At 51.6% G+C, this 57,671-nt stretch carries 48 protein-coding genes and 1 riboswitch (1 of these 49 running past the window's edge); of the genes, 29 read left to right on the top strand and 19 right to left on the bottom strand.

Annotated elements, in window-relative coordinates; genetic code table 11:
• Positions 1-823: IS110 family RNA-guided transposase (locus EDI29_RS11710; RefSeq protein ID WP_193555660.1), on the top strand; the 823-nt coding region annotated here is incomplete at its 5' end.
• A 449-nt stretch (positions 824-1,272) separates the two neighbouring features.
• Positions 1,273-2,547: a tryptophan permease gene (gene mtr / locus EDI29_RS11715; RefSeq protein WP_137741054.1), complete on the top strand. Its 1,275-nt coding sequence runs from the start codon at positions 1,273-1,275 to the stop codon at positions 2,545-2,547.
• A 79-nt stretch (positions 2,548-2,626) separates the two neighbouring features.
• On the opposite strand, the gene EDI29_RS11720 is transcribed toward mtr, so the two are convergent.
• Positions 2,627-3,079: a YaiI/YqxD family protein gene (locus tag EDI29_RS11720; protein WP_137741055.1), complete on the bottom strand. Its 453-nt coding sequence runs from the start codon at positions 3,077-3,079 to the stop codon at positions 2,627-2,629.
• Between the two features lie 3 nt (positions 3,080-3,082).
• The gene (hemF, locus tag EDI29_RS11725; protein WP_137741056.1) at positions 3,083-4,015 is read right to left on the bottom strand and encodes an oxygen-dependent coproporphyrinogen oxidase; all 933 of its coding nucleotides are present in this window, start codon (positions 4,013-4,015) and stop codon (positions 3,083-3,085) included.
• 181 nt (positions 4,016-4,196) lie between these two features.
• On the opposite strand from hemF, the gene EDI29_RS11730 reads away from it, so the two are divergent.
• From EDI29_RS11730 to cysM, 14 genes are all read left to right on the top strand, one after another.
• Positions 4,197-4,622 carry a GNAT family acetyltransferase gene (locus EDI29_RS11730; RefSeq protein WP_107170338.1) on the top strand — a complete coding sequence of 142 codons (426 nt, stop codon included), beginning with the start codon at positions 4,197-4,199 and terminating at the stop codon, positions 4,620-4,622.
• Positions 4,623-4,737: 115 nt separating this feature from the next.
• The gene (locus EDI29_RS11735) at positions 4,738-5,400 is read left to right on the top strand and encodes a hypothetical protein (protein WP_137741057.1); all 663 of its coding nucleotides are present in this window, start codon (positions 4,738-4,740) and stop codon (positions 5,398-5,400) included.
• Positions 5,393-6,094, top strand: a complete 702-nt coding sequence (locus EDI29_RS11740) for a hypothetical protein (protein WP_137741058.1) — start codon at positions 5,393-5,395, stop codon at positions 6,092-6,094. Before EDI29_RS11735 ends, EDI29_RS11740 begins: the two co-directional genes overlap by 8 nt.
• 1 nt (position 6,095) lies before the next feature.
• Positions 6,096-6,824: a hypothetical protein gene (locus tag EDI29_RS11745; protein ID WP_137741059.1), complete on the top strand. Its 729-nt coding sequence runs from the start codon at positions 6,096-6,098 to the stop codon at positions 6,822-6,824.
• A 371-nt stretch (positions 6,825-7,195) separates the two neighbouring features.
• On the top strand, positions 7,196-8,131 hold the full coding sequence (locus EDI29_RS11750; protein WP_137741060.1) for a TonB family protein: 936 nt from the start codon (positions 7,196-7,198) through the stop codon (positions 8,129-8,131).
• 73 nt (positions 8,132-8,204) lie between these two features.
• On the top strand, positions 8,205-10,802 hold the full coding sequence (locus EDI29_RS11755) for a TonB-dependent receptor plug domain-containing protein (protein WP_137741061.1): 2,598 nt from the start codon (positions 8,205-8,207) through the stop codon (positions 10,800-10,802).
• A gap of 112 nt (positions 10,803-10,914) precedes the next feature.
• Positions 10,915-13,689 carry a M16 family metallopeptidase gene (locus EDI29_RS11760; RefSeq protein WP_137741062.1) on the top strand — a complete coding sequence of 925 codons (2,775 nt, stop codon included), beginning with the start codon at positions 10,915-10,917 and terminating at the stop codon, positions 13,687-13,689.
• On the top strand, positions 13,686-15,359 hold the full coding sequence (locus EDI29_RS11765) for an ABC transporter ATP-binding protein/permease (protein ID WP_137741063.1): 1,674 nt from the start codon (positions 13,686-13,688) through the stop codon (positions 15,357-15,359). The genes EDI29_RS11760 and EDI29_RS11765 overlap by 4 nt, the downstream gene beginning before the upstream one ends.
• Positions 15,360-15,536: 177 nt before the next feature.
• Positions 15,537-16,154, top strand: a complete 618-nt coding sequence (locus EDI29_RS11770) for an RpoE-regulated lipoprotein (RefSeq protein WP_137741064.1) — start codon at positions 15,537-15,539, stop codon at positions 16,152-16,154.
• Positions 16,155-16,323: 169 nt separating this feature from the next.
• Complete coding sequence (locus tag EDI29_RS11775) at positions 16,324-17,223, top strand: Dyp-type peroxidase (RefSeq protein ID WP_137741065.1); 900 nt, start codon at positions 16,324-16,326, stop codon at positions 17,221-17,223.
• 294 nt (positions 17,224-17,517) lie between these two features.
• Entirely contained in the window at positions 17,518-18,546 is a 1,029-nt protein-coding gene (locus tag EDI29_RS11780) for a sulfate ABC transporter substrate-binding protein (protein ID WP_137741066.1), read from the top strand.
• Positions 18,546-19,379, top strand: a complete 834-nt coding sequence (gene cysT, locus EDI29_RS11785; protein ID WP_137741067.1) for a sulfate/thiosulfate ABC transporter permease CysT — start codon at positions 18,546-18,548, stop codon at positions 19,377-19,379. Before EDI29_RS11780 ends, cysT begins: the two co-directional genes overlap by 1 nt.
• Positions 19,379-20,272, top strand: coding sequence for a sulfate/thiosulfate ABC transporter permease CysW (gene cysW / locus EDI29_RS11790; protein WP_137741068.1), 894 nt, complete (start codon positions 19,379-19,381; stop codon positions 20,270-20,272). Before cysT ends, cysW begins: the two co-directional genes overlap by 1 nt.
• Positions 20,273-20,446: 174 nt before the next feature.
• On the top strand, positions 20,447-21,328 hold the full coding sequence (gene cysM / locus EDI29_RS11795) for a cysteine synthase CysM (protein ID WP_137741069.1): 882 nt from the start codon (positions 20,447-20,449) through the stop codon (positions 21,326-21,328).
• Positions 21,329-21,364: 36 nt separating this feature from the next.
• Here cysM and EDI29_RS11800 read toward each other — a convergent pair whose 3' ends face one another.
• Positions 21,365-23,314: a MacB family efflux pump subunit gene (locus tag EDI29_RS11800; RefSeq protein ID WP_137741070.1), complete on the bottom strand. Its 1,950-nt coding sequence runs from the start codon at positions 23,312-23,314 to the stop codon at positions 21,365-21,367.
• A 3-nt stretch (positions 23,315-23,317) separates the two neighbouring features.
• On the bottom strand, positions 23,318-24,514 hold the full coding sequence (locus EDI29_RS11805; protein ID WP_137741071.1) for an efflux RND transporter periplasmic adaptor subunit: 1,197 nt from the start codon (positions 24,512-24,514) through the stop codon (positions 23,318-23,320).
• A gap of 375 nt (positions 24,515-24,889) precedes the next feature.
• Here EDI29_RS11805 and EDI29_RS11810 point away from each other — a divergent pair, with 375 nt between their 5' ends.
• Together EDI29_RS11810 and EDI29_RS11815 are read left to right on the top strand one after the other, a co-directional pair.
• The gene (locus tag EDI29_RS11810) at positions 24,890-25,570 is read left to right on the top strand and encodes a response regulator transcription factor (RefSeq protein WP_137741072.1); all 681 of its coding nucleotides are present in this window, start codon (positions 24,890-24,892) and stop codon (positions 25,568-25,570) included.
• Positions 25,570-26,937 (top strand): ATP-binding protein, encoded by a 1,368-nt coding sequence (locus tag EDI29_RS11815; protein WP_137741073.1) that lies wholly within the window; start codon positions 25,570-25,572, stop codon positions 26,935-26,937. The genes EDI29_RS11810 and EDI29_RS11815 overlap by 1 nt, the downstream gene beginning before the upstream one ends.
• Before the next feature lie 66 nt (positions 26,938-27,003).
• Here the strand turns inward: EDI29_RS11815 and crr are convergent, their stop codons facing one another.
• The 5 genes from crr to cysZ form a co-directional block, all read right to left on the bottom strand.
• Positions 27,004-27,513, bottom strand: a complete 510-nt coding sequence (gene crr / locus EDI29_RS11820) for a PTS glucose transporter subunit IIA (protein WP_010284368.1) — start codon at positions 27,511-27,513, stop codon at positions 27,004-27,006.
• Between the two features lie 150 nt (positions 27,514-27,663).
• On the bottom strand, positions 27,664-29,391 hold the full coding sequence (ptsI, locus tag EDI29_RS11825; protein ID WP_137741074.1) for a phosphoenolpyruvate-protein phosphotransferase PtsI: 1,728 nt from the start codon (positions 29,389-29,391) through the stop codon (positions 27,664-27,666).
• 45 nt (positions 29,392-29,436) lie between these two features.
• Positions 29,437-29,694, bottom strand: coding sequence for a phosphocarrier protein Hpr (ptsH, locus tag EDI29_RS11830; protein WP_107171065.1), 258 nt, complete (start codon positions 29,692-29,694; stop codon positions 29,437-29,439).
• Between the two features lie 578 nt (positions 29,695-30,272).
• Positions 30,273-31,241, bottom strand: a complete 969-nt coding sequence (cysK, locus tag EDI29_RS11840) for a cysteine synthase A (RefSeq protein WP_039348726.1) — start codon at positions 31,239-31,241, stop codon at positions 30,273-30,275.
• A gap of 162 nt (positions 31,242-31,403) precedes the next feature.
• Positions 31,404-32,195, bottom strand: a complete 792-nt coding sequence (gene cysZ / locus EDI29_RS11845; RefSeq protein ID WP_137741076.1) for a sulfate transporter CysZ — start codon at positions 32,193-32,195, stop codon at positions 31,404-31,406.
• Positions 32,196-32,419: 224 nt separating this feature from the next.
• On the opposite strand from cysZ, the gene zipA reads away from it, so the two are divergent.
• Complete coding sequence (zipA, locus tag EDI29_RS11850) at positions 32,420-33,439, top strand: cell division protein ZipA (protein WP_193555661.1); 1,020 nt, start codon at positions 32,420-32,422, stop codon at positions 33,437-33,439.
• A 111-nt stretch (positions 33,440-33,550) separates the two neighbouring features.
• Positions 33,551-34,804, top strand: a complete 1,254-nt coding sequence (gene yjeH / locus EDI29_RS11855) for an L-methionine/branched-chain amino acid transporter (protein ID WP_137741077.1) — start codon at positions 33,551-33,553, stop codon at positions 34,802-34,804.
• Between the two features lie 112 nt (positions 34,805-34,916).
• On the opposite strand, the gene ubiK is transcribed toward yjeH, so the two are convergent.
• The gene (ubiK, locus tag EDI29_RS11860) at positions 34,917-35,198 is read right to left on the bottom strand and encodes a ubiquinone biosynthesis accessory factor UbiK (RefSeq protein WP_137741078.1); all 282 of its coding nucleotides are present in this window, start codon (positions 35,196-35,198) and stop codon (positions 34,917-34,919) included.
• Between the two features lie 201 nt (positions 35,199-35,399).
• Positions 35,400-35,576, top strand: a riboswitch (FMN riboswitch).
• 127 nt (positions 35,577-35,703) lie between these two features.
• Here ubiK and ribB point away from each other — a divergent pair.
• The gene (gene ribB, locus EDI29_RS11865; protein WP_010284392.1) at positions 35,704-36,357 is read left to right on the top strand and encodes a 3,4-dihydroxy-2-butanone-4-phosphate synthase; all 654 of its coding nucleotides are present in this window, start codon (positions 35,704-35,706) and stop codon (positions 36,355-36,357) included.
• A gap of 83 nt (positions 36,358-36,440) precedes the next feature.
• Here ribB and tehB read toward each other — a convergent pair whose 3' ends face one another.
• The 3 genes from tehB to norV all read right to left on the bottom strand — a co-directional run bounded on the left by tehB (position 36,441) and on the right by norV (position 40,067).
• The gene (tehB, locus tag EDI29_RS11870) at positions 36,441-37,301 is read right to left on the bottom strand and encodes an SAM-dependent methyltransferase TehB (protein ID WP_137741079.1); all 861 of its coding nucleotides are present in this window, start codon (positions 37,299-37,301) and stop codon (positions 36,441-36,443) included.
• 107 nt (positions 37,302-37,408) lie between these two features.
• The gene (gene norW / locus EDI29_RS11875; RefSeq protein WP_137741080.1) at positions 37,409-38,545 is read right to left on the bottom strand and encodes an NADH:flavorubredoxin reductase NorW; all 1,137 of its coding nucleotides are present in this window, start codon (positions 38,543-38,545) and stop codon (positions 37,409-37,411) included.
• Between the two features lie 10 nt (positions 38,546-38,555).
• Complete coding sequence (gene norV, locus EDI29_RS11880) at positions 38,556-40,067, bottom strand: anaerobic nitric oxide reductase flavorubredoxin (RefSeq protein ID WP_137741081.1); 1,512 nt, start codon at positions 40,065-40,067, stop codon at positions 38,556-38,558.
• 167 nt (positions 40,068-40,234) lie between these two features.
• On the opposite strand from norV, the gene norR reads away from it, so the two are divergent.
• On the top strand, positions 40,235-41,773 hold the full coding sequence (norR, locus tag EDI29_RS11885) for a nitric oxide reductase transcriptional regulator NorR (RefSeq protein WP_137741132.1): 1,539 nt from the start codon (positions 40,235-40,237) through the stop codon (positions 41,771-41,773).
• Positions 41,774-41,843: 70 nt separating this feature from the next.
• Here norR and fumA read toward each other — a convergent pair whose 3' ends face one another.
• Complete coding sequence (gene fumA / locus EDI29_RS11890) at positions 41,844-43,487, bottom strand: class I fumarate hydratase FumA (protein ID WP_137741082.1); 1,644 nt, start codon at positions 43,485-43,487, stop codon at positions 41,844-41,846.
• Between the two features lie 485 nt (positions 43,488-43,972).
• Entirely contained in the window at positions 43,973-44,851 is an 879-nt protein-coding gene (locus tag EDI29_RS11895) for a LysR family transcriptional regulator (RefSeq protein ID WP_137741083.1), read from the bottom strand.
• Positions 44,852-44,991: 140 nt separating this feature from the next.
• On the opposite strand from EDI29_RS11895, the gene EDI29_RS11900 reads away from it, so the two are divergent.
• A complete protein-coding gene (locus EDI29_RS11900; RefSeq protein ID WP_137741084.1) occupies positions 44,992-45,462 on the top strand; it encodes a multidrug/biocide efflux PACE transporter in 471 nt (156 codons plus the stop codon).
• 9 nt (positions 45,463-45,471) lie between these two features.
• On the opposite strand, the gene EDI29_RS11905 is transcribed toward EDI29_RS11900, so the two are convergent.
• The gene (locus EDI29_RS11905) at positions 45,472-46,134 is read right to left on the bottom strand and encodes a DNA-3-methyladenine glycosylase family protein (RefSeq protein ID WP_137741085.1); all 663 of its coding nucleotides are present in this window, start codon (positions 46,132-46,134) and stop codon (positions 45,472-45,474) included.
• Between the two features lie 113 nt (positions 46,135-46,247).
• On the bottom strand, positions 46,248-47,027 hold the full coding sequence (locus tag EDI29_RS11910) for an L-threonylcarbamoyladenylate synthase (RefSeq protein WP_137741086.1): 780 nt from the start codon (positions 47,025-47,027) through the stop codon (positions 46,248-46,250).
• Between the two features lie 275 nt (positions 47,028-47,302).
• Between EDI29_RS11910 and ada the strand changes: the two genes are divergently transcribed.
• From ada to EDI29_RS11940, 6 genes are all read left to right on the top strand, one after another.
• The gene (gene ada / locus EDI29_RS11915; protein ID WP_137741087.1) at positions 47,303-48,433 is read left to right on the top strand and encodes a bifunctional DNA-binding transcriptional regulator/O6-methylguanine-DNA methyltransferase Ada; all 1,131 of its coding nucleotides are present in this window, start codon (positions 47,303-47,305) and stop codon (positions 48,431-48,433) included.
• Complete coding sequence (gene alkB, locus EDI29_RS11920) at positions 48,430-49,086, top strand: DNA oxidative demethylase AlkB (RefSeq protein WP_137741088.1); 657 nt, start codon at positions 48,430-48,432, stop codon at positions 49,084-49,086. The genes ada and alkB overlap by 4 nt, the downstream gene beginning before the upstream one ends.
• Positions 49,087-49,410: 324 nt before the next feature.
• Complete coding sequence (gene manD, locus EDI29_RS11925) at positions 49,411-50,625, top strand: D-mannonate dehydratase ManD (protein WP_107168207.1); 1,215 nt, start codon at positions 49,411-49,413, stop codon at positions 50,623-50,625.
• A 110-nt stretch (positions 50,626-50,735) separates the two neighbouring features.
• The gene (locus EDI29_RS11930) at positions 50,736-52,070 is read left to right on the top strand and encodes an MFS transporter (RefSeq protein WP_137741089.1); all 1,335 of its coding nucleotides are present in this window, start codon (positions 50,736-50,738) and stop codon (positions 52,068-52,070) included.
• A 56-nt stretch (positions 52,071-52,126) separates the two neighbouring features.
• Positions 52,127-53,593 carry a mannitol dehydrogenase family protein gene (locus EDI29_RS11935; protein ID WP_137741090.1) on the top strand — a complete coding sequence of 489 codons (1,467 nt, stop codon included), beginning with the start codon at positions 52,127-52,129 and terminating at the stop codon, positions 53,591-53,593.
• A gap of 90 nt (positions 53,594-53,683) precedes the next feature.
• Positions 53,684-54,370 carry a GntR family transcriptional regulator gene (locus EDI29_RS11940; protein WP_137741133.1) on the top strand — a complete coding sequence of 229 codons (687 nt, stop codon included), beginning with the start codon at positions 53,684-53,686 and terminating at the stop codon, positions 54,368-54,370.
• 136 nt (positions 54,371-54,506) lie between these two features.
• Here EDI29_RS11940 and EDI29_RS11945 read toward each other — a convergent pair whose 3' ends face one another.
• Together EDI29_RS11945 and EDI29_RS11950 are read right to left on the bottom strand one after the other, a co-directional pair.
• Entirely contained in the window at positions 54,507-56,738 is a 2,232-nt protein-coding gene (locus EDI29_RS11945; RefSeq protein WP_137741091.1) for a LamG-like jellyroll fold domain-containing protein, read from the bottom strand.
• Positions 56,739-57,118: 380 nt separating this feature from the next.
• Positions 57,119-57,671: the 3' portion of an esterase-like activity of phytase family protein gene (locus EDI29_RS11950; RefSeq protein WP_137741092.1), read on the bottom strand. It continues 809 nt past the right edge of the window; only the last 553 of its 1,362 coding nucleotides appear in the window; the start codon falls outside the window, past its right edge — the gene reads right to left on this strand; the stop codon is at positions 57,119-57,121.

Consider the following 57,671-nt stretch of genomic DNA (forward strand, 5'->3'; position numbering starts at 1 on the left):
GCCCTTTGGTGAATGTCATGTCTGCATGGAAGCGACCGGGGTTTACAGCGAGCCGCTGGCCACCTTCCTGAGTGATGCGGGTTATGTCGTCAGCGTGGAAAATCCGGCGCGTATTAAATCCTTCGGTCGCAGCGAGCTGAGCCGTAACAAAACGGACAAAGGCGATGCACGTATGATAGCGCGCTATTGCGGTCAGCACTCTCCGGTGGAATGGCAGCCGATCCCGCTGAATGAAAGAAAACTCAGGGCTCTGGTAAACCGCCTGAATAATCTGCTGGAGATGAAGCAGATGGAAGAAAATCGTCTGGAGACAGCGGATGCAGTGGTGCAGCCTTCCATCAGCGAAGTGATAGCCATGCTGGATGCCCAGTCAGAAGAGACACGGCGGGCAATAAACGACCATATCGATAATGACCCGGGGCTGAGGAAAAACAGGAAACTGCTGGAGTCGATCCCCGGGATAGCAGGTGTGCTGAGCAGTACGCTGCTGGCGTATCTGGGCGATATGTCGAGGTTCAGCAGCAGTAAGGCGGTGGTGGCGTGGACAGGGCTGAATCCGATGCAGCAGGAGTCAGGACAGTGGAAGGGAAAAAGTCGGATCTCGAAGATGGGTAACAGCATAATGCGCCGCTCACTGTATATGCCAGCGATAGTTGCGATGCAGTATAACCCGGCGGTAGCTGCGTTGAGAGAGCGGATGAATGCCCGTAATAAGTCAGGGAAAGTGGTGGTGTGTGCAGCAATGAAAAAGCTGCTGCAACTGGCTTACGGGGTGCTGAAATCGGGTCGTCCGTTCGATGCTGAGATATGTCTTGCCAGATAGCTGGCAAGACGGTATCTAAATCCATGCTTAAGTGAACGGCATTAGTTGATGCGTGGCTGGTTTTTTTACTTTCTCAGCTTGTTGACCAAATAGTCGCTTAAAAACATAGAACCGATAAAGCAAAACGCGAAGACGGGGAACCATATACTCTCAGGGAGTAAATAGGTGACTGTGAGAAGAGAGATAACCCAGAGAATAAATGTCAGTATCATGGAAAGAATATCGAATAAAACAGATTTCACAGCCTTCAGCATAACGACATCATCCTAAAATTACTTTTCCCTTAATCGCTTACAACATACCACGCCATTTTTAGCAAAACATGGATTTTCCATACCGAGGCATAAGTTAAATCAATGGAATAATTTTGGTTTTATGCCATGATCCCGCCTCGTCTATAGGGGGATTTTTCCTCAGATTCGATAAAAACCAACGAGCGAATATCGGTTATGGCAACAGGCGCAGTGAAAGAAAATACAGTAGAAAAAAACGGTACAGAAAAGCGTCTTCCTTCGCTATTTGGCGGGTCGATGATTATTGCAGGGACGATTATCGGCGCGGGGATGTTTTCCCTGCCAGTGGTGATGTCGGGTGCCTGGTTTTTCTGGTCATTTGCCGTGTTGGTGTTTACCTGGTTTTGCATGTATCACTCGGGGTTAATGATACTGGAAGCGAACCTGAATTATCAGAGCGGTGCCAGCTTTGATACGCTGACCAAAGATCTGCTGGGTAAGCGCTGGAATGTCATTAACGGCATATCGATTGCCTTTGTCCTTTATATCCTGACCTACGCCTATATCTCGGCGAGTGGTTCCATTATCCATCACACGCTTGCAGAGATGTCGTTCGACTTCTCTGCCCGCCTCGGCGGCTGCCTGTTTGCGCTGTTTGTCGCGTTTACCGTTTGGTGGAGTACGTCGGCGGTGAGCCGCATGACCGCATTTTTTCTGGCGGCGAAGGTGCTGACCTTTTTCATGACGTTCGGTAGCCTGCTGTGGAACGTCAAGCCCTTGGTTTTACTCAATGTTGCGGAAGAAGCCCCCAGCTATCTTCCCTATGTGCTGATGACGTTACCCTTTTGTCTGGCCTCTTTCGGTTTTCATGGCAACGTTCCCAGTTTGGTGAAACATTACGGCCACAAGCCACAGGTAATCAAACGTTGCCTGTTTATTGGCAGCGTGCTGGCGCTGGTGATGTATGCCATCTGGCTGATTGGTACGATGGGAAATATTGCACGTCCTGATTTTATCGGGATTGCGGAGCGGGGCGGTAATATTGACGTTCTGGTGCAGACGCTAGGCGGGGTGTTGAACAGTCCTTATCTGGATGTGCTGCTCACTGTTTTTTCCAATTTTGCGGTTGCCTGCTCGTTTCTTGGGGTGACGCTGGGGCTGTTTGATTATCTGGCTGATTTGCTGAAATTTGACGATAGCCGAATGGGAAGAGCCAAAACGGCATTGGTGACCTTTCTGCCGCCTATTATCGGCGGCCTGCTGTATCCGAACGGTTTTATTTACGCGATTGGGTTTGCTGGGTTAGCCGCCACCGTATGGGCAGTGATTACACCCGCGTTGTTGGCGCTTGCGTCGCGCCGCCGCTTCGGTAGCCCGCTGTTCCGCGTGAGGGGCGGTAATGCGATGATCGCGCTGGTGCTGCTATTTGGTATTAGCACCGCGCTGATACATATTCTTTCCAGCCTCGATCTGCTACCCGTTTATCGCTAAGTCATATGCGCTTACCCACCTTGCCTGCTAAAGCAGAAGAGGCAGGATGGTGAGCGCCCAGATAACGACTCTCAGATGGCTATGACTTCCGCACCTGCTGCAACCACTTGTCCAGTTCATTCGCAAACTGCTGACGATCGCGCTGGTTCAAGGTGCTGGGGCCGCCGGTCTGTATCCCGCTGGCGCGCATGGTATCCATAAAATCCCGCATATTCAGGCGTTCCCGAATGGTATCTGGCGTATAGCGCTCGCCACGCGGGTTTAATGCGATGCCGCCTTTTTCTATCACTTCCGATGCCAGTGGAATATCGGCGGTGATCACCAGATCGCCCGTTTCAACGCGGCGTACAATTTCATTGTCGGCGACATCAAAGCCTGCGGAAACGCGCAGTGTACGAATAAAGCGCGATGGCGGCACCTTTATGGTTTGGTTGGCGACCAGCGTGACCGGTATTTGTGTGCGATCCGCCGCGCGAAAGAGCACTTCTTTGATGACGTTAGGGCAGGCGTCGGCATCGACCCAAATCTGCATGACTTATGTTTCCTTGTTGTGTGTATTACTTTCTGCCAGCCAGTCTCTGACGGGCAAGAAATCTTGATACAGCAGGGCTTCTGGACTATCAGGTTCAGGCTGGTGCTGGTACTCCCAGCGTGCCAGCGGCGGCATCGACATCAAAATGGACTCGGTACGCCCGCCGCTTTGCAGTCCAAACAGCGTACCGCGATCCCAAATCAGGTTGAATTCCACATAGCGGCCACGACGGTAGAGCTGAAATTCACGCTCGCGCTCTCCCCACGCCAGATCTTTACGCCGCTCGACGATGGGTAGGTAACCATCGAGGAACCCCTTACCGACCGCGCGAATGAAAGCAAAGCTGGTGGCAAAATCGGGTTCGTTCAGATCGTCAAAAAATAGCCCGCCGATACCACGTGCTTCGTTACGATGCTTGAGGAAGAAATAATCGTCGCACCACTTTTTGTAGCGCGGATAGACATCATCACCGAACGGCTGGCACAGGTCATGAGCGGTCTGGTGCCAGTGAACAGCGTCTTCTTTAAAACCATAATAGGGCGTGAGATCGAACCCGCCGCCAAACCACCAAACCGGTTCTTCTCCCGGTTTCTCGGCGACGAACAGACGCACGTTGGCGTGGCTGGTGGGAATGTAAGGGCTAAGTGGATGAATCACCAGCGACACGCCCATTGCCTGAAAGCTGCGCCCCGCCAGTTCAGGACGATGCGTGCTGGCCGACGGTGGCAACGACGTACCGGTCACATGGGAAAAATTTACGCCAGCCCGTTCAAAGAGGCGTCCGCCGGACAGCACGCGACTGCATCCACCACCGCCTTCGGCACGCTGCCATTCGTCCTCGGCGAAATCGGCTCCGCCATCGATCGCCGCAAGCTGCTGACAGATATCTTTCTGTAAGCTAAGTAAAAAATGTTTTACTGCGTTGATGTCAGACATAGTGGATATCTCGTTTCCATCGCGCTGGTGGCGCTATAATAAGGCGGACAGTATACCATCAATAAAATCGATCCCCGGTCACCTGTTGTGTGATTCCTGATAGCGGCGCGCAATTTGCGATTGCGTCTAATAAAAATCACGCGATAATCACGATTTACCTTATTGAAAAATGGCGACTGTGATGGAAATCCGCATATTCAGGCAGGATGACTTTGAAGCCGTGATCACCCTCTGGGAACGTTGCGATTTGCTGCGTCCGTGGAACGATCCTGAAATGGACATCGAACGTAAGCTTAATCACGATCCCGATCTGTTTCTGGTCGCAGAGGTGAATGGCGAAATCGTAGCATCGGTGATGGGCGGGTACGACGGCCACCGTGGATCTGCATACTATTTGGGCGTACACCCTGATTTTCGTGGGCGCGGCATTGCTAACGCGTTGATTAGCCGTCTTGAGAAAAAACTCATTGCCCGTGGTTGTCCGAAGATCCACCTGATGGTGCGTGAAGATAACGACGCGGTGATCGGCATGTATGAAAAACTCGACTATGAGATTGTCGATAGCGTGACGTTAGGAAAACGCCTGATTGAAGATCGGGAATATTGATTGTTATTTCAGCAGATTTACTGCTCCTATGTAAATTTAGCTCTTGATTAAAACAAAAGAAGAAGAGTAGCCTGTCCCGTGTCCTAGGACTTAGGACATTAAAGGGGGGGTTAAGATGAAAAGTCAAGATATTGGCCTAATGCTAAAACTCGTTTGCTTACAGCGACAAGAGGGTCGGCTGAAAAAAAAACCGTTGCAGGTTGCGTGCAGGGCTGAAATTTGGTGGGATTGGGAAATATCGGAAGAGTCATATGCTGGAATTACGGATCTTACGCCTACAGCAGGAATGGATGACTGGTTTATTGAACGCTATAGCGTTAGGGCATTGGCTATCGAAACAGGGATAAGCAAAAGCCAAGTCAGTTTATCTTTGAGAGAGATGACTGCTGTGGGACTCATAAAGCGGGATAGAAAGCTAAATGTGCCTCGAACTAACGTCAAGGCGCTTTCCGAATTTATTATATATGGATTGAGATATGTATTTCCTGCGAAGATGGGGGAACTGACTCGTGGTATTGCGACATCAATTGGTGCACCTGTGCTGGAAAATAAGCTAATAGGGGCGGGAGACGCAGTTCCCGTATGGCCTGATGCAAAAGGTAAAACGAAGGGACAATCTGTTGAGCCTTTATTCAAAACAGTGAGTTACGCTGTTCGACGCGATTCAGAAATGTATGCATTATTGGCACTGACTGATGCGATACGTATTGGGTTACCACGAGAACGTCACGTTGCATCGAATATGTTGATGAATTATATGAATGTAAATAATGAATAGCAAAATTCAAATAGAGATGCTGCGGTGTGTTGCTGAGGCTCTGGGATCTGAACTGTGTGAGAAAATGACTTTTGTCGGGGGGTGTACGACGAGCCTATTAGTGACGGATGAGTTTACTCAGGAGAATATACGACACACGGATGACGTCGATCTTATTGTCCATGTTATGGGGTATGCTGATTATTCAACATTGCAACAAACGCTTCAGGAACACGGTTTTAAAATTGATATTCCCGATGACGATGAGCCCATTTGTGCGATGAAATTGGGTGATTTACGCGTCGATTTTATGCCTGATGATGAGAGTGTATTAGGTTTTACAAATAGGTGGTATCGGAGAGCGGTAGAAACAAATAATTGTATTAAGTTAACGTCTGATATTTTCATTAACTTGATTTCTCCTGTTTATTTCATTGCAACAAAGTTGGAAGCCTATAATGGCCGGGGTAAAGGTGATCCGCTTGAGAGCAGAGATGTAGAGGATATTCTTAATTTAGTTGATGGGCGACAGGAGCTTATTTCAGAGCTTGCTATTGCTGAAGATGATGTGAAGAAATACATCAGTCAACAGATTGAGATTCTTCTTGGTGTTAGTGATTTTGACTATGCAATTCAAAGTCATGCTAATATGAATACGGCCCGTGAAAATGAATTGTATGAACGGTTGGATACGATAGTAAATATTGGAAAATAATATGCGTCTAAAATGGATTAGCCGTCAAGGATTGAGAAGAATAACTAACAAAGATGCTGTTTCCTTATATCAGAATGATTCTGTTTTTTTAGCAATACTTGTAGATTCCGCCGAAAAAAATAATGGATTGCATAAATCAGATTTTTCTAAACATTGGTCTCGCATCGTGATGGCTGGTTGTGTTGATTTTATTAATTTTTCATCAGCGTTAAAAATAGGATCTGATGAAATAATTAATATTATAAAGGAGGTTCAGAAATCTTTACGTAACTCTTATTTACATGACTCGGCAAGTTATATCATTATTTTGTTAGATAAAAGTAAATCTACGTTGACTGTTTTACATTGTGGTGATTGTTTGTTAGGTGAGTATCAGGATAACGGAATGATAAATTGGTTGGTTGAACCGCATAATGTTTATCAGCAGTATAAAAAGTTACCGATGGGAAGTTGTTTACCTGGCCCCCTCGAAAATACGCGTTTTACCCTGACCCGTTGTTTAAATGCTAAGCGCTTTAGCCCGCCAGAAATAAATCAAATTTGCGTATCAGGTAGGAAACGACTCTTTTTATCAACTGATGGCTATTGGGCAGAGCATGTTGCAAACGGAATAAGCTGGGATAGCCTTGAAGATGATGCGAGTGTGTTGGCAATTGATTTTTCAGCGACCGGGATTACGCGAATCTATAGTGACTGTGAAAATCTTGCTGATTATACTATCACTGTTTAACAACGTATTGCACCTCGTCGTAGTCTTAGGTTGTGAGGCTACGGACGTCATTCCATCGATGCTAACCCGCTATTCCTGCACTGTTTCTCCCCCTCTACTCCCCGTTTTAAGTTTCTGGTAGCGCACTTTTTTCATTTTACCTCAACATGTTACTTCAATTTGTAATGATATTGCGTGCAACTTGTTAGACTTTGTGGGTAACAGTTTTTATTTGTAAAACGATTCTCATTTGTATTATTATTTATTAATGTTGCCCGATCGGCCTTGACATGTTTTTTCGTGTTCCGATCTTGCTTGCATTTTATCGCCTGGAAGATTGTGACTGCACTACTGACACCAGGAAGTTGACGTTCAAGAGATGGAGCTGGATAGTGAGTCGTGAAAATCTTCAAGGGGCTTTACCGGGTGCTAATCACTCTGGTGGCAGTGCATTGCTGACGCCTTCTCTTGCTCATTCTTCTGCGGCCACGTTGACTTCTGATGCCCCTAACTGGCGTTCTCTCGCTTTTTTTGTGTTGTCCTGCGTAGCGCATGCCATGCTGGCGGCTTTCTTTTTGTGGCATTATTCCCCGAAGGAAAACATTGAAGATATGGCGGGAAATGCAGGCGGCAGCATGCAGGTAACGATGATGGCGGCCGCGATGTCACAGGTAGCTGAAGCGGCACCACCACCAGTTGAACCTCCCGTTGCCCAACACACCCCTGTGGTTATGCCGATTTTAACGCCCTTACCCGAACACCCCAATCCCGTCATTAAACAGCCTGTCATTGAACGTAAACCTGTTACGCCTGTAGCGGAAAAAAAACCGTCCGTGCGTGAGAGAAAGCAGCCTGAGAACAAACCAAAAGAACAACAACAGGCTACGCAGCAGCAGACAGAAAAAAAGGGCGAGTCTCCCGTAGCGACGAATCAGGCCGGTGATACGCCTTCACCGCTGCCGTCCTCCATGGGTATGCCGGGCAGTGCGGCAACGGCCAAGGCCGGAGAGAGCGAAAGCGGCCAAGCGGCTCACGGCGCGGGGAAAAGCAACAGCCAAAATTTCAAAGCGCTGCATCGCCGCGTGAATTATCCCTCTCGGGCAAAAGCGCTGGGTGTGGAAGGAAAAGTACGTGTCAAATTCGATATTACCGGTAGCGGTACGGTCACTAACGTACAGATTCTGTCTGAAACGCCAGACGGTGTATTTGGTGATGACGTGGTGAAAGACATGGCGCGCTGGCGCTATCGGACGGAGGTGCCGGTGGAGAATCAGGTGGTTTCCATCGTTTTCAAACTGAATGGACACATTCAGGTTGATGACAAGTAGTAAGTATTATCTGTAGCACACACAACAATAATTTTATTTTTCAATAATTGGTTTTATTGGGGATTTTAAATAAATGAATAAGAACGTCTATTTAATGATGCTGCTGTCATTATTATCAGGGGCTGCGCTTGCGCAGCAGAATGGCACCTCTGTCGATGAAAATCAGCAGAAGAAAAATGCAGAAACCGAAGAGGAACAGCAAAGTGATTCCGCTTCGGAAAATGGCGAAGATACGATTTTAGTCCGCTCAACCCCGACCAGTCAGTCGATGGGAACGCAGATCATTAATGCTGAGCAGATTAAAAAAATGCCGACCGGAAACGGTTCGATACCAGAGTTATTAAAGAATAACGCTGCTGTGCAGTTCTCGAACACAGCGAATAGCAGCAATACGCCGGGCGAGTTGGCTCCAGAGAACGTCTCGTTCCACGGCGAGAAATTTTATAACAATAATTTTATGATCGATGGGTTATCGAATAATAGCAATATCAACCCTGGAGCCAATAAGGGTCAGCTAGATACTGATCCTGATGGTTATAATGCGACAGATCTACCCGCCGGTGGGACACAGTTGTTCTGGATTAACTCGGAGCTGATTGAGTCGCTGGAAGTATTTGATAGCAACATATCCGCTAAGTACGGTGATTTTACTGGCGGTGTGGTGGATGCCAAACTGATGGACCCTAAACTGGATAATGTATTTGGCAAGGTTTCTTACCGTACCTCGAACGATAGCTGGACGAGTTATCACGTTGATTCCAACATTAGCGAAAACTTCTATTCTGCTACTAACCTTTACTATCAACCAAAATTTAAGAAGCAGTTCTATTCAGCCACCTTTAATCAGCCGTTGAGTGATAAAGCAGGCTTTATTTTTGCCTATAACCGTCAGCAGTCAGATATTCCCTATTATCATCAGTATTTGCAACAGTGGGACGATCAGGAGCGAGTGAGTGAAACCTACCTGCTAAAAGGCGTCTATCTGGCGGATAATGGTGATATTGTTCGCATGATGGGCATGTATTCTCCGCACGAATCTAAGTATTACAAAAGAGATGCAAAAAACGGGGCATTTACCAACACGGGGGGGGGCTATCGCTTCAATATGGAGTGGGAGCACAACGCTAGTTGGGGGAAAATGACCAGTCTGGCGGGCTATCAGTCTGAGCAGAACAAGATTGAACATGAATCTAATGAATTTATTACTTGGACCCACAATGTACCTTCGTTAGGTTTTGTCTCCCCGTCATTGGATTGGCAATCGTCAATTCGCACCTCACAGATTGGTGGTTATGGCACATTTGCCACGGAAAAAAATACCACCACATTGAAGCAGAATTACGAACTTAACCCGGCCTTCTTATTGGGGATGACCCATCAGGTCGATTTCGGCTGGCAGGCTGACTTTGCGAGTGCACAGTACCGTCGTTTTCAGGATGCTTATAGCGCCAATGTTGGGTTTAATGCTACCAACATTAATCCCGGTGTTGTATGTCTACCCGGAGATAAACTGTGTATTCCCGGTGAGCAGTTTGCAGGCACGCGTACACTCTTTCCCGCCCGTTCGGTGCAAGTCAGCTACAACAGCTATGCTGCCTATCTGCAAAACAGCATGAGCTATGGTCGGCTGGAAGTGACCCCTGGCGTGCGTGTTAGCTACGATGATTTCCTGGAAAATCTGAACTTCGCCCCCCGTTTTTCTGCCTCTTACGATGTCTTCGGCGATCGGTCAACACGTCTGTTTGGTGGGGCGAATCGCTATTATGGCTCGGGTATGCTGTCATATAAGCTGCGTGAGGGTATTGGCACGAATATCGTGCAAAGGCGCACCTCGTCCACTGCACCGTGGGCTTCCAATCCCTCAAGAATTACGGGTAGTAATTATACCGTTTCTGATTTAAACACGCCTTATAGTGATGAAGTAACGCTAGGGCTATCGCAGCGAGTCATGAATACGGTATGGACGGCAAAGTGGGTTAATCGTCAGGGGAAAGATCAATTTGGCTCTGAATCAAAGACCATTGATGGGCAACGTTACCGCGTGATGAATAATGAGGGGCGGACAGAGGGGAACACATTGTCTCTGGAAGTGCAGCCAATCAGCCCACATCGTTTCAGTTTTGCTGAAGTGAACTGGAAACTGGGTGCTGGTATTGCGAAAAATAAAGTTAATTCGATCGCTTACTACGATGATACGAATACCGATGAGAGTCGGGTGATTGTTGATAATAAGTTGATGTATAAGGGCGATATGGATGCGATGGATTTCAATACCCCTTGGACGGCTTTCCTGAACGTGGATACTTACTTCCCAGCGATTCGCCTCAATTGGGGACAGCGAGTAGGCTATACCTCTGGTTATAAAGGATATACGCCGCTGCCATTAGATACGTTGTGTCCTGGTGGTAGCCCTGCCTGTAACGCCGACCCTGGCTTTACGGGCGGTGCGAAAGAATATCTCTCTACCACATATGACGATTTTATCTCCTATGACTGGCGTTTTTCTTACTCTCAGCCGGTATACAAAACTCAGACACTGGACATCACGCTGGATGTGCTGAACGTTCTGGATAACGTAGTTGAAACGCAGCAGAAGACGAATATTAATACGACGATAGTAACCTACAAACCCGGCCGTCAGTTCTGGCTTGGCGTTGCTTACACCTGGTAAATCCTATGCCCCGTCATTCGTCGCATGCTGACGTATGACGGGGCATTTTGCATTTTGCATATGTGTGCTCAGACATTGCCTTACAGGCAAAAATAAAAACGAAAAGGTTGTTATGAACTGGAAGAGATGTTGCTGGTTATCGCTAACGGCTGTCGGCCTGCTAGCGGGAAGCGTTGCGAGCCAGGCCGAAGAAATAAAAAGCCCGTTACCGGTTATTAAAGAAGGCACGCTGGCGAATGGATTGCGCTACACCCTCGTGCCGCTGGAAGGGACGAAGACGCGGGTCGATATTCGCCTGATTGTTGATGTCGGTTCGATTGATGAAAAAGACAACGAATCCGGCGTGGCGCACATGGTAGAGCATATGGTGTTTCGCGCCAGCGAGGCGTTTCCTCAAGGTGTGAGTACGGAACTGCATAAACAGGGCTGGGTTCGAGCGCAGAGCTATAACGCCGTGACCAACTACGAGCGCACCATGTACATGATGAGTCCGCCGAAAGGGAATCGCGATCTGGGAACGTCCTTGCAGGCGCTGAGCCAGATGACGGGTCATGCCAAGCTGTTACAAAGCGATCTGGATGACGAGCGTAAAATTATTCTGGAAGAGTGGCGTGGCAAGCTGGGCGTGGCAGAACGCATGAACCAGCAGCGCGTACAGGCGATTCGTCATGATTCCCGTTATCCTTCGCGCCCGACGATTGGCACCGAACAGTCGATTAACGAGACGCCAGCCAGCGTGCTACAGGATTTCTATCAACGTTGGTATCACCCGTCGAATATGCGTTTGATGATCATGGGTGACATCACGCCTGCGGATGCGGAACGCGACATTCAACGCTATTTTGCATCGCTGCCGAATGTTGCGGTGCCAGCCCGTGATTACTATGAACCGTCACTGAAACCGCAGCGTAAAGTGGCGCGTTTGCAGGATAGCCAAAGCGGCAGTAGTCAGGTGTCGTTTGTCTATCGTTTCAATGATAAAGACGCATTTGGCCAATCAGACTTCCGCCACCGTTTGCTTACGCAAATCACCCTGTCTGCGGTAACCCGTCAGGTACGTCGACAGCAAGCTGAGCTGCCGCAAGACGCCAGTAGTCTGGTGGTGCGTAAATCGGATATTGGTAAAACCACCGCCGCACTGGGCTTTTTCGCCAATGTGATGCCGGGAGGCCATGACGCTGCGATTTCTGCCGTATTGAAAGAAATTGAGCGGTTAAAACGCTATCCGCTAAACGAGCAGGACATCACGGAGATCGCCTCCGACATTCGTGAAGTTGCGCAGCGTATGAGTACCACCCCTGAAACACGCGAATTTTCAGACTGGGTTCAGCAGTTGACCATCGTCTGGCAGCAGGATCGCCCGTATGTCGGTAGCCAGCAGCGCGGTAAAGACGCGCTGGCAGCGCTGGACACCATCACTGCTGAAGATGTCAACCGCCATCTGCAACGCTGGTTAGCTTCGCCAGATACGCTGGTGCAGTTTAGCGTGCCGGGCGCGACGCCTTTCACGTTGCCGAAGCCGGATGCGATTCTTAAATTGCAGAAACAGTGGGCGGTGGCAACATTGGCACCGTTGCAGGTAGAAAAAGAGAAAGTCATCCCTGAGCTTCCTGCTGTGACGCAAAGCGGAAAGCGCACCGCGGTGAAAACCTTTGCTGCACAAAAGGTAGAACAGTGGCAACTGAGCAACGGCGATCGCGTTGTGTGGCTGCGTGCGCCGGAGGCGGGTAAAAAAGTGTATCTCACCGCGACGAGTCAGGCTGGTTTCATGGCAGCCTCGCTGAATCCGTGGCAGGCACAGTTGGCGAGTCAATTGGTCAATCAAAGCGGGCCAGCAACATGGAGCGGAGAAGCGCTCAGTAACTGGAAAAAGGAAAAAACGCTGTCGCTGAGCATCGCTCAGGAAGCGGATCAACTGACGCTGAGCGGGAACGCGCCGATTGAACAGCTGGCAAATCTGCTAGGGCTATACCGTGAGCTGAATGTGGCACCGGGAATCGATCCTGAGGTGATGAAAGAGAGCATGATGAGTCTGGCGCGTCAGAAGGCCAATGATGATCAGTCCGTCGGTGGAAAACGTGCTAGCGATATTGCCAAGCTGCGCTTTGGTGGGCCAGCCTGGCAGCAGCCTGAAATTACCGAGCTGAAACAAATCTCAGCGCCAGCGCTGCTCTCTCAGTGGCATAAAGCCGCTTTTGCACCGGTCACCTACTATCTGATTGCAGATATGCCTGCTGCACAGATTTTGCCGCAGGTTGAACGTTATCTGGCGACCATTCCACGTCAGCCTGCCAGCGACGTGAAGTTACATTTGGCGCTGCCGGGTAAACGTGAGGCGACATCGGCTATCAATATCGAGCCGCGTGCCGATATCCTGACCTGGAGTTTCACTCCGCATACGTGGACGCCGCAGGCCGCGGTGCAGGTGAGCATTGCCCGCAATATTGCGAATAAATACCTCAAAACCAGCCTGCGTGATGACGCACTGGGTATTTACCGTATGCGTGTCGATAGCGAACTGGAAGATAAAAAACAGCGTATTGAGACGGAAGTGAGTTTCAGCAGCGCGCCTGAACGTGCGCAGGAGCTGTGGAAACTGGCCGAGCACGTTTTTGCTGAACTGCCGTCAACGATTACGCAGCAGGATGTGGACGAACAAAAAGCACAATTCATCCGTGCGGAAAAAGGGCGTCAGGGCGATCTGACCACGATACAGCGCCGTCTGCTGCTGAGCTATCGCCACTATGACGATCCGCGCTATTTGAGCAGCGTCGCTAAACTGGCAGACAGCATCACGCTGGAAGGCGTTCGCGCAATGTCGGCGAAGCTGTATAACCCAGATAACCGAGTGCTTTACATCACTTTGCCGCAAGAGGTGAAAGAGTGAAGAAAGCAATGGCACAGTTTGTCGATCTCTGCCGTCCCTTTTGGGGCGGTAAGCGGAGCTGGCAGGCGTGGTTACTCTTGTTTATCGCCATTGGGATGGGCGGGATGATTGTCTATCTCAATGTGTTATTAAACGAGTGGAGTAAGACGTTTTATGATGCGTTAGGTGCATTCGACAGCAGTTTATTGCTTTCTCTGATGAAAGAATACGGTATTTACATCCTGCTCTATATTGGGTCGATCGTGTATCAGGAATGGTTTACCAAACTGCTCATTATCCGCTGGCGCAGTGCGTTAACCGCAGAGATGGTGGACAGTTGGTTGGCGAAGCGGGCATTTTATCGTATGTCGGTGGCGGGCAAGATTGATAACCCCGATCAGCGTATTGCCGAAGATATCAACCTGTTCGTCGACAAAGCCGTTAGCCTAGTGGTGGAGTTTTTGATCGTCACGGCACGCTTGTTTTCTTTCGTCGTTATCCTGTGGGGATTGTCGGGCGTTCAGCGCTTTACCCTATTCGGTGAAGAGTGGGTAATCAAAGGCTATCTGGTTTGGATCGCGATTCTGTATACGCTGATCGGCAGCCTGATCACGCATGTGGTCGGGAAGCGCCTGCATGATATTAATTATGAGAAGCAAAAAGCGGAGGCTGATTTCCGTGCCGCGTTGCTGCGTAAGCATGATAACGCTGAGCAAATTGCGCTATACGGTGGTGAAGCGCAGGAGAAAAGCCACCTTCAGCGCCATTTCTCTGCCATCGTGTCGAACTGGGGACGTTTTATGAATGCCGAACGTAATCTGGGCTTTTTCACCACGGGCTATATGCGTGTGAGCCAGATTGTGCCGGTCTTTGCTGCCTTGCCAGCCTTCCTGAGTAAGACGGTAACGCTGGGGGGATTGATGCAGATTCGTGGGGCGTTTGCGCAAGTACACGGTGCGCTGAGCTGGTTTATCCATAAATACAAAGAGTTCGTGATTCTGTCCGCCAGTATGGCGCGTTTGAGCCAGTTTAAGGAAGAGATCAAACGTCATCAGTCTGAACAGGCTGATGCGGCAGTAGGGCAGGATTTGCGCATTGAGCAACTCTCCTTTACTACGCCACAGGGTTCTCCTCTGCTGCAAAATGTGGATCTGAGTTGCGAAGCGGGTAGCTGGAGTAAATTTTCTGGCCGCAGTGGGCTGGGGAAATCAACGTTGCTACGCACGCTAAACGGTTTGTGGCCGTATTACGATGGTCGCTGGCAGTCGCTCGAAGGTCGCAGCCTGCTGCTACCGCAGCAAAGCTATTTAGGACAGGGTACGCTGGCAGAGATTCTCTGTTATCCCTATCCGCCGCTGGCTGACAGCGAGATGCTGCGCCAGACGCTGGATAGCGTCGGGCTGGGGGCGTGGCGCGATCGTTTAAGTGAGCAACTGAACTGGGATCGGGTGTTTTCCGGCGGCGAGCGGCAGCGTGTTGCCTTTGCCCGTGCGCTGATTGCCAAACCCGATACACTCTATCTGGATGAAGCGACCAGTAATTTGGATCATGACTCTGCCAGACAGCTTCTGGCGCTCGTCAAGCTGGCGTTACCGATGTGTACCGTGGTAGCCATTACGCACCAGACGGAATTGGACGATCTGTTCCCGCATCGTTATGACCTAACCGATTTTGCCTCACAGCGCAGTTGATGTTACCTACAGACCTTCCGGTTATCGGAAGGTCTGTGGTTCTGGTTGGTTTCCCCCTATAATCCCCCGCAGGATTATTCCGTCTTTCACGGCACTTTTCGTCGCTTGCAGACTCCAACTCCCATCTTGCTCGGGGGACTGATGACGGAAGTCGTTCAATTTTGAGGAGTACACACCATGAATTCTCGCTCGCTATCTTTGGGGTTACCGCTCGTGTTGGGTTTACCGCTACTGCTGACCGGATGCAGTACGCTTTCCAATTTTTCCTGGTCCAGCCTATCGCCGTTTAACTGGTTCGGCAGTTCGTTGCAGATCACGGATGCGGGCGTCGGTGGCATTAATGCGGGTACGCCGTTATCTGAAGGCGCGTTACGGAACGCGTTGGATGGCAGTTATCAACTGCGTAGTGGAATGGGGACATCCAACGGTCAACTGGTCGCATTTTATCAGGCGCTGGATGGTAAAGAGGTGAAGATGATCATCAGCGGCCAGCCGAAGGGCAGCGTGCGCAAAGTTGAAGTCATGGACCCGGCTATTGACAGTGCCGGTGGCGTGAAAATCGGTGATGCCTTTAGCAATACCTACAGCAAAGCCTTTGAGTCTTGTCAGTTGGGGCAGGGTGATGATGCGCGAGGCGTTGAATGTGCCGCGCCCCAGAGCACGCATATCAGCTACGTTTATTCCGGCGAGTGGAGCGGCCCAGAAGGCTTGATGCCGCCCGACGATATCCTGAAAAACTGGAAAGTGAGCAAAATAGTGTGGCATGCGCAGGCGCGTAACACATCCGTTTTATAACGGGGCGTCTTGGCGTTAACGGACTAATTTGTCTTCACGCAAGGTAAAATCCAGGCGGCTTCCGGTATGATACCCGTGCCGCCTGATTTTTTTCGGCAGCCGTATTTGCTGTAACCACAGTAGTAAACCATAACAACAAAAGAAAAAACTGACGCTTGAGGAAGCAGAAATGACACCAATTCAAAGCGGTATTTTAATGGAACACCGCCGTTTTGCCATTTTTATGGAAGCGATGATTCAGGGAGAGTTTGATGCTATCCGGCAGGGATGCAAAAAATTCTGTCAGACATTACAAGATTTGCAGCAGCAGTATCCCGATGCCGGGTTAGGCGCGGTACTGGCGTTTGGTAACGATGTTTGGCGCGATCTGGACTGTAACCATAGTGCGACGGAGCTGAAGTCGTTTACGCCGCTGGGTAAAGGGCTTGCCCCAGCAACGCAGCGCGATCTGTTGATCCATATCCAATCGCTCCGCCATGACGTTAACTTCACGCTGGCACAGGCTGCGCTGGCCGCGTTTGGTAGCGCAATTCGTATTGAAGAAGAGACGCACGGTTTCCGCTGGGTGGAAGATCGCGACTTAAGCGGTTTTATCGACGGTACGGAAAACCCACAGGGTGAGGCACGGCACGCCGTGGCAATTATCCCTGAAGACCAGCCGGATGCAGGTGGCAGCTACGTGTTTACCCAACGCTGGGAACACAATCTGAAGCAGTTGCAGCGTTTTAGCGTGGAACAACAGGAACAGATGATCGGGCGCACTAAGCAGGATAACGAAGAGCTGTCTTCGGATCAGCGTCCTGTAACCTCACACCTTAGCCGCGTGGATTTAAAGGAAGATGGCAAGGGGCTGAAAATCCTGCGTCAGAGCCTGCCTTATGGCACCGCGAGCGGCAAGAACGGGCTTTATTTCGTCGCCTACTGTGCGCGTCTGCACAACATTGAACAGCAGTTGCTAAGTATGTTCGGCGATCGTGACGGCAAACGTGACGATATGCTGCGCTTTACTAGAGCGGTCAGCGGCAGCTATTTCTTCGCGCCGTCTTTGGCGAAGCTATTGTCACTGTAAGGTTTGACGCGTTTTCCTGATGCCTGTATTCATGCAGGCATCAATGTTTTGCATCGGCTATCTTGCCGCGTTTTTCTCTTTTCTTTCCCCTCTTTTTTGCTGCGATCTCTCACTGTGGTGTTATGCCCTTTAGCGCTTAAAAACTCCGAAATATTATATATAAAGGTTATATGTTAACCGCCACTTCCCCCTACACTGATTTACGCGAATACGCGCATTCCAATATCGGTTATTCACACGATAGCTCCCATAACAAAGCCTACCGAATAGGCGCTAACTCTGGCAGGACATAAGATGAATCAAGTACAGGTGAAAGGCTGGCTGGTGAAGGGTTCTCTGGCGCTGTCATTGCTGCTGGGTGGGCAGAGCGCAGTCTCCGCTACCGAGCTGCTGAACAGCTCTTATGATGTGTCTCGTGAGCTATTTGTGGCGCTCAATCCCGGCTTTGAAAAGCAGTGGTTGTCGCAGCATCCCAACGATCCACTCACGATCAAACAATCGCATGCGGGTTCATCTAAACAGGCGCTGGCTATCCTGCAAGGGTTGAAAGCCGATGTGGTGACCTACAATCAGGTGACGGACGTCCAGATCCTACACGATCGCGGGCAACTGATTCCTGCTGACTGGCAGGCGCGTTTACCAAATAACAGCTCTCCGTTCTATTCCACCATGGCGTTTCTGGTTCGCAAAGGTAATCCCAAAGGGATTCACGACTGGAACGATCTGGTGCGTGATGACGTTAAGCTGATTTTCCCGAATCCGAAAACCTCTGGCAATGCCCGTTATACCTACCTTGCGGCCTGGGGCGCGACCAGTAAAGCCAACGGTGGCGATGAGGCCAAAACTCGCGAGTGGGTAACGCGTTTTCTGGCGAACGTCGCGGTATTTGATACCGGCGGCCGTGGCGCAACCACCACATTTGTGGAGCGCCAATTGGGGGATGTATTGATCAGCTTTGAATCCGAGGTGAATAACATTCGTAATCAGTACGGTGCAGAGAATTACGAGGTGATCGTGCCGAAGGTTAACGTATTGGCGGAATTCCCGGTGGCGTGGATCGATAAGAATGTGGAGAAGAATGGCACCGAACAGGCGGCAAAAGCCTATCTGAATTATCTCTATAGCCCAGACGCGCAAAAGGTGATCACCGATTTTTACTACCGTGTGAACAACCCTGAATTGGCGCAAACGCTAAAATCTCGCTTCCCTGAAACCACGTTGTTCCGTGTGGAAGATCAGTTTGGCTCGTGGCCACAGGTGATGAAGACCCATTTCGACACCGGTGGTGAATTGGATAAACTGCTGGCGGCTGGTCGTCAGTAATGTCTTTGGGTTCAGGTAAACGGGTGCTGCCGGGATTCGCGCTGAGTCTGGGCAGTAGCCTGCTTTTCGTCTGTCTGATTCTACTGCTGCCCTTAAGTGCGCTGGTGATGCAACTCTCAGAGATGAGTGTGACGCAGTACTGGGCGGTGATCTCCAACCCGCAGGTGGTGGCGGCTTACAAGGTCACGCTCTTGGCGGCAGGGCTGGCGACGGTATTCAATGCCGGATTCGGTCTGTTAATGGCGTGGATTCTGACGCGCTATCGTTTTCCCGGTCGAGCCTTGCTGGATGGGTTGATGGATTTACCCTTTGCGCTCCCCACTGCCGTGGCGGGGCTGACGCTGGCCGCGCTGTTTTCAACAACGGGCTGGTACGGCGCATGGCTGGCAGAATACGGCATTAAGGTGTCCTATACCTGGCTGGGTATTACGGTTGCGATGGCGTTCACCAGCATTCCTTTTGTGGTGCGTACTGTGCAACCGGTGTTGGAAGATCTGGGGCCGGAATACGAAGAGGCGGCACAAACGCTGGGGGCGAATCGCTGGCAGTGTTTTCGTTACGTCATTTTACCAGAGTTAACGCCAGCGCTATTAACGGGCACCGCGCTGTCGTTTGCCCGTAGTCTGGGCGAATTTGGTGCGGTTATCTTTATTGCAGGGAATATTGCCTGGCAGACAGAAGTCGTTTCGCTGATGATTTTTATCCGTTTGCAGGAATTTGATTTCCCTGCTGCCAGCGCGATTGCCTCTGTCGTGTTAGCCTCATCCTTATTGATACTGTTTGCCGTCAACGTGTTGCAAAGCCGTTTTGGTCAACGGACCCGGAGCGTGTAATGGCAGAGATACCGACTGTGACTCCGCAGCGCAAATCTCATCCGGTGCGGCAGGAACGTAACGGGGCGAGAGCCGCGCTGATTGCGTTGGGCGTGATATTATCGCTCATCATGCTGGTCATCCCCTTAGTGTCAATTTTTGCCGCTGCGCTGTCGCACGGACTGGGGGGCGTCTGGCGTAACCTGAGCGATCCTGACATGCTGCATGCCATTGGCCTCACGCTGCTGGTGGTCGCGATTGTCGTACCGGTGAATCTGGTGTTTGGTACGCTGCTGGCGTGGCTGGTCACGCGCTTTCAGTTTCCGGGGCGGCAACTGCTGCTCACGCTGATCGACATTCCTTTTGCCGTCTCGCCGGTGGTGGCAGGTTTGCTCTATCTGCTCTTTTACAGCACCAACGGCCCGGTTGGCGGCTGGCTGGATGAGCAGGGGATACAGCTGATGTTTGCCTGGCCGGGCATTGCGCTGGTGACGATATTCGTGACCTGTCCGTTTATGGTCAGGGAGCTGGTTCCGGTGATGATGAGTCAGGGGAGTCAGGAGGAAGAGGCTGCTGTGCTACTCGGTGCGTCAGGTTGGCAGGTGTTCTATCGGGTAACGCTACCGAATATTCGCTGGGCGCTGCTGTATGGTGTGGTGCTGACGAATGCCAGAGCAATAGGTGAGTTTGGTGCCGTATCCGTGGTGTCGGGCTCGATTCGTGGCGAAACCTACACGCTGCCGCTACAGGTTGAATTATTGCATCAGGATTATAACAGCGTGGGGGCGTTTACTGCGGCGGCGTTGTTGACCGTGATGGCGATACTGACGCTGTTCATCAAGAGCGCCTTGCAGTGGCGTGTAAAACGGCAAATGGCGCAAGGGCGGGAACAACATCCGCCTGAAAAGCAGTAAATTGAGATTGCTGGCAAAGTCAGATTTTAGGGGAAACACAGGGATGAGGTTCCCGTAGGGATACCTCGCCCTGTGGTAGCTCCGTGTATCTCGAATTAACCATCATGGGTTTGTCAGCAACGTTAATTTTATCGTTCACTCCGTAAGTGGGTGAGACTTTTTAGGACTCAACTTGTGACAACGCTTGAGCATTGTATTGGTAATACCCCGCTGGTGAAATTGCAGCGCCTGACGCAGGGATTGAACAGTGAAATCTGGCTGAAGCTGGAAGGGAATAACCCAGCCGGATCGGTAAAAGATCGGGCTGCACTCTCGATGATCCAGCAGGCGGAGAATCGCGGAGATATCGCTCCCGGTGACAGGCTGATCGAAGCGACCAGTGGGAATACCGGTATTGCGTTGGCGATGATTGCGGCGGTGAAAGGTTATCGACTACGCCTGCTGATGCCAGACAACATGAGCTATGAACGCCAGACCGCGATGCGCGCGTATGGTGCAGAACTGGTGTTGGTTAACCGCAAGCTGGGGATGGAAGGGGCGCGGGATCGCGTGAAACAGATGGTGTTGGCGGGAGAGGGGAAAACGCTCGATCAGTTCAATAACCCAGACAACTCGCTGGCGCATTTTCTCACGACGGGCCCAGAAATCTGGCAACAGACGGCGGGTAAGCTGACTCATTTTATTTCCAGCATGGGGACAACCGGCACGATCTCTGGGGTCAGCCGCTATCTGAAGCAGCAGAATCCTGAAATCTGTACAGTCGGGTTACAGCCTGCGGAAGGAAGCCATATTCCCGGCATTCGCCGCTGGACGCCGGATTATATGCCGGGCATCTTCCGCGCCGATCTGGTCGATCGCATACTGGATATGACACAGGTGGATGCAGAGAATACGCTGCGGCAGCTGGCGCGTCAGGAAGGTATTTTCTGCGGCGTCAGTTCCGGCGGTGCGGTGGCTGGCGCACTGCGGCTTGCGGAGGAAAACCCCGGTAGCGTGATTGTGGCGATCGCCTGCGATCGCGGCGATCGGTATCTGTCCACCGGGGTATTTGATTAACGTTACTCGTCATACTTCACATTGCATGTGCGTTGGCTATTCACGCTCCAGCGCATGAATCGGTTCCATCCGCGCGGCGCGGCGAGCAGGGAAGAAGCCGAAGATAATGCCAATCAGGCTGGAGCACAGGAACGCGGCAATGATCGAGGCGCTGGAATAGATCATCGAAAAATTGCTGCTGAACTGTGCGAATAGCACGCCGATTCCCAACGACAGCGCGACGCCCACGATGCCGCCGAACAGGCAAACCAGCACGGCTTCGATAAGAAACTGCTGCATGATGTCGCTGGTGCGCGCGCCAACCGCCATGCGAACGCCGATCTCTCGGGTTCGTTCTGTGACGGATACCAACATGATGTTCATCACGCCGATACCGCCGACCAGCAGCGAAATCAGGGCGATCATCGACACCAGCAGTGCGAGTGTGGTGGTGGTTTTCTCGATCATCTGGCGGATGTTGTCGGTGTTCATGATAAAGAAGTCTTTCGTACCGTGCCGCTGCGTCAGCAGCGTGGTGATGTTCTTCTCGGCGATGTTCATATCAATATTGTCTTTTACCCGCACCGTAATGCTTCGCAGGTAGGACTGCCCGACCATGCGTTTCATCACCGTGGTGTACGGCACCCACACGTTCAGATTTTCATCGCTACCGAAGCCGCCCTGGTTCTTGCTGACGACACCGATAATCCGCACGGGTAGCGAGCCCAGCAAAATCACTTGCCCAATGGGGTCCTCGCCGTGGGGAAAGAGCTTATCGCGCGTATTTTTGTCAATCACCGCATCCTGAGTCAGTTGATCGACGCTGCTGCGTGGGAAAAGCACGCCGCGATCTACTGTGTAGCCACGCACGGTGAAGAACTGTTCGCCCACCCCAGAAACGCTGGCGGAAACGGCGATGTTACCGTAGCGCATGGTGACGCTGGTGGAGATGGAGGGCGTGACGCTATGCACGTAGGGCTGCTGTGTCAGTGGCTGAATATCGCTGGCGCGCAGCGTCTGGATAGCGCTGGCATCCATGTCGCCGAAGTCTTTGCCGGGAAAAATTTCCAGCGTGCTCGTGCCCATCGAATTGATATCGGCCAGCACTTGCTCCTGTGAACCTTTTCCCAGCGCGACGACCGAGACGACAGACGCAATGCCGATGATGATGCCGAGCATGGTCAGAAAGGTGCGCATCCGCTGGGCGTTCATCGCCAGCAGCGCCATTTTAAACGCATCGATAAAGCGATCTTTGAACTGATTCAGGGCAGAGGTGGTAGGAGACACGGTGTCCGGTAATGGCACGGTAACTTCTTCAGGGCGCGTTTGTCGATCGGCAATCACTTCGCCATCGCGCAGCTCGATGATGCGCTGTGCGTGTTCGGCGATCGTCATATCGTGCGTGACGATCACGACCGTGTTGCCCTGTTTGTGCAGGTCGCGGAGTATGCTCAGGACCTCGTTGCCGCTGTGGGTGTCCAGCGCGCCGGTCGGCTCATCAGCCAGAATAATGCCACCGCTGTTCATCAGCGCCCGTGCGATACTCACGCGCTGTTGCTGACCGCCGGAAAGCTGGCTAGGCCGATAGTGAAGGCGATTTTCCAGCCCAAGTTTGGTCAGCAGGTCTGCCGCCCGCTGACGGCGCGTCAGTCTGCTCTTCCCAGCATAAATCGCAGGGACTTCGACATTCTCGAGTGCAGTCAGGTCACCAAGCAGGTGGTAGCGTTGGAAAATAAAGCCAAAGTGTTCGCGGCGCAGTTCAGCCAACTGGTCGTTATCCAATTCACCAACGGCGCGTCCTGCTACCTGATAGTCACCGGCGGACGGCTTATCCAGGCAGCCGAGAATATTCATCAGCGTGGATTTTCCCGATCCTGACGCCCCGACAATCGCCACCATTTCTCCCTGATTGAGGGTCAGATTAATGTCTTTAAGAACGGTAACGTCCTGTTCGCCGTTGGAAAAACGGCGGGTGATGCCAGTCAGCTTAAGCAAAGATGTAGACATGCGTTACATCCCCATCGGCGGGCCGGGATGCGTGGAGGTTACATCGCCGGGAGAGGGACTGACAACGATCTGTTCCCCGACGCTGAGCCCCGAACGAATCTGGGTGCGCACGTTATCATTGAGGCCAAGCGTGACCAGACGCGATTCAACTTTCTTGTTCGCATTGACGACCTGCACGTACCACATGCCATTGCGCAAGGTTAACGCCGTCGCCGGGACGACAATGGCATTTTTCACCGAAGACAGCAAAATATTGACCTGTGCCGTCATTGAAATACGCAATACGCCATCAGGATTTTGCACATCGAACTGACCATTGTAATAAATTGCGGTACTGGATGAGGAGCTGGAACTGCTTGTACTGGATGACGTCGTTGTCGAGTCCGTGTTGATGGAGTCCGGCGCGGGCTCAATCGAACTCAGCGTAGCTTCATAACGCTTATTCGGTTCACCCAGAATGCTGAACCAGACCGGCATGCCGGTTTTCACCTTAACGACGTCGGCTTCTGAGATTTTTACCTTGATGGTCATGGTGTCTAAATTGGCGACTTTAGCAATGGTCGGCGTAGTCTGGATCGCATTCACCGTTTGGCCTGCTTCTACGGGAATCGCCACCACCGTGCCATCCATCGGCGAGCGAATTTGGGTATATCCCAGATTCACTTTGGCGGTGTTAACGGTGATCTGTGCCTGAACGATTTGGGCGTCTAGCGCGTCGATATTGGCTCTGGTGGCATCGAGCGTTGCCTTCGCACTGTCGTAATCGGCCTGTGCGCCCACACCGCGCTTCATCAGCATCTGCTGACGTTGCCAGCTTAATTCGTTATTACGCAATTCTGCCACTTTGGCAGCCCGCTGAGCCTGAATGTTTTTCAGCGCCGCTTCGCCATTCTTTAAGGTGTCCTGCTGCGTGAGGTCATCAATCTCGGCGATCAATTGCCCTTTTTTCACCTTATCGCCGAGTTCGACGTGCAGTGCTTTGATTTGTCCTGAGGCTTGAGCACCAACGCTAACTTGCTTCTGCGCCTCAATTTTTCCATCGGCGAGTACCGTTTGTTCGAGATCCGCGATCTCTGCGGCAGTGGTGATCGCGTTTGGTACGGGCGATGGCTTGCTGAAAAACAGATGAATAAGTACGGCAGTAGCAATGAGGCCTAGTGCGATCATCGCACGGCGTCGTGTAAAAAATCGTGATTGCATCAGGGGGAGTCGTCCTTAATGAATGCATCTGTATCCGTCATACTTCAAGTTGCATGTGCGTTGGCTGCGCTTAGTCACCCGAATCACTTACCTGAGTAAGCTCATCGGGATTCCCTCGCTTGCCGCCTGCCTGAAACTCGAATTATTTAGGGTATCAACGGGAGTAAATAACGCCGGTGGGTAATTTACCCCGAGTCCGTAAAGGTAGCGGTAATCTTTGCTGAAAGAAATGGTAAGGATTAAGTAAATCTGGCTGCGAAGATTAACGTCAGGCCTGAGAATACAGGATCTATACCCGTCATACTTTAAACAATATGTGGATTTCTTTGCCACCCGGTGATTGTTTTGGGTATACCTGATTAATGAGGACAGGATATGAATATTTTACTGGTCGATGACGACGTAGAGCTGGGCGATATGCTCTGTGAGTATCTGAATGCGGAAGGGTTTTCAACCTCGCGGGTGCTGACCGGCAAAGAGGGCGTCGATGGCGCGATGTCGGGGGATTACACTGCGATGATTCTCGATGTCATGCTGCCGGATATGAGTGGGATTGACGTGCTGCGCCAGATCAGAAAAACCCAGTCGTTGCCTGTCATTATGCTGACGGCGAGAGGCGACAATATCGACAGGGTCATCGGTCTTGAAATGGGTGCAGATGACTATATGCCTAAACCTTGCTACCCACGTGAACTGGTAGCAAGGCTGCGTGCGGTGTTACGTCGCTATGACGAGCAGCCGAGTACAAAGCGTGACGAAAGCGTAGCAGCCAGTGGCGATCTGGTATTGAACCCCGCCACACGCATCAGCGAATGGCGCGGTAAGCCGTTTGATCTGACGGCATCTGAGTTTAACTTGCTGGAACTGCTATTACGTTTCCCCGAGCGGGTGGTATCGAAAGACGAGCTATCCGAAAAATGTCTGGGGCGTCGCCGTGAAGCGTATGACCGCAGCGTAGACGTGCATATCAGCAATATTCGTCAGAAGCTTGGGGCATTGTTGGGCAACACGATGACGATTGAAACCGTGCGTAGCGTCGGATACCGGATTCGCTGATGATGATCCGTGGAAGACTTTTTTGGAAGATATTACTGGGATTTTGGCTGACGTTCCTCGTCATGTCTCAACTGCTATGGCTGGCTTTTTCTCTGGGCGGAGATCGTCATAAGCCGCTGGAAGAAATCGTGGTGTCACGTATTGCGACGATGCAAACCGAGGTGGTGGCGATGGCGCTACAACATGGCGGTCTGGGTGAACTGAACGATGTGATATCGCTGTTGCCACAAAAAGAGCAGCAATACATTTCCATTACGGAATCGCCTCTGCCGCTGTCGGAACAGGAGTTAGTTTCCTCCCCGCAGAATGCCTTACTCGACGATGCTTTTGCACCGGACAAACGTGGCGCACAGCATATCACTCACGTTATCAAGCAGGTCAGCGGCCCAGCGGGAAAGTGGTATCAGATACGTTATGACGCTGAGCTGCTGCGCAGCGAATTTCGTCCTCCTCGTCCCGTCGAATTTCTCAATGTGCCGATGCCATTTGTCATCATTGCAGGGCTTGGCGGGTTGCTATTTAGCTCGGTGCTGGCATGGAGTCTGGCACGCCCGTTGAACCAGATCCGCGCGGGGTTTGATCAGGTGGCGCAGGGGGATCTGAATGTGCGCCTGCTGCCGGTAATGCGTAAACGTCATGATGAAATCAGCGATGTGGCGCGCGATTTCGATTCTATGGTTGAACGGCTGGACAGTCTGGCTAGCGCGCGCGAACAACTGCTTCATGATGTCTCGCATGAGCTACGTTCTCCGCTGGCGCGTTTGCAGCTTGCCATCGGGCTGGTGAGGCAGAACCGGGACAATCTGGAGAATTCCTTGCAGCGTATCGAACGTGAGGCGCTGCTGATGGATAAGATGATTGGCGAACTGTTGACGCTATCGCGCACGGAGCATTCCGGTATTGAGGAGGCCTATTTCGATTTACTGGGTCTGGTGACGGCGGTGGTAAACGATGCGCGCTATGAAGCGCAGGTCACCAGCGTTGAAATCCTGCTCGTGGCAGATGAAGACGAAGACTACACGGTCAAAGGCAACGCGGAACTGATGCGCAGAGCGGTCGACAATGTCATGCGCAACGCGCTACGTTTTTCTGCTCCCGCACAGCAGGTTGCCGTGTCGCTCATTGGCAATGAGCAGGAATGGATGATTCAGGTCGCCGATCAGGGGCCTGGCGTGGAGAAAAGTAAGCTCTCCAGTATTTTCGATCCTTTCATTCGTGTTGATTCACCGCTGTCTGGCAAGGGCTATGGATTGGGGCTGGCGATAGCCCGAAAGGTTGTGCTGGCGCACGGTGGGCATATTGAGGCGGATAACGGCGAGTCGTGCGGATTAGTGATTCGTCTGTGTGTACCGCGCTGGAAAGCCTGAAACGAAAACGGCACCATCCGGGTGCCGTTTCGTGCAAACGTAGTAAACAATCCGTAGAGGAAAAGCTTACTTTTTGATACGGATAACCGGTGTTTCACCGACAACAACCGTACCACTCAGTTTGGTCAATTCCTTGATTTCATCCATGTTGGAAATAACCACTGGTGTCAGAGTAGACTTCGCTTTTTCTTCCAGCAGAGCCAGGTCAAACTCGATAACGAGATCGCCTTTCTTCACGCGCTGGCCTTCTTCGGCGATGCGCTTGAAGCCTTCGCCTTTCAATTCAACGGTATCAATACCAAAGTGCACAAACAGCTCAATGCCGCTGTCAGACTCGATGGAAAACGCATGGTTGGTTTCAAAAATTTTGCCGATGGTGCCGTCTACCGGTGCGACAATCTTGTTGCCAGTTGGCTTGATGGCAATACCGTCGCCGACGATTTTCTCTGCAAATACGACATCAGGAACATCTTCAATATTGACGATTTCACCGGACAGCGGGGCAATGATTTCGATGCTGCCAGTGTCTTTTTTATCGTCAGAAACCAGAGATTTCAATTTATCGAACAAACCCATGATTCTCTCCTAAGCATTAATATTGGGCCAGCGTATACCCTAATCTTTCAAGTTGTTGTGGCATTAGTGTTTTTTCGCTACCCCGACTGCGACAGTATCGCCTGTCGGGGGTGCTGATTGCCACCTTGAAACCTATTAGGTAAAGCAGAATCAGCAGAGCGTTTTTTCTTTAATAAAGCGGCTCACCAGATTGCTTAACTCTTGTGCTGTCGGTTGAGCTAATGCTTGCTCCGCCAGCGCCTTCGCATCTTCGTAATTCGCATTACGGATGATTTTCTTGATGCTCGGGATAGAGATCGCACTCATACTGAATTCGTCCAGACCCATTCCCAATAACAGTAGTGTAGCACGTTCGTCACCGGCGAGCTCACCGCACATCCCTGTCCACTTGCCTTCGGCGTGAGACGCGTCGATGACCTGTTTAATCAGGGTAAGGACGGCGGGAGACATCGGGTTATAGAGATGAGAAATCAGCTCATTACCGCGATCAACTGCCAGAGTATACTGGGTTAAGTCATTTGTCCCAATACTAAAGAAGTCGACTTCTTTGGCTAAATGAGGAGCAATAGCCGCGGCAGCAGGTGTCTCAACCATCACGCCGACTTCAATGCTTTCATCGAAGGCTTTACCTTCTTCTCTCAGCTGTGCCTTCAACATTTCCAGCTCGGCTTTCAGCTCACGCACTTCTTCCACGGAGATAATCATCGGGAACATGATGCGTAGTTTGCCAAAGTTGGATGCACGCAGAATGGCGCGCAGTTGAGCATGCAGAATTTCTTTGCGATCCAGACAGATACGGATAGCACGCCAGCCAAGGAACGGGTTCTCTTCCTTCGGCAGGTTCATGTAAGGCAGATCTTTGTCGCCACCGATATCCATGGTACGGACGATAACAGCTTGAGCACCCACGGCTTCAGCAACGGCTTTATACGCCTGGAACTGTTCTTCTTCGGTCGGCAGTGAATCACGATCCATGAACAGGAATTCGGTACGATACAGGCCGACACCTTCTGCGCCGTTACGTTCTGCACCTGCGACATCACGCACGGTGCCGATGTTGGCACAGACTTCAACCTGATGACCGTCCAGCGTGATGGCCGGCAGATCTTTCAGCTTGGCCAGCTCATATTTTTCAGCGTGGTATTGCTGCTGAACGGCTTTTAATTCTTCAATTTTATCCGCAGTCGGATTCTGATAAATCTGGTTGTTTACCGCATCGATAATCAGATAGTCGCCGTTTTTGACCTGCTGGGTCACGTTGGTCGTGCCGACGATCGCGGGCAGTTCCAAAGAACGCGCCATAATGGACGTGTGAGACGTGCGGCCACCGAGATCGGTAATGAAGCCCAACACTTTGTCCAGATTCAACTGTGCGGTTTCTGACGGTGTCAGATCCGTTGCGACCAGAATAACTTCATCCTGAATATCACCCAGATCGACGATGGTCATATTGAGAATGTTGCGTAGCAAACGCTTCCCGATATCACGCATGTCCGCAGCGCGTTCTTTCAGATATTCATCATCAAGCTCTTCCAGCGCTTTGGCCTGGTTTTCGATAACGGAAAACGCGGCGGCATCGGCGGAAGCATGTTCATCTTTAATCAGGGCTATGATTTCCTGCTCGAACTCTTCATCTTCCAGCAACATGATGTGGCCTTCGAAGATGGCTTCTTTCTCTGCGCCCAGCGTCTCGCCCGCTTTCTTCTTGATAGCTTCCAACTGTGCGGATGCTTTGGAACGACCAGTCAGAAAACGTTCAGTTTCCTGTTCCACCTGATCCGCAGAGATTTTTTTCCGGTTGATGAGAATTTCATCTTCTTTCAGTAGCAGTGCCTTACCAAAAGCAATACCCGGTGATACTAATATGCCTGAAATCATAACCCTACCTTACTCGATTCTGGTGTTCACTAAAAAACTCGTCGATTACTCGAGCTCAGCCATCAGTTTGACCAGGTGTTCAACCGCTTTTTGTTCGTCTTCGCCTTCCGCAGCGATAGTAACCACAGTTCCTTGGGTTAAGCCGAGTGTTTGTAATTTGAACAGGCTCTTGGCGCTGGCGCTTTTGCCGTTGGACGTCACGGTGATGTCTGAAGCGAAACCTTTGGCTTCTTTGACAAACTGAGCAGCGGGACGAGTGTGCAGGCCATTCGGTGCGGTGATAGTCACTTCTTGCTGGAACATGCTTTTTTCCCCAACTTATGGATTAGATTAATGTTGTGGAACTAAAGTTTAGCTGATTCACTGAACTTTAGCCTGTTTGGTTAGCACCTGATTTATGTTACAGGGGCGGGCCACGATGCGACAGGAAAACCGTCAAACGTGTTTCCTGAACATACCCGTCATACTTCAAGCTGCATGTGCGTTGGCTGCGTTCACTTACCCGAATCACTTACCTGAGTAAGCTCGTCGGGATTCCTTCTCTTGCCGCCTTCCTGAAACTTGAATTATTTAGGGTATAAAATACCATCAAACACCGCCGGTTCCGTCACCCATTATCTTAACCTCAGTCGCAAAACGGCGATGTGGGCTATCGTGCGCAGGACAAAACAATCGTACGCAGGACAAAAACAATGTGATGAGGTGTGGTCTTTGCCGGATATTAATTTCACGCATCAAAATAATTGTTCGGTTAAATACTAAACCTGATGCAGAAAAGCAATCTGTATGTAGTGGAAAGTTTGAAGTGTGCCACAAAAAAGCACCTAAATAGGTGCTTTTTTAACATATTGGTCACTTGTTGTACGAGGTTGACCAAGGGGCTATTGTTGCAGTTCTTGCTCGGTGAACAGGTCGGCAAAGAGTGCGGTACTGAGGTAGCGTTCGCCAGAAGAAGGCAGAATAACGACGATAGTTTTGCCTTCAAACTCTTTCTCTTTGAGCAAATTCAGCGCGGCGGCAACGGCGGCACCGGAAGAAATGCCAGCCAGAATGCCTTCTTCTTCCATCAAGCGGCGTGCGGTGCTGATGGCTTCTTCGTTCGTGACTTTCTCTACGCGATCAATCAGTTTCAGGTCGAGGTTACCAGGAATAAAGCCTGCGCCGATGCCCTGAATCTTGTGCGGACCTGGCTTCAGCTCTTCGCCAGCCAGCGCCTGAGTGATTACCGGTGAGTCGGTAGGTTCAACCGCTACGCTGATGATAGCCTTGCCTTTGGTGTTCTTGATGTAGCGGCTTACACCCGTCAGCGTACCGCCTGTACCGACACCAGAAATGAAAACATCAACTTGACCGTCGGTATCTTCCCAGATTTCAGGGCCGGTAGTTTTTTCGTGGATCTCTGGGTTAGCCGGGTTGCTGAACTGTTGCAGCAGCAGATAACGGCTCGGATCGCTGGCGACAATCTCTTCTGCTTTGGCAATAGCGCCTTTCATGCCTTTTGCGCCTTCGGTCAGCACCAGATTAGCACCCAGCGCTTTCAGCAGTTTACGGCGCTCAATACTCATGGTTTCCGGCATGGTGAGCGTGAGTTTGTAACCGCGAGCGGCTGCGACGTAGGCCAGTGCAATCCCTGTGTTTCCGCTGGTAGGTTCAACCAGTTCAATACCCGGTTTGAGAACGCCACGCTTCTCTGCATCCCAAATCAGGTTGGAGCCGATACGGCACTTTACGCTAAAGCTAGGGTTGCGGGATTCCACTTTAGCCAGAATGCGTCCGTTGCCGATACGGTTCAGACGAACCAGCGGCGTATGGCCGATTGTGAAAGAATTGTCTTCGTAGATCTTGCTCATAGCCTGTCCTTATAACTGTATGAAATTTTTGCGAACGTAGAGAGAATACTCGTTCACACTTTTCAGTGAAGTAAAGAATTGCTATATCGTTATGTTCTTAAGAAATATCTTTTCATTACAATAGAAAGCACTGGCCGTTTTGAGCCAGTGCGCACGGTCTTTTTATGACGCGTTTTTCGGCAGTGTCGCGGACAGATCCCGATAACGATCCACCCACAGTTGCGTTGCGCCACATACCGCCACGGGCATGATAACCAGATTCAAAAAAGGCACCAGCGTAAACAGGCTGACCAAGGCACCAAACTGCATATTGGCGACTTTGTGGCGACGCAATGCCTGACGCATCGTGGAAAATCCCACTTTGTGGTTATCAAAAGGGTAATCGCAGTACTGAATTGCCAACATCCACGCGCTGAACAGGAACCACAGAAGCGGAGCGACAGTCTGCCCAATACCAGGGATGAAATAGAGAAGTAGCAGCACAATCGCACGTGGTAGGTAATACGCCAGCTTTTGAATCTCACGCGTCATGATGCGCGGGACGTCTTTGGCAATACTGAGTATGCCGCTGTCCGGCAGCGTTTGGCCGGTTAATTTTGCTTCCAACTGCTCGGCCAATAAGCCGTTAAACGGGGCGGCAATAAAATTGGCGATCGTGCTGAATAGGTAGCTGAATACCAGCAATATGGAGAGTACAGCGAGTGGCCAAATGAGGTAGCTGAGCCATTGTAGCCAGCTCGGAATGTAGCTCATTATGTGGGGAATCCAGTCATTAAGCCGGGTGAAAAGCCACCAAAAAGCCCCCCCCATGAGCACGATGTTCATGAGCAAAGGAAGAATGACGAAACGTCGGATACCTGGCAGTGAGATTAAGCGCCATCCAGCAAGAAAATAGTGTATACCACTGCGAATTTGGTCTGCTGTATTGCCATAAGGCGGTTTTTCGGAAGACATTGTGACAATATACTCAGTCATTTGTTTGTTGAGGCATCATATCGGGATGATCTTATGCTGGCTAGCCCGTATTTGGATGAAAAAACAGCAAAAAAGTGCGTTGTATCTATCTTTATTGTCATAAAGTACCGTGCAGGCTTGCACTTGTGTACTCAGGCAAATAGAGTTAGTAGTATAAGTATTTGCCGTGGTGGCAATGTATTGTTAGAACAATTGGGATAGCAATGATGCAGGACTTGCGTCTGATATTAATCGTTGTTGGCGCGATCGCTATAATAGCGCTGTTACTTCACGGCTTGTGGACTAGCCGTAAAGAGCGCTCGTCCCTTTTTCGTGACCGCCCGGTTAAACGAGCAAAGAAAGCGCGAGATGAGGCGCCGCTTGACGATCTGGATGAAGGCGTTGGCGAAGTTCGCGTGAAGGGCGCTCGCCCGCAGCAAAATGAGCCTTCCTTTGGCAGTGCGTCGTTTGAGCACGATACGTCTGACAACGTGTCGTCTCATCACTATAGCGCACGCGACGATGCCCGTTCAGAGGCGAAATCGCCGTTTGAAAATCTGTCTCCCGCTTCATCTTATGACCCGTTACTGGATGAAGCGACGCCAGTGGATTCTCCGCGTGCGCAGGTACGTAGTGAGACGGCACCGCAGATTGTTTATCCCACAGAATCCTCTGTTTCTGAGCCCAGCAGTGGCGCTCGGCATGAACCCTTTGCGTATGATGCAGCGCCACATCAGCCTGTTACTCATTCACTGCATGAGAAAGTTCAACCCGCGCCCGCGCAGCCTCTGCAACCCGCAGAACCGGTTGAACCCGCTGCGGCAAAAGAAGCTGTTCTGGTGCTGCACGTAGTGGCGCATCAAGGTGGTGTCATTGGTGGCGAACTGCTGTTACAAAGCCTGCTTCAGGCTGGTTTCCAGTTTGGTGAAATGAACATTTTCCATCGCCATGTGAACCCCGCTGGCGCAGGGCCAGTGCTGTTCAGTCTGGCGAATATGGTTAAACCTGGCTCGTTTAATGTGGATGCGATGGCCGAATTCTCGACGCCCGGCGTGTCTATTTTCATGATGGTGCCGTCTTATGGTGATGCCAGCCAAAACTTTAAACTGATGTTACAGTCTGCGCAGCGTATTGCTGACGATGTTGGCGGCGTGGTGCAGGACGATGAACGTCGTATGATGACGCCGCAGAAGGTCGAATCCTACAAAGCCCGTATTCGCGATGTGCTGAAAGCCAACGCCTGATAGCATAAAGTCTGTGAATGCAGTGGGTGAGAGAGAAGCCTCCGTTAGTGGAGGCTTTTTTTATTCGTCAAACCGGTAGTGGTATGAAAAGGCAAGAAAAGGTGAAGCGTGGTGAGTGAAGCAAAAGGATTAAAACAAGAGCTTGGGTTGGTTCAGGGCGTTGGGCTGCTTTCTACCTCGCTGTTGGGGACTGGGGTATTTGCAGTTCCTGCGTTGGTGGCACAACTGGCGCAGCAAGATAGCCTGTGGGCATGGCCGATTTTGATCCTGTTTGTCTTTCCTATCGCCATTGGCTTTGCTGCGCTGGGGCAACATTTTCCTAATGCGGGCGGTGCCGCGCACTTTGTTAATTTGGCCTTCGGGCCGCGAATGGCGCGCGTAACTGGCTGGCTATTTCTGTCTGTCATTCCGCTGGGTCTACCCGCAGCCTTGCAGATTGCTGCCGGGTTCTGGCAGGCAGCATTTGGCTGGAGCGATCTGGGGCTGCTCTGCGTACAGCTGCTGACGTTGGGCGGTATCTGGCTACTTGGCCTGCGTAGTGCGGGTTCGAGTGCCAACATTCAGATCGTCATCGCGCTGCTTGTGGTAGGGCTGGTTGCTGCGATCTGGTGGCAGGGGGAAATTACGCCTGCGCATATCCCTTGGCCGTCGGTGAACGAGCTGTCATGGTCTAACACCTTCGGCGCATTGGCCGTCATGTTTTGGTGCTTTGTTGGCCTTGAGGCTTTTGCTCATATGGCGACGGAGTTTCGGGTGCCAGAGCGAGATTTCCCACGGGCTTTGCTCATCGGCATGTTGGTCGCGGGAGCGGTTTATTGGGGATGTACAGTAGCCGTATTGCACTTTAAGGCTTACGGTGAAGGGATTGCCGCAACGGCGTCACTGCCGGGGATCGTCGTGCAGTTGTTTGGTCAGCACGCGCTGTGGATTGCCTGCTTCGTCGGCTATCTGGCCTGTTTTGCCAGCGTGAATATCTACACGCAGGGGTTTGCCCGGTTAGTTTGGTCACAGGCTCCGAAAGGGAGTGCATTGGCGAAGCTGTCCGCAGGACAGGCGCCAGTGAATGCGTTGTCGATTGTTGTTGCTTGCTGTCTGGTATGCTGCCTGGTGATTTACTGGCTCAGACTGCCGCTGGATATGCTGATTGTGTACGCCAACGGCATCTTTGTGCTGATTTATCTGCTGTGTATGCTGGCAGGGTGGCGTTTGCTGAAAGGGCGCGCCAGAGTAATGGCAGCAATAGGCAGCCTGCTTTGCTGTGCGCTGTTACTGATGATCGGCTGGAAATCACTGTACGCACTCATCATGCTGGCCGTGCTGTGGCTGTTCTTGCCGCGTAGGCACGTTGAGTTAGTTTCCCATTGAGTCGTTTCTTCTGACACTCTGTAGTGTGACGTTTCCGTCTCGAAGAATTGCCCCGGTTGCCGTATTGGGAATTGAGCAGCACCCTGAACAGGGCGCTGCGTTGGGATGACGATTAATCGTTTTCCGGTGCGTCAGCAGGTTTTTCTTCCGCAGACAGTTTCGCTTCCAGCTCGCTCAGGCGCTGTTCCAGGCGGGCAATCTTCTCGCGCGTGCGGAGCAGAACCTGGGTCTGAATATCGAACTCTTCACGGTTCACCAAATCCAGTCGGGTCAGCTGTGCTTGCAAGACCTGACGAATCTTTTTCTCCACATCATCACCCAATTCCCGGATACCTTTTGGCATGGATTCATGCACTTGACGGGCGATTTGCTCAATCTTCTTTGGGTCAATCATGTCGCTTTCCTGATTAGGTTATGTAAGTTATTACTATAGCAAGTGTAATGGGTATAAATAAAATCTGACATCTGCTTTGCACATATTCAGCATGGTTTTACTGTAATTCAGAATAGTTTTACTGTAATCCAGCATACGTTTTGCCCTATTTCCTGTGGCGGATCAATTGCCCTATCGAGGTATTAGCGTTATAGTAAATCCGCTTATTCTCAGGGCGGGGTGTAATTCCCCACCGGCGGTAAACCAGTATCTATACTGGAAGCCCGCGAGCGCTTACGCTGTATTTGCCGATTTTATTGTCGGTTTTACAGTGTGGGGTCAGCAGATCCGGTGTAATTCCGGAGCCGACGGTTAGAGTCCGGATGGGAGAGAGTAACGGTATCTGTCGGGCTATACGCCCGCTCGCGTTATTTTTGTTAGCCATTACTATGCAACCAGTGGTAGTGGTTACTCCTCAAGCTCGCCCTGATTCTGGTAATTCATAATAACATTGAGGTTTTTTACCATGAATCAGACATTACTTTCTGAATTTGGCAATCCTACCGAACGCGTAGAACGCGCACTTGATGCATTGCGTCATGGCCGTGGCGTGCTGGTGCTGGACGATGAAGATCGTGAAAACGAAGGTGACATGATCTTCTCCGCTGAAAACATGACCGTTGAACAAATGGCGCTGACGATCCGTCACGGCAGTGGCATTGTGTGCCTGTGCCTGACGGAAGAGCGTCGCCAGCAGTTGGAATTGCCGATGATGGTGGAGAAGAACTCCAGCCATTACCAAACGGCGTTCACCGTGACGATCGAAGCCGCCGAAGGCGTGACGACGGGGGTTTCTGCTGCCGACCGCCTGACCACCATTCGTGCCGCGATTGCGGATAATGCTAAGCCAAGCGATCTGAATCGTCCTGGTCACGTATTCCCGCTACGCGCCCAACCGGGTGGCGTATTAACGCGCGGTGGTCACACTGAAGCAACGGTTGATCTGATGACGTTGGCGGGCCTGAAGCCGTCTGGTGTACTGTGTGAACTGACGAACGATGATGGCTCAATGGCGCACGCGCCGGAAGTGATCACGTTTGCCAAACAGCACGACATGCCGGTGCTGACGATCGAAGATCTGGTCGCTTACCGTATTGCGGCAGAGCGCAAAGCCAGCTAATTTCCGCAGGTATCATGCAGATAAAAAGGGCCGATTAATCGGCCCTTTCATGTCATGGTGGATGCAGTAAAACTCACTCGTACTTAGGGTTTTCTTGCCAGCAGCGTAGCGAAACGCAGCTTGATGCGATTACCCTGCGCATCTGTCTTGTGTAATTCTCCCATATCCTCGTTATATTTGAGGATCTCCCAGTCGGCGTAATAGTTCTTCAGCTCGCCTTCTTTAAAGGTAAATGAGAAGGGCATTGGGCACGGACAATCTTCTGTCGACATCGCGGCAATAATCAGGTTATAGCCACCAGCAAGCGTGCTGTCTTGCATATTGCTGATGATGTGCGGAATGCGGTCGCGCTCCAAAAACATCAGCACGACGGTTGATAGGATAAAGTCGTACTGCTCTTTTATTTCCGCCAGATTGATGTTGTAAACGCCTGCGCGGATGTTGTTCAATGCTTCGCTCTTGATGATATTATTCAGTGAATCAATGCTTTGTTCATGCTTGTCACAGGCGGTCACGTCAAATCCGCGTAGGTTAAGATACAGCGAGTTACGCCCGCCGCCGCAACCTAAATCCAGCGTTTTGCCCGGTTTGATGTGCTGTACTGCATTGATGACTTCGGAATGGGTGCGCGTTAGACCGTATTTTTTATGGTAGAAATCTTCCGCTGAGCAGAAAAAGCTGAGCTGACATTCCAGGTTGTCAGAGAACGAAACAATGCGATGCCATGCCTGCGGTTCAACAAACGGAGGCTGGTTCTGCTCAGAAAAATGGAATGTCTCCAGCGTCTCACCGTCTTCAGTCAGCATGGAAAAGGTCATTTCTCCTTTCAACACGGTCAATTTTGCCCAGGTGCCTTCCTGCGTGTTGTGCTTTTCCTGAAACGCGGCAGGCAATGTTTGGCTGTTCCACTGCGGCATCTTCTTATAACAAATGAGATCTTGCATCTTCACCTCGGTGTGTAAATTTCAAATAACTATGACCGTATTCTATAAATCTGCGCGCAGGCTGGCTATAAAATATGTATTTTAAATGCATTATTTGTTTTTCAGTGTCAAACGGTGGCGGAAAGCTGTCGCAGCAGCGGAAACGCTTCTTTCATCCTCTCACCACCAACCACAAAGGCACGCAGCTTTTGCTGACCATCCAGCGCTTTAGCCACCATCCCCAGCGCGTTCCATTCCTGCTGCCAGTGTAAATCACCGCCAGTGGTATCGCCTGCCATCTGTAACGGAAACAGCGGCGTCTTGATTTTAACCAGCATCGGCGGCAGCGTTAGCGTCTCATCAGCCCCCAGCAAATTTTTCGCCAGCGTGATGGCGCTGAGTTGAATCGGTTGCAGGAAAGGCAGCAACTTACCGCCAATTTCCGCACAGTCGCCCAGCGCATAAATCTGTGGATCGGTAGTCTGTAACTGTTGATTGGTCTGAATGCCTTTTTGTACCGCTAACCCCGCCGCTTTCGCCAACTGCATGTTGGCCTGCAAACCGATAGCGGAGATAATTTCGTCCACTTCGACAGCTCGCCCATCGGTAAACGTAGCCTGCACACCGGTTTCGGTTTTCTCCAACTGTTGCAGGGTCGTGTTTAGTTGCAGCGAAACGCCCTGCTGCGTTAGCGTGAATTGCAGGCGCGCGCTGACTTCGGGTGGCATCAACGCGGGCAGAATACTGCTGGCGCAGTCAACCAACGTGACCCGTTTTCCCGCGCGGCCCAGATCCATCGCCAGCTCGGTGCCGATGAGTCCTGCACCGAGCACTAACACGCGTTCAGCCTGCCAGAGCCGGCCTTCATGGGCGCGGTATTCCTGCTGACTATTGAGCGTCAGCATGTGTTCGCGTCCTGGAATCGGCGGCACCATCGCGCTGGCTCCAGTCGCGAACACCAGTTTGTGATAGTCGTAACGATCCGTGCCGCAGACAACCTGCTGTGCGTTGCGGTCAATCGCGGTAACGCACGTATTGGCCAGCAGCGTGATACGGTTTTCTTCGGCAAACGCGGCTGCCGACATTTTGGTTAGATCGTCGGCGTGCTGTTGCAGGCTCATCACATGGCTTAAATCCGGCTTGTTGTACTCATCTCCGCTGTCGGCGGTAATCAGGCGGATAGGGCAATGAGCATCCAGCTTGCGTAGCTGCCGGATGAGCTGGCGGGCGGCAAAGCCCGCGCCAATAATCACGATATCTTTCATTATCCTCTCCTTAGCGAATCGGATTGAAAACGTCTTTACCCAGCCCGCATTCTGGGCAGAGGAAGTTGTCGGGTACGTCCGACCACATGGTGCCAGGGGTGACATCCTGCATCGGTTCGCCGAGCGCCGGATCGTAGATCCACTGGCAGACGCTGCACTGCATACAGCCGTTTTCTGACTGTACCGCTGGTTGTGCTGTCGGCTGTGGCGCAGCGACTTCATTGCATCCGCAGGCGCTTTCAGCAGGGGCGCTCGCAGCCTGCGGGGTGGCTGTGCTCGGCTTCACTGGCGAGATCACGCGACGGGCAGGCGTATCATCCAGCGGATGCAGCGCCCATTGGCGGGCGATTTCGCGGCCGTGATTACGGCAAATTTCCAGCGCTGAACCATCAGGACGCCATTTGGTTTTCAGCGCCAGTGTGGTTTCAAAGCCGGCATCCATCAGGCGGGTTTGAACGCGGTCTACCGCACCGCCGTTCCAGCCGTAGCTACCGAACGCCGAGGCTTTCTTGTTTTGGAAGCGCAGGCCGGTGATCTCTTCCAGCATGGCAGCGACCTTTGGCATCATCACGTTATTCATGGTGGATGAACCGACGAGCACGCCTTTCGAGCGGAAGACCTGCGTCAGAATTTCGTTCTTGTCGTGGCGTGCGACGTTGTAGATTTTTACTGCGACGCCCGGGTCGACATCGTTGATGCCTTGCGCAATGGCGTCAGCCATCATGCGGGTGTTATTGGACATGGTGTCGTAGAAAAGCGTGATGCGATCTTCCTGATAGCTGTCTGCCCACTTCAGATACAGATGGATGATCTGAGCCGGATCGTCGCGCCATACCACGCCGTGTGAGGTGGCAACCATCGACAGCGGCAGGTTGAAACCCAGCACTTCGTGGATCTTGGCGGTCACTAATCGACTGAACGGCGTCAGGATATTGGCGAAATAGCGCTGGCACTGCTCAAACAGTTCTGTTTGATCCACTTCGTCATTAAACAGGTGCTCATCGCAGTAGTGCTGGCCGAATGCATCGTTACTGAACAGAACAGCATCTTCAGTCATATAGGTCATCATACTGTCCGGCCAGTGCAGCATCGGCGTTTCGATAAAGATCAGCTGCTTGCCGTTACCGATATCCAGCGTGTCGCCGGTTTTGACCGTATGGAAATTCCACTCGGGGTGATGGTGATGCCCAGTAATGGAATCGATCGCATTGTAGGTGCAGTAAATCGGCGTGTTGGGAATACGCGCCATCAGTTCGCTCAGTGCGCCAGCGTGATCCTCTTCGGCATGGTTAATCACGATATAATCAATCGTGTTTAGATCCACTTCCGCCATCAGATTTTGTACAAACTCGCGGCTGAATTTGTGATCGACGGTATCGATCAGCACGGTTTTCTCTTCGCGGATCAGGTAACTGTTGTAGCTGCTGCCTTGCAGCGTTTTGTATTCTGTGCCGTGAAAATCACGGACTTCCCAATCGCGTTGTCCAACCCAGTGGATGTTGTTCTTAACGTGAATCGTCATGTTCTGAAACCTCAATCATCATATGCAGGAAAATATGTTTTAGAGATTGCAGGAAGCGTGCCAATTTTTAATTTATTGATTTATAACTATTTAATAAATAGTGGTTGTCAAAATGACATAATTTATCTACTGTCTTAATGACATAGGCTATGTCATTAGGACACACCATGACGCTCTCCATTAACGCCCTTGCCCGCATCGCTATCGAATTGCAAATGGGGCTATCGAATCAGGATCGTTTTCAGCGCTTGATCAACAGCCTGCGCCAATTGCTGCGCTGTGATGCGTCGGCGCTGTTGCGTTACGAGAATCAGCTGTTCCGTCCGTTGGCGATCGACGGCCTTGCGCCGGACGTACTGGGGCGACGCTTTCGTTTGTCCGATCATCCCCGTTTGGAGGCGATTGCCCGCGCGGGCGACGTGGTGCGCTTTCCGGCGGATAGCCAGCTTCCCGATCCGTATGACGGTCTAATCCCCAGTCAGGAGGATCTTAAGGTACACGCCTGCGTTGGTCTGCCGCTGTTTGCTAATCAAAACCTGATCGGGGCGCTGACCGTAGACGGCATGGACCCCTGTCAGTTCGACCATTTTAGCGATGAAGAACTGCGGCTAGTGGGCGCGATGGCGGCGGCGGCGCTGAGTAACGCGCTGCTGATGGAACGTCTTGAACGACAGTTGCCCGCGCCGGTGCGGGCTGAAAGCCCGGCAGCGGAAAGCGTGGAGGAAATGGTCGGGCTATCGGAACCGATGCAGCGTTTGAAGAAAGAAGTGGATATCGTTGCTGGTTCCGATCTGAATGTGTTGATCATGGGGGAAACCGGCGTCGGTAAGGAACTGGTGGCGCGGGCGATTCATCATGGTTCCAGCCGTGCAGCGCATCCTCTGGTGTACCTGAACTGCGCGGCACTGCCCGAATCGGTGGCGGAGAGCGAGCTATTTGGTCATGTGAAAGGGGCGTTTACCGGGGCGATCCACCATCGAACGGGCAAATTTGAAATGGCGGATAACGGTACGCTGTTTTTAGATGAGATTGGCGAGCTGTCGTTGACGCTACAGGCGAAACTGCTGCGCGTATTACAGTATGGCGATCTCCAGCGCGTGGGTGATGATAGCAGTCTGAAAGTGAACGTGCGTGTGCTGGCGGCAACTAACCGCGATCTGCGGCAGGCGGTGCTGGATGGCGCTTTCCGGGCTGATTTGTTCCACCGGTTGAGTGTGTTCCCGCTGTCCGTACCGCCGCTGCGTGAGCGTCGTCAGGATGTGGCGCTGCTGGCAGGCTTCTTCTGTGAACGCAGCCGAGTGCAGTTGGGGCTGGCGCGTTTGGCGCTGACGGCAGACGCGGGGGCGCTGCTGGAGCAGTACGACTGGCCGGGGAATGTACGTGAACTGGAACATGCCATTTACCGCGCCACCGTGTTGGCGAGAGCGGGGCAGGAATCGGGCGAGGTGCTGTTAGGCCCTGAGCATTTTAATCTCGAACTGCCCTCCCAGCCGGTTCATACCACTTCCGGTTCATCGATCGCTATCGACACCGCTCCCGCATATTCCATCAGCGGCGGCCTGCGGGAAGCTACGGATGACTATCAGCGTCGGATTATCCAACACACGTTAGCGCGCCATGAGGGCAACTGGTCATCCTGCGCAAGGGCGCTGGAATTGGACAGCGGCAACCTGCATCGGCTGGCGAAGCGGTTAGGCATCAAATGAAAAACGCCCCGACGACTGTCGGGGCGTTGGTAGACGAAATATAACCTAACTTCTATATCGCGTATTTAACTTAACCGCATTTCACGCACTTGGCGCTCTGGATTACCTGGAAGAAATCGTTGCCTTTATCATCGACCAGAATAAAGGCTGGGAAATCTTCGACTTCGATTTTCCAGATAGCTTCCATTCCCAGTTCCGGGTATTCCACGCAGGTCAGGCTCTTGATGCTGTTCTGCGCCAGAATTGCTGCCGGGCCGCCGATGCTGCCGAGGTAGAAGCCGCCGTGTTTATGGCACGCGTCGGTCACCTGCTGGCTGCGGTTGCCTTTCGCCAGCATGATCATGCTGCCTCCGTTGGCTTGCAGTAAATCGACGTAGGAATCCATGCGGCCAGCGGTGGTCGGGCCTAACGAGCCGGACGGGTAGCCTTCCGGCGTTTTTGCTGGTCCCGCGTAGTAAATCGGGTGATCTTTGATGTACTGCGGCAGCCCTTCGCCGTTATCCAGACGTTCCTTCAGCTTGGCGTGAGCAATATCACGACCCACGATGATGGTGCCAGTCAGGGAAAGGCGGGTGGATACCGGATACTGCGACAGCGTCTTCAGAATCTCGGCCATCGGACGGTTCAGGTCGATTTTAACCGCATCGCCTTCGCCCGTTTCACGCAGATGTTCAGGGATATATTTGCCCGGATTCTGCTCTAACTGCTCCAGCCAGATGCCCTTGCGGTTGATCTTGCCTTTGATATTACGGTCAGCGGAACAGGACACGCCCATACCGACGGGGCAAGATGCGCCGTGGCGCGGCAGGCGGATAATCCGCACGTCGTGTGCAAAGTATTTGCCGCCGAACTGTGCGCCCAGACCCAGATCGCGCGCCGCTTCCAGAATCTCCTGTTCCAGTGCCACATCGCGGAACGCCTGACCGTGTTCATTACCTTCGGTCGGCAGTTCGTCGTAGTACTTGGTTGAGGCCAGCTTAACGGTTTTCAGCGTGGTTTCTGCCGAGGTGCCGCCAATGACAAAGGCGATGTGGTACGGCGGGCAGGCCGCGGTGCCCAATGAACGCATTTTCTCGATCAGGAAGCTCTTCAGTTTACCCGGCGTCAGCAGCGCTTTGGTTTCCTGGTACAGATAGGTTTTGTTGGCAGAGCCGCCGCCTTTGGTGACGAACAGGAATTTATAGTCTTCGCCCTCGGTGCTGTAGAGATCAATCTGCGCGGGCAGGTTGGTGCCGGTGTTGACCTCTTTATACATATCCAGCGCGGCGTTCTGCGAGTAACGCAGGTTGTCTTCAATGAATGTGTTGTACACGCCCTTGGATAGCGCTTCGGCATCGTTGCCGCCAGTCCAGACGTTCTGACCTTTTTTACCCACGATGATCGCCGTACCCGTATCCTGACAGGTCGGCAGGATGCCCTTGGCAGAAATCTCGGAGTTGCGCAGGAATTGCAGGGCAACGTATTTATCGTTTTCGCTAGCCTCCGGATCGCTAAGAATATCGGCAACTTGCTGCTGGTGAGCGGGGCGGAGCATGAAAGAAGCATCGTGGAAGGCTTGTTGGGCCAGAAGAGTCAGCGCCGCTGGCTCGACTTTCAGGATGTCCTGACCTTCAAATTTAGCGACAGAGACAAAATCGCTGCTCAGCAGGCGATATTCGGTGTCATCTTTACGGAGTGGAAAAGGATCTTGGTAATAGAAGGGTTTATTCGACATTTTTTTCTCACTTGCAATGGCATTAATTAATAAATTCCGACCTTTATAGGATTCAACGTCTTATTATTAAGGTAAGGCGTATTACGCAGCACTACAGGAATGTCTCGAATACAAAAGTAGTAATCACCATAATAGTATGGTTTTTTGTCGGGAAGTACCACTTTGGTACATCACAATAATAATGATGTGACGGGTTATTTTTTCCCTGCGGTAGACGGGCGAAATCGCTACGCAGCACGGCTTTCCCACACATGGCGGAGACAGGAAAATATGTACGATAGGACGTGAAAATATTTCTCTTTTAATTGCCTTAATTAAGTAAAGTAAACGGTTAAATTAAAAACAATAACCATTTAACCTTTAATGTTATTACTTGACGAGATAAAGACGCTGTTAGCGGCCTTTTATCTCTCCGCGAAAAAGCAGGCTAATCATAAAAGCCACTGCGTCGTGGCTCGTATGATTACTGCTGTAATTTTGCAAGGTTATAACGGTGTGCTCTCTTGTTGGGCAAGAAGATTGTCGATCATCCATAGTCCAGCAGGGCCGGGTGGATGGGGTTTAGACCAGACGACATCGACGTCAATCCACTGTGGCCAGCCTGCAACGGGCAGTTCTATCAGTTTTTGTCGGTCATATTGTGCCACCAGCCAGCGCGGCAGAATGCTCCAGCCGTGCCCCTGCTGCGCCATTTCCAACAGCATAAGGTAGGACGGCGCAGACCAGACGATCCCTTCCGGCTGCGGTCGGTCACTGCGTTTATAGGTATTGAGATAGAGCTGGCGGATCGTTGCCAGTTGGCTACGGGTTACGGTTTTCTCAGTCGCAAGCGGGTGGGCTGCCGACACGAAGACGGCCATTTCAGTCTTAACCTGCAAACGCGCGGCGGCGATATCGGGTGGATAATCCGTTTGGGCGCGTACCAGCCCAACATGCGCGCGGTCCAGTTGCAGTAGATCGATGACGTCATCGCCTTCCGCAACCAGACATTCAAATTCAATATCGGGAAAGTTGTGTGCGAAACGCTGAATCACCGGTTCGTAATGAGTGGCCTGCCAGATATCGGACAGCACAAATGTCAGGCGGGGCTCGATATGGTCGGCCAGACGAATCGCCAGCTCATCCAGTTCCTCACTGGCGGATAAGATGGCCTGTACGTGAGAAAGCACTTTTCTACCTGCCAGCGTCAGAACAGGTTGGTGGCCGGATCGATCAAACAGCGTTAGCCCCAGATCGGTTTCCAAATTTGCTATCGCGGCGCTGATGGTGGACTGGCTTTTATGTAATCGTCGGGCGGCGGCAGAAAACGAGCCCGCATCAACGGTGGTAACAAAAGCCAGCAAGGATTCTGGTGAATATCGCATCGTACCTCTATCGATTTTATCGATGGAATCTAACTTTACTCTACCATCTTATGCGATGAAAATAAGGCGGTAATACGATGCCATCCATGGTCATGGCAAAAATTGACCAGTAACGTGCAATAAATAAAAGTGAATGTGCTATGCAGAACAAGACCAGCAAAACCTTACGTGAACGCTTGTACCATGCGGTGGGCTTTGAGCTGATTGCGTTAATGATCTGTGCGCCAGCGGGTGCCTGGCTACTGAATAAACCGCTTTTCGACATGGGCGCGTTGGCGATTATGCTGTCCAGCGTCGCAATGATCTGGAATATGATCTACAACGCGATATTCGATCGCCTATGGCCAGCGGATCGCGTTAAGCGTCGGCTACCGATCCGTGTCGCTCACGCGCTGGGGTTTGAAGGCGGATTTATTCTGATTGGTCTGCCGCTGGCGGCGTGGATGCTGAATATCACGCTGTGGCAAGCGCTAATGGTGGAGATCGGCTTCTTCCTGTTCTTCCTGCCTTACACTGTGGCGTATAACTGGGCCTACGACACCTTGCGTGAACGTATTGTGAACCGCCGCAATCATGTCCAGCGCATGTCAGCCAACTCCCGTCTGCGCTAACCCTGTGCTTCACCGGTGTGTCAGTTTAAAACTCTGATACGCCGGTAGTTCAAGCGATCGCCATAAATACCATGATGCCACCGTGCGGTAAGGTTGACAGGGCAGGCTGAACGCCTGCAATTCGCGCGGCTTCGGCATATCCGGTAAATCATAGACGTAGCGTAATCCCTGACGAATGCCCAAATCGTCGAGCGGCATGATGTCGGTGCGTTCCAGCGAATAAATCAAAAACATTTCCACCGTCCAGCGCCCGATTCCTTTTAGCGACGTGAGCTGCTGAATGAGCGTGTCGTCGTCCATATTTGCCGCCTGCTTGAGGCTGGGCACCAGCCCGCTCAACGCACCCTGTGCGATGTCGTGTAGCGTATCCGCTTTGCGAGCGGAAAAACCACACTGCCGCAATGTGTCTGTGGAGCAGGCGAGCATCTGTTGTGGGCTGGGAAAGACATCGTCATGTACCCGCAGGAGCTTCGCGACCATCGCATCGCCGGCGCGTGTCGTTAGCTGCTGATAGGCGACGGCGCGCATCAGTGCTTCATAAGGTTCACGATGTGGCGCGGTCTGATGACGGCAGTCGCCAACCTGATCGATCACGCTGGCCCAGCGTGTGTTGATGGCGCTGAGATGGGCTTTGGCGTGTTGCATGAAATCCGACGACGGATAGGATGGCATAAACGGCTTCCGTGATAAGAACGCAAAGGACAGGAAACGAGCATAGGAGATTGTCGCGTGGTGCGCTATCAGGGAAAGGATATTTCAGCGGCTGGCTACGCCGCTGTGACACATTAATAATAATCGCCGTGCCGATAGTCCCAAGTGGTGAAGGTGTCAGACATCAGCGACATCACCTTGTCCATATCCAGCCCCTTACGTATCAGCGCGGGGCAAGGGAACACGCTACGTCTTCCTTTCTGTTCCGGTATCAGCTGGCCGTCTGTATCTACCATCGACACCATGACTCCCTGTTCATAGCGTGTGTCATGAGATTTATTCGGCTGGATAGCTTTCACATAATCGTCAGCCTCGATAACCAGATCGGCGAAGGCATGAATACGCTCGCCGATACCTTCTACCTCGCCTCGGTTGCCTTTACCGGACGGGTTGGCTGAACTGGCAAAGGTTAATTTTCCGTACCTTTCCCACAGCGCCTGTGTGAGAATTTCGCTCGGTTTACCAAATTTAATCACGAAACAGCTGGTTTTGCGATCGTCCATCATCAACGCTTTCGATCCGTCTTTGGGGATACGCGCTAATGCGCTATCGTGCCAGGGAAGGATGCAGCCTAGCAGTACATCGGCATCCCAATGGCGCTGATACAACTGTTCGATTTCTGGATTCAACTGCGCCAGCGCTTTCACCTGTGCGAGAGAGCCACACAGCACGACGCCCGGCTTGTTGCGGTTGCGCTGTTTGGCATCAAACTTGCGTTCTAGCCCGACTTTATCTGAAGCCATGATGATGTAACCCACTTTAGTGGGGGAAACGATGATTCCCCCACCGCGTGACATAATCTGCACTGCATCATCATGTAAACCGCCATTCCAGTGGACCCTATTTCCGCTCATGTGACCTCCGATTGCAGAGAAAAAATCTGAGTCCCACCGTGTACCATTGATTCGCGTCACAGATTTGTTCGAAAAGTAACCGCAAATGTCGACGGAAATATCACTGTTAGACTGTTTTCTTGTGCCTGTCATCGCTCCTGTACGAGAGCGGCCCGAATGAAAAAGCAAGAGTTGGACGTGTGCACTGGGCGGCTTTGGTTTAGCGTTAGCGCATGGTGTGACTTTCCGTAATATTAAGATCGGCAGTAATACTGAAACTGGAATGGGGTGTGCACATGCGCAACGACACGATGCTTAACGATATGCCGTTTCAGGATGCAGACTCGCGCTGGCAGGCGGTAGTGACGCGTAATAAAGTGGCCGATGGCTGGTTTATCTACGCAGTAAAGACGACGGGCATCTACTGTGCACCGTCTTGCGCATCACGTCAGCCTCGGCGTGAAAATGTGCTGTTCTTCACGACGGCTGATGAGGCGCTGGCGGCGGGATATCGCCCGTGTAAACGGTGTCGGCAAGGAATCATGTCGCGGCAAGAACAGCAGGCACAGCAGATTGCCCGCGCGTGTCGGATGATTGAACTGTCGGATCGTCCGCCAACGCTGGCGATGCTGGCTCAAGCCGTGGGGATAAGCGCGTTCCATTTTCATCGCCTATTCAAAACCACAACCGGTCTGACACCAAAACAGTATGCCAGCGCCCATCGTCACCAGCAGTTACGTGAAAAATTGGCAGACAACGGCGAGGTGACCGCAGCGATTATCGCGGTGGGCTATGACACCAGCGGGCGCTTTTATGCCGAGGCTGGTGCGCATTTAGGGATGACGCCGACGGTGTTTCAGCACAAGGGAAAGGGGATGACGATCCACTTTGCCGTTGGCCGCTGCTCACTTGGCGAGATTCTGGTGGCGGAAAGCGAGAAAGGGATCTGTGCGATCTTACTGGGAGACGAACCTGAACCTCTGCTCAACTCGCTTCAGGAGATGTTTGCTAATGCGCATTTGGTCGGTGGTGATGCGGCGTTTGAACAACGGATGGCGCAGGTCGTCGGATTTGTCGACGATTCGACCATTGGGCTGACGCTGCCTCTCGATATTCGCGGTACGGCATTCCAGCAGCGTGTCTGGCAAGCACTGCGGGCGATCCCGGCAGGAGAAACGCTGAGCTATCGTGAGGTTGCTGAGCGGATTGGGACGCCCGCCGCCGTGCGCGCTGTCGCGGGTGCCTGTGCGGCGAACCGGCTGGCGGTTGTGATCCCTTGTCATCGTGTGGTGCGGCATGATGGGGCGCTGTCAGGCTATCGCTGGGGTATTGAGCGTAAGCGTGCTCTGCTGGAGAAGGAACGGGTCGAGAAAGAGCCGATGGAAAAAGAACAGATTGTGCATCAGCCAGAGGAATCATCACTGTGAATTTTGATTTATTTGCCGATGAAACGCCACGTCGCTGGACGGAAACGCTGGCACCGGGTGCGGTCATCTTGCGTGGTCGTGCTTATGACGACGTCCCGACGCTGCTTGCGGCACTGAAAACCGTCATTGCATGTGCGCCGCTGCGTAAGATGGTCACGCCGGGCGGCTTTGTGATGTCGGTGGCAATGAGTAACTGCGGTCGGCTCGGCTGGGTGACGGATGAGCGCGGCTATCGCTACACTTCACACGATCCGCTGAACGGGGAAGCGTGGCCTGCGATGCCGGAGGTTTTTTTCCAACTGGCGCAGCAGGCGGCGAGTGAAGCTGGTTTTGCGGATTTTGAACCGGATGCCTGCCTGATCAACCGCTATGATGTCGGCACGCGTATGTCTCTGCATCAGGATAAAAATGAACGGGATTTTCGCCAGCCAATCGTGTCCGTCTCGCTGGGGCTTAGCGCGACGTTCCTGTTTGGCGGTATGGTGCGTAGCGATAGAGCAAAACGGGTTCCGTTGACACACGGCGATGTGGTGGTCTGGGGCGGTGAATCTCGGCTCTATTTTCACGGTATTCTGCCGTTGAAAAATGGCAGCGTGCCGGAAGGGATGACGGATGAATGCCGTTTTAATCTGACATTTCGTAAAGCGGGATGAGTAAAATACCAGTCCGCATGAGTGAATCCGTTCAGTAGAGTTGCTGTACGAAAGTCTTGGATGGATAGAACGTGTATTGCAACAGGACAGGCTCAGCGTTCATCCCCTCTTTTGCACGCTGTCTGAATACTCCGCCGCCGCATCCACTTTTCTCTCCACGTTTTGTCCCTTATTGCATTCCAGTTCCTCTTCCCCGCCACTCACGGGCTTTAGATAAATGTTGCAAAGGTTAATAAGTGTGAGGCAATTCAAATTATCGTTATTAATATACTTGTATGGTAGTCAGCATAAACGAATGGCTACATGCACAGAAGGATAAGTAACGTGAAGATTGTCAGCGCTGAAGTGTTTGTCACCTGCCCGGGACGGAACTTTGTCACCCTGAAAATTACGACAGATAGCGGATTAACCGGCCTCGGCGATGCGACGCTCAATGGGCGTGAGCTGCCGGTCGCCTCTTACCTCAAAGACCATGTGTGTCCGCAGCTTATCGGGCGTGACGCGCACCAGATTGAGGACATTTGGCAGTATTTCTACAAAGGCGCGTACTGGCGTCGTGGGCCAGTGACCATGTCCGCGATTTCGGCGGTCGACATGGCACTGTGGGATATCAAGGCTAAAGCCGCCAACATGCCGCTTTATCAACTGCTGGGCGGCGCATCGCGCACGGGCGTCATGGTGTATTGCCACACGACGGGCCACTCGATTGATGAAGTGTTGGATGATTACGCCAAGCATCGCGATCAGGGTTTCAAGGCGATTCGCGTGCAGTGCGGCGTGCCGGGTATGAAAACCACCTATGGCATGGCGAAAGGAAAAGGGCTGGCGTATGAGCCCGCGACGAAAGGCAACTGGCCGGAAGAGCAGTTGTGGTCCACAGAAAAATACCTCGATTTCACGCCTAAGCTGTTTGAAGCGGTGCGCGATAAGTTTGGCTTCAACGAGCACCTGTTGCACGACATGCATCATCGTCTGACGCCGATTGAAGCGGCGCGCTTTGGTAAAAGCGTTGAAGATCATCGTCTCTTCTGGATGGAAGACCCGACGCCTGCGGAAAATCAGGCGTGCTTCCGTTTAATCCGTCAGCACACCGTCACGCCGATTGCCGTCGGTGAAGTCTTTAACAGCATTTGGGATTGTAAACAGCTGATTGAAGAACAGCTTATTGACTACATCCGCACCACGATTACCCACGCGGGCGGGATTACCGGTATGCGCCGCATTGCCGACTTTGCCTCTCTCTATCAGGTGCGCACCGGTTCGCACGGGCCATCAGATCTGTCACCTATCTGTATGGCGGCGGCGCTGCATTTTGACCTCTGGGTGCCAAATTTCGGTGTGCAGGAATACATGGGCTACTCGGAGCAAATGCTGGAAGTGTTCCCACATAGCTGGACATTCGATAACGGCTATATGCATCCAGGTGAAAAGCCGGGATTAGGCATTGAGTTCGATGAAAAGCTGGCGGCCAAATATCCCTATGACCCCGCTTATTTGCCGGTTGCCCGTCTGGAAGACGGTACGTTGTGGAATTGGTAATAAGAAAAATAAAATAATTATAGTGTATTAGTGAATAGAACATCTTACCTACATTCACATTCAATAATGCACTACTCTCATGATATATCTTAAAAGGTAATAATATAATTATGTCTAGTGCAAACCATGTTGAAGACGTTCATGATAATACACCAGTGATAAAACGTGTTGCAACTGCATCAGCCATTGGTACGGCAGCGGAATATTATGATTTTTTTGCCTATGGCACTGCGGCTGTTTTATTTTTTGGTCAACTATTTTTCCCAAGTTCAGATCCATTAATTAGTACGTTGGCTGCTTTTGCAACCTATGCCGTTGGCTTTCTTGCCCGTCCATTGGGGGGGATTGTCTTTGGACATATTGGCGATAAAGTGGGGCGTAAAAAAGCACTGGTCATTACTATTTTAATTGTAGGTTTAGGTACATTCTGTATTGGCCTGTTACCTACCTATGAAAAAATTGGTATTTGGGCTCCAATATTATTAATTTTAATCCGCGTCTTACAGGGATTTGGCGTTGGGGGAGAACAGGCGGGAGCTGTTTTGATGACCGCTGAGTATTCTCAACCTGAACGTCGAGGCTTTTTTTCCAGTTGGGTACAAATCGGTGCGCCGACAGGCTTCCTTCTGCCTCTCGCCTTGTTTGCAGTGCTAAATAAAGTGCTTTCTCCTGAACAGATGCTGGACTGGGGTTGGCGTATTCCGTTCTTGCTGAGTTTGTTGCTGGTTATCGTAGGGCTCTTTATTCGCTTAAAAATTGATGAGTCACCTGTTTTTGCGCAGATTAGAGAAACAAAAGCTGCGGAGTCACGTCCTGTTATCGAAGTTATTCGCGATTTTCCTGGTATCGTTGCTAAAGGGGTATGTGCCAAACTTGTTGAAGCATGTACCTTCGCGATGTTTACCGTTATCGTGCTTGCATATGGTAAAGCGAATCATCTTGATGAAACCTTATTGATGGAAACGATGATCGTTGCAGTGATATTGGAAATTATGGCAATACCGTTAATGGGACATCTTTCTGATAAATTAGGCCGTAAGCCTATCTATATCATTGGTGCATTGCTTCAGGTTGTAATGATTGTTCCTTTCTTCCTGGCAATCAATCAAGATAGTTATTGGTTAACTCAGCTTGTAATGATCATGGTATTAACTATTGGTCACAGCATGTGTTATGCACCACAGGCATCATTTTTTCCAGAGTTATTCCCTACGCACATCCGTTGTAGCGGTATCGCCTTAATATGGCAGGTCGGGTCATTAATTGGCAGCGGGGTTCTTGGGTTGCTGGCAGTTAAAATTCTTCAGGTGACCGGTGGCCATTATTATGGTCTGGCAGCTTATGTAATTGTATTAGGCGTTATTTCTATCGTCGGTTTGTTATTAATGCCAGAGACTGCACCTAAACGAATTAAGCGCGAGTTGCACTCGTGGGGTAAGAATTAATTATTCATAAATATGTTGTGTCTTTTATTTAAATTTTGCCAACACCAGGGATAACGATGAGTATTAATGAATTTTCTACTCTTAAGCCGCAAGTTGTGGTGCCGCGTTACGACCGACGCCTGCTAAAAACACGTATTGCGCATATTGGCTTTGGCGCATTCCACCGAGCACATCAGGCGGTCTGTGCCGATAAGCTGGCGGCGGAGCAGGGCAGCGACTGGGGCTATTGCGAGATTAACCTGATCGGCGGCGAGCAGCAGATTGAAGCCATTCGCCAGCAGGATTTACTGTGGTCGGTTTCCGAAATGGCGGACAGCGGCTGGCATAGCCGGATCATCGGTGTCGCGACCGGTGCGCTGCACGCGGAAGTTGAGGGCATTGAGGCGGTGCTGGAAGCGCTAAGCGCGCCGGATATCGCCATCGTATCGATTACTGTGACGGAGAAAGGCTATTGCCACCATCCGGCGACGGGGCAATTAAATAGTGAACATCCGCTGATTTGCCACGATCTGGCGTTACCCGCAGAACCACGCTCCCTGCCCGGTGTGATTCTGGCTGCCATCAAACGCAGACGGGAACGCCAGCTACCGGTATTCAGCGTGATGTCCTGCGACAATATGCCAGAGAACGGACACGTTACGCGCAACGTGATCGTGCAACTGGCCGAGCAGCAGGATGTCGAACTGGCGCGCTGGATTGAACAGCACGTCACCTTTCCGTCCACAATGGTTGACAGGATTGTTCCCGCTATCACCGAAGAAACGCTGGAGACGATCCAGGGGCAACTGGGCGTCGCCGATCCGGCGGGGATCGCCTGTGAGCCGTTCTTCCAGTGGGTGATTGAAGATAACTTTGTTAATGGTCGTCCCGCATGGGAAAAAGCGGGCGCGGAGTTGGTACAGGACGTGCTGCCGTTTGAGGAAATGAAGCTGCGTATGCTCAACGGCAGTCACTCGTTTCTCGCGTATCTGGGCTATCTTGCTGGCTACCAGCACATCAGCGAATGTATGCAGGACGGCGCGCTGGTCGCGGCGGCACACCATCTGATGCTACGTGAGCAGGCACCGACGCTGCGTACGCAGGGTGTCGATCTCGCCGCCTATGCGGATGCGCTGCTGGATCGCTATCGTAACCGGGCGCTAAAACACCGCACCTGGCAGATTGCGATGGACGGTTCGCAAAAACTGCCGCAGCGGATACTGGATTCGATCCGCTGGCATCTGGCGAACGGCAGCCGTTTTGATGCGCTGGCGCTCGGTGTGGCGGGGTGGATGCGTTATGTCGGTGGTATAGATGAGCAAGGGCAACCGATTGAAATCAGCGATCCGTTAAAAGAGGTGATGGTTAAAACGGTGCAATCCAGTCAGGAAGGAGAAAGCCGAGTCGCGGCGTTGCTGACGTTAACGGCGATTTTCGGTGAGGATTTACCGAAGAACCCCGCTTTTGTAGCGTCAGTGACGCAGCACTATCTGTCACTGTTAGCGAAGGGCGTGAAAGAAACGTTGCAGGAGAGAGTCTGGTAGGCTGAAAAGCGCGGCGAGTTCGGTAACACTGACACTCGCTGCGCTAAGCGTGTATCATAAGCGGTAAATTTCTTGGCTAAGCACAGCGGCATGGATACCTCTTTTCAGATTAACAACAGCGAACCAGTCAACCAGCAAATTTATCGCGTACTGCGCAAAGACATTGTGGAATGCAATATTCCGCCGGGTAAGTTGCTGTCTGAAAAAGAAATCTCTGTGCGTTTTGATGTTTCCCGCCAGCCGGTTAGAGAAGCCTTTATCAAGCTGGCCGAAGCCGGTCTGGTGCAGATCATGCCGCAGCGCGGTACGTTTGTGATGAAGATCTCCGAGCAGCGCGTGGCGGATGCACGCTTTATCCGTCAGGCGCTGGAATGTGCCATTGTGCGCCGGGCAGCCGAAATGGTGACGGATGAGCAACTGCTAACGCTGGAGCACAACTTACGCCGTCAGGAACTGGCTGCGCAGAATGAGCAGGTACGCGAGTTCCTTAGCCTCGATGACAGCTTCCATCAGCTTCTGACTCAGATTGCTAACTGTCCGCTGGCGTGGGAAACCATCGAATCGATCAAAGCAACGATGGATCGCGTGCGTTTTCTCAGCCTGAGCCAGGTTTCTCCCCCGCCAAGTCTGATCCAACAGCACTACCTGATTTTTAGCGCCCTGAAAGCGCGCGATCCCGATGCGGCTGAAAAAGCGATCCGTGAACATTTGCAGGAAATGATCTATTCGATCACGCCGATTGCGCAACAGAATAGCGATTGGTTCGAACAGGTCTGAGTAGTTGCCGCGCTAAATGATCTCATTGGAAACACTCGCTGAAGCTATTGTCCTCAGCGAGTGGGGGACGTCATCCTATCCTGTTACCGCTCACAGCATTGACGTTTTACGCTCCCAGTTGTAATGGTTTACTGCCTCAGCGCGATAACGCCGCAATTTCACTGCCGCTCAAGGCACCATCATAAATTTTGAAATAATCATAGCGTCCCTTCATATAAGGATCGGTCGGGTATTGCGAACGCCCAAGATACGCCGCATTCAGCTCACCGAGCTGACAAGGTGCCAGAGTGAGCGTTTCACTTCGCGCGACTTCTTTGCCGTCAATATACATAATCCCGACATTACCAGACAGGGTAAGCGCGACGGTGACCCAGCGACCAACGGGGAATGTCTCGGTTGCGGGTTCAAATGCTTCCATCATGTAACCGTGTAAACTGGATATTCTGAATGAAGGCTTGCCCTGATTGCTGTATGGCAATAGGGCGATCCAGCGCCGGGTGCCCGAACCCATGTCGAAAATACGTGCCCAGGTTCGCTTGTCGTCAGCACTGAAGCGGGTAATGACGGTGAAATCACCTAAATTTTCCATTACTTTTCCGGGTAAACTGACATGACCATCGACCCCATCTAAAATCAGTGCAACACCCGAACCATCTGGCCCCGTTCCCCAAGTGGCTCCGCCGTGTAAGGTGCTGGCTTCCCATTTCCCGGTGCTGTCAGCCAGCGTGGTGCCCGAACCTTCATTGAACGCCAGATGGAAAATTTCTTCTGCCTTGATAGTGACGCTGACCACATCAGACGCACGGCTTTCCCCGCCATTGATCACGGCCTTAACGCGATAGTAATAGCGGGTTGCGCTAGTGGCGATATTCCGGTCGGTATAGGTCAGTAGATCGGCAATATCGTAAGCGAGGGTGCTGAATGCGCCATTTGCTGAGGTTGAACGTTCAAGCGTATAGCTGGTGGCGCCGACGACGCCCCACCATGAAAGCTCGATGCTTTCGCCACGACGATAAGCGGTTAAGCCGGTGGGTTTCAGCTCTGAACTCTCGACGGCCAGATCGCGCGTGTACAATAACGTGCCGTAGCCCGTACCATCACCCCCACCGCCATTCTCTGGTGTAATCTTCTGTACGTATTTATAAACGTAGGGCGTCGCAATCCCTTTGCGTTTCGCGTAGTGATTGTAGATAGTCTCCCAGCATGGGCGGTTATTCCCCTGACTGACGGTGCCAAGTCCTTCCATCAGGCCATGACGATTACGATAATTTTTCCACGGTACTGAATAATAGGCACCACTTTCGTCTGTCAGGTTGGATTTCGCCACATATTCGGCACCGGCGAGAAAACGGTTGTTGGCATAACCGTAGATATCATCGCCTTGATGCCAGGCCATTTCACAGAATGCGGCTCCCAGGCTCATGCCTAACGTCGTGTGTCCCTGATCGCGACCACTTTCCTGCCATTGCCCCAGATAGCCAGGATGCACATGTGCTACGGCTAACATCCCCGCGCCATTACCCTGACCATATTTATAATAATCAATGGCTTCTTGATAGATGTCCGGGCGGTCACATAGCACGCCGATCGCCAAAATATTGGCAATCGCACACTGATCCCAGTTCGCCCAGTAGTTCGTAATATCTGCACCGTTGTGAACGTCCAAAAAGTTCCGTGACATCGGATAGAAGATCGTCAGCATCATGTTTTGGAAACGTTCAAAGTCGGTGCGCGCCCAGCCGGAGTAAGTTCGCATAATCTCTGCGACGTTAGCGAATTGGTAGCCATAGATACCAGCCGCTAACCAGCGGTCTGCGTTACCCGTGATCGTTTTCAGGGTAGAAGACCAGGCATTGAGATAACGCAGCGCCTCATCGGCATAGACCTTATCTTGGGTAATTTTCCAGCGCACCGCCAGACGGTAGGAACGCTGCACATCGATATATAAAATCGGGAAGTTTTGTCCTTCTCCTCCGCGCACGAGGTTTTCTGCCGCTCGCGGGTTGGCGCCTAACTGTGAATAAACATCCGCAGTAAAAGGTGTCCATGCTTCTGTCCAGGGGCTCTCTTTGCGGGCGATCTTTTCCCGAATGCGAGAAAAATCCTCTTCGGTGTGCAATAAGCCTGGGTGCGTGAAGGTGCGATCTTCGGCATAAATTGAGGGGGCAATAGCGCCTGTTGCGACTGCGGCAATGGCTCGGGTGAGGAAACTCCCTTTGAACTGGCCCAATAATCCACTGACAGCCGCCCCTGCACCCGCTTGTAAAAAGCGGCGGCGAGGTAACGACTCGGGTCTTGTTGCTTCCGAGTGTGACCCCGTGGATGTGTTCGAATTACTGTTGTCCGTCTGTTGTGATATTTTTTTCATGGTGGTTTAACTTCCCTATCTATTTGTATTTAATCACTTCACCGATGAGTATGAGTAACACCGCTCCGGTTTTTCCACGATCGGCCGATTATCAGGCTACAGGAAAAGGACAGGCGGTTCCCTTGTTGCTCAGTACCCATTTTTTGGGTTGTGTTGCCATCGAATGCTGAAAATAAGGCTTTCTTTATTAAGGTGTCGAGGGAAATCGTGCTGGAAGAATGTTGCGCTCTATGACGGATAGCATGGGAAGCGCTCATTGATTTTTTTGATGAAAATCAATGAGCATAAGGCATTATGTCAGCCTCTTCTTTGGCGCTGTGCTTTGGTGAGTGTCAGGCACCAGGTATTATCTGGTTGAAAATAAGACCGTATTGAAAACGCTACTCCAGCGGTTGTGCCAGATGAATCAACCACAGCTCGTTGTCGGCTTCTGGTTTCTGCAACGGTTTGATTTCCAACGTTGTATCGACCGCCTTTCCATCTCGCGTAAGTTTTCCATCGGTAGTCACCTGATAGTCGTCCGCCTTATCTTTCGCCTTCACGGGGGATTGCAGCTCGGATTGCAGGCCAAAGTCGTTGTCATTAATGACGGCCAGCGTTTGTTTATCGACCAGCGCCAGACCTTCTACTTTTTCTTGCTGCCAGCCGAGCTTACGCAGATCCACCAACTCCTGCTTGTGCGCCAGCGTAACGCCGCGTTTTTCTAACCGGGCGAGATCGTCAAATTCTGGTGATTTGCCATCGGCATCGAACGGCGTCAGGTCACTCGCTTTACTGAGATCGACCAGATAGATGCGATTCTGCATCTGCTTGTCTTTATCCGCACCTTGCTCTACCAGCAGGATGCGTTGATTATCCAGAGCGACGATATCACCAATTTTGGCATCTTTCGCTTTCTTATAGCTGTCGATGTTGATGGGGTAGCCCACCATG

This window comes from Pectobacterium polonicum (genome assembly GCF_005497185.1).
Lineage (GTDB): Bacteria > Pseudomonadota > Gammaproteobacteria > Enterobacterales > Enterobacteriaceae > Pectobacterium > Pectobacterium polonicum.

Bases quoted from the DNA above. Each gene is read 5' to 3' on its own strand.
- mtr (WP_137741054.1), top strand. From the start codon at position 1,273: ATGGCAACAGGCGCAGTGAAAGAAAATACAGTAGAAAAAAACGGTACA.
- EDI29_RS11720 (WP_137741055.1), bottom strand. From the start codon at position 3,079: ATGCAGATTTGGGTCGATGCCGACGCCTGCCCTAACGTCATCAAAGAA.
- hemF (WP_137741056.1), bottom strand. From the start codon at position 4,015: ATGTCTGACATCAACGCAGTAAAACATTTTTTACTTAGCTTACAGAAA.
- EDI29_RS11730 (WP_107170338.1), top strand. From the start codon at position 4,197: ATGGAAATCCGCATATTCAGGCAGGATGACTTTGAAGCCGTGATCACC.
- EDI29_RS11735 (WP_137741057.1), top strand. From the start codon at position 4,738: ATGAAAAGTCAAGATATTGGCCTAATGCTAAAACTCGTTTGCTTACAG.
- EDI29_RS11740 (WP_137741058.1), top strand. From the start codon at position 5,393: ATGAATAGCAAAATTCAAATAGAGATGCTGCGGTGTGTTGCTGAGGCT.
- EDI29_RS11745 (WP_137741059.1), top strand. From the start codon at position 6,096: ATGCGTCTAAAATGGATTAGCCGTCAAGGATTGAGAAGAATAACTAAC.
- EDI29_RS11755 (WP_137741061.1), top strand. From the start codon at position 8,205: ATGAATAAGAACGTCTATTTAATGATGCTGCTGTCATTATTATCAGGG.
- EDI29_RS11760 (WP_137741062.1), top strand. From the start codon at position 10,915: ATGAACTGGAAGAGATGTTGCTGGTTATCGCTAACGGCTGTCGGCCTG.
- EDI29_RS11770 (WP_137741064.1), top strand. From the start codon at position 15,537: ATGAATTCTCGCTCGCTATCTTTGGGGTTACCGCTCGTGTTGGGTTTA.
- EDI29_RS11775 (WP_137741065.1), top strand. From the start codon at position 16,324: ATGACACCAATTCAAAGCGGTATTTTAATGGAACACCGCCGTTTTGCC.
- EDI29_RS11780 (WP_137741066.1), top strand. From the start codon at position 17,518: ATGAATCAAGTACAGGTGAAAGGCTGGCTGGTGAAGGGTTCTCTGGCG.
- cysT (WP_137741067.1), top strand. From the start codon at position 18,546: ATGTCTTTGGGTTCAGGTAAACGGGTGCTGCCGGGATTCGCGCTGAGT.
- cysW (WP_137741068.1), top strand. From the start codon at position 19,379: ATGGCAGAGATACCGACTGTGACTCCGCAGCGCAAATCTCATCCGGTG.
- EDI29_RS11800 (WP_137741070.1), bottom strand. From the start codon at position 23,314: ATGTCTACATCTTTGCTTAAGCTGACTGGCATCACCCGCCGTTTTTCC.
- EDI29_RS11805 (WP_137741071.1), bottom strand. From the start codon at position 24,514: ATGCAATCACGATTTTTTACACGACGCCGTGCGATGATCGCACTAGGC.
- EDI29_RS11810 (WP_137741072.1), top strand. From the start codon at position 24,890: ATGAATATTTTACTGGTCGATGACGACGTAGAGCTGGGCGATATGCTC.
- EDI29_RS11815 (WP_137741073.1), top strand. From the start codon at position 25,570: ATGATGATCCGTGGAAGACTTTTTTGGAAGATATTACTGGGATTTTGG.
- crr (WP_010284368.1), bottom strand. From the start codon at position 27,513: ATGGGTTTGTTCGATAAATTGAAATCTCTGGTTTCTGACGATAAAAAA.
- ptsI (WP_137741074.1), bottom strand. From the start codon at position 29,391: ATGATTTCAGGCATATTAGTATCACCGGGTATTGCTTTTGGTAAGGCA.
- ptsH (WP_107171065.1), bottom strand. From the start codon at position 29,694: ATGTTCCAGCAAGAAGTGACTATCACCGCACCGAATGGCCTGCACACT.
- cysK (WP_039348726.1), bottom strand. From the start codon at position 31,241: ATGAGCAAGATCTACGAAGACAATTCTTTCACAATCGGCCATACGCCG.
- cysZ (WP_137741076.1), bottom strand. From the start codon at position 32,195: ATGTCTTCCGAAAAACCGCCTTATGGCAATACAGCAGACCAAATTCGC.
- zipA (WP_193555661.1), top strand. From the start codon at position 32,420: ATGATGCAGGACTTGCGTCTGATATTAATCGTTGTTGGCGCGATCGCT.
- ubiK (WP_137741078.1), bottom strand. From the start codon at position 35,198: ATGATTGACCCAAAGAAGATTGAGCAAATCGCCCGTCAAGTGCATGAA.
- ribB (WP_010284392.1), top strand. From the start codon at position 35,704: ATGAATCAGACATTACTTTCTGAATTTGGCAATCCTACCGAACGCGTA.
- tehB (WP_137741079.1), bottom strand. From the start codon at position 37,301: ATGCAAGATCTCATTTGTTATAAGAAGATGCCGCAGTGGAACAGCCAA.
- norW (WP_137741080.1), bottom strand. From the start codon at position 38,545: ATGAAAGATATCGTGATTATTGGCGCGGGCTTTGCCGCCCGCCAGCTC.
- norV (WP_137741081.1), bottom strand. From the start codon at position 40,067: ATGACGATTCACGTTAAGAACAACATCCACTGGGTTGGACAACGCGAT.
- norR (WP_137741132.1), top strand. From the start codon at position 40,235: ATGACGCTCTCCATTAACGCCCTTGCCCGCATCGCTATCGAATTGCAA.
- fumA (WP_137741082.1), bottom strand. From the start codon at position 43,487: ATGTCGAATAAACCCTTCTATTACCAAGATCCTTTTCCACTCCGTAAA.
- EDI29_RS11895 (WP_137741083.1), bottom strand. From the start codon at position 44,851: ATGCGATATTCACCAGAATCCTTGCTGGCTTTTGTTACCACCGTTGAT.
- EDI29_RS11900 (WP_137741084.1), top strand. From the start codon at position 44,992: ATGCAGAACAAGACCAGCAAAACCTTACGTGAACGCTTGTACCATGCG.
- EDI29_RS11905 (WP_137741085.1), bottom strand. From the start codon at position 46,134: ATGCCATCCTATCCGTCGTCGGATTTCATGCAACACGCCAAAGCCCAT.
- EDI29_RS11910 (WP_137741086.1), bottom strand. From the start codon at position 47,027: ATGAGCGGAAATAGGGTCCACTGGAATGGCGGTTTACATGATGATGCA.
- ada (WP_137741087.1), top strand. From the start codon at position 47,303: ATGCGCAACGACACGATGCTTAACGATATGCCGTTTCAGGATGCAGAC.
- EDI29_RS11930 (WP_137741089.1), top strand. From the start codon at position 50,736: ATGTCTAGTGCAAACCATGTTGAAGACGTTCATGATAATACACCAGTG.
- EDI29_RS11935 (WP_137741090.1), top strand. From the start codon at position 52,127: ATGAGTATTAATGAATTTTCTACTCTTAAGCCGCAAGTTGTGGTGCCG.
- EDI29_RS11940 (WP_137741133.1), top strand. From the start codon at position 53,684: ATGGATACCTCTTTTCAGATTAACAACAGCGAACCAGTCAACCAGCAA.
- EDI29_RS11945 (WP_137741091.1), bottom strand. From the start codon at position 56,738: ATGAAAAAAATATCACAACAGACGGACAACAGTAATTCGAACACATCC.